A 57,671-nucleotide genomic window follows, 5' to 3' on the forward strand; every position below is an offset into this window, starting at 1 on the left:
TCTTCCCCGCCATGTGCAGGATGCGGTCCAGCACCCCTGGCACCAGCTGGTTCAAGCGGCGCGTGGCGCGGCTGCCGAGGTCCACCAGCAGCACGTCGTCGCGGCCGTCGAGGCCGGCGAGCGCGCTGTCCACGATCTCCTCCGCCGAGAACATGCGCGACAGCTTGTACACCGGCGGCACGCTCGCGAGGTTGCGCACCATGGGCGTGTCCCCTGGCGGCGGGCACAGCACGCGCACGCTGATGGGGCGATCGCGCAGCTCGACACGCAGCGCCTCTGCGAAGCCCACCACGGCGAACTTGCTGGCGCAGTAGCCCGCCAGCTGCGGAAACCCGCGCAGGCCCGACACGCTGGCCACCAGCAGCAGCGTGGACTTGCCGCCACGCGCAGCGGCCTCCTCGAGGTGTGGCAGCAGCGCCTGGGTCACGTACACGCTGCCCAGGTAGTTGATGTCCATCATCAGCTTGTAGTCGGCGGGCGACACGTCCTCGGCCTTGCCCACGCGCAGCACTCCGGCGCAGTTCGCCACGTGCCCGAGCGGACCCACCGCCTCCCGCGCCCGAGCCGCCGCGGCCGCCAAGCCCGCCGCGTCGCGCACGTCGACCACGTCCGTGTGCACGTCGCCGCCCAGCTCCGCCGCCGCACGATCGAGCGCCGTCCGGTCCAGGTCCCAGAGCACCAGGCGCTCCCCCCGCTCCGCCAGCCGCCGCGCGAACTCGCGACCAAACCCACTGGCCCCGCCAGTGATCACCCACGCACCTGCGCTCCGAGCCGACTTGCTTGCTGTCGATGCCATGCGGCGCATGGTAGCAGACCGAGGCGGGAGTCCGGGGCCGGAGACCGAGGCGGAGTCCGAGACGGAGTCCGAGACCGAGACGGAGTCCGAGACGGAGACCCGAGACGGAGACCGAGACGGAGTCCGAGACGGAGACGGAGACCGAGACGGAGTCCGAGACCGCGTCGGTGAGCGTCCCCAGGAGCGCGGATGACTCGAGCTCGGCCCTGCGCACCCTGCGACCTTCCCGATTGTCTTATACCGGATCGAAGGACTCGGCCTCGGCCTCGGACTCCGTCTCGGCCTCGGTCTCGGCCTCGGCCTCGGTCTCGGCCTCGGTCTCGGCCTCGGTCTCGGCCTCGGCCTCGGACTCGGTCTCCGTCTCGGCCTCGGTCTCCGTCTCGGCCTCGGACTCCGGCCTCGCCTTACTCCAGCACGACGCGCACCCCTGCCGCCACGGCGGTGGCTTTCGCGCGGGCCTCCTCCAGCGTGGCGCCGCGGGCCAGCGCCACGCCCAGTCGTCGGTGGCCGTGGATCTCGGGCTTGCCGAACAGGCGCAGCGCGGTGTCCGGCGCGCTCAGCGGGGCGGGGTCGATCTGGAAGGCGGGCGCGTTGCTGTCGCCATCTCCCAGGATCACGTGGCTGGCGGAGGGGCCGTGCTGGCGCAGGTTGGGGATGGGCAGGCCCACGATGGCGCGCACGTGCAGAGCGAACTCGCTGAGGTCTTGGGAGATCATGGTCACCATGCCGGTGTCGTGCGGACGCGGCGAGACCTCGCTGAACCAGACCTGGTCTCCGCGCACGAAGAACTCCACGCCGAAGAGGCCGCGCCCTCCGAGGGAGTCGGTCACCGCGCGGGCCATGCGCTCGGCCTCGGCTTCCGCGGCTGGGCTCATGGGCTGGGGCTGCCAGCTCTCGTGGTAGTCGCCCTTCACCTGCCGGTGCCCGATGGGCGCGCAGAAGCTGGTGCCGCCCACGTGGCGGACCGTCAGCAGCGTGATCTCGTAGTCGAAGTCCACGAACCCCTCCACGATCACGCGCCCTCCGCCGCCTCGTGCGCCCTCTTGGGAGTAACGCCACGCCGCACGCAGCTCTTCCTCGCTGGCGTCGGCGCGCAGCGAACTCTGGCCCATGCCCGACGAGCTCATCACCGGCTTCACCACGGCCGGGAGCCCAATGGCCCGCACGGCTGAAAGGTACTCGGCCTCGGTCTCGGCGAAGCGATACGGCGAGGTCAGCAACCCCAGCTCTTCGGCGGCCAGCCGGCGGATGCCCTCACGGTTCATGGTGAGGCGTGCGGCCCGCGCAGTGGGGATCACGCGCACCCCCTCGGCCTCGAGCGCCACCAGCGTGTCCGTGGCGATGGCCTCGATCTCGGGCACCACGAAGTCCGGCTTCTCGGCCTCGATCACCGCCCGCAGGCGCTCCGCGTCCAGCATGGGGAACACGTGGCGCGCGTGCGCCACCTGCATGGCGGGCGCGTTGTCGTAGCGGTCACAGGCCACCACGTAGATCCCCAGGCGCTGCGCCTCGAGGGCCACTTCTTTGCCCAGCTCGCCGCTGCCCAGCAGCAGCAGCTTGGTCTGAGTTCGGGTGGTGGCGGTTCCGAGGCGCAGGCGGTCGGTCATGCCAGCCCTCTAGCAGATCCCGCGCGCGGGCCTCCATCCAAATCGGCCCGCGCGAGGCGTCACGCGGCGCGCGCGTAGTCGGCGGCTTCGAGAGCGCCACGCAGCTGCGCGCGGCCGCGGTGCAAGAGCACGCGCAGGTGGTTGCGGGTCACGCCCAGCTCTTCGGCTGCGTCGTCTCGGTCGACGCCTTCCACGTCCACCAGCGTGACGGCGTCGCGCTCGCGTCCGTGCAGCGAGTCCAGCTCACGCGCCACCACGGTCAGCGCCGCGGCGTCGTCCATGCGACCCACCACGTCCACCGCCTCGATCTCGCCGTGGGCCTCCTCGACGAAGGCCACCTGCGGCCGAGCACGCCGGTATTGGTCCACGATCTTCCGGCGCAGGATGCTGATGATCCAGGTGCGCAGCGAGGAGCGCCCCGCGAAGCGCGGGAGCGAGACCATGGCGGCGAGCCAGGTCTCCTGCACCAGGTCACGCGCCAGCTCTTCGTTGCTGATGCGCTTGCGGGCGTAGCCCAGGAGGATGGGCTCCAGCTCTCGGATCGTGTCGGCGGTGATGATGGCAGGCGTGGTGTTCATGGTGGCTGTCCCGATCTCTGTTTGAACAACCAATATCTACGTCAGGACAATGGTCGTGTCAACAAGTATTGTGGTGACAGACGAGTTTCTGCCGCCACGGGGGGACCCGCTTCGCTCTAGAACACCCCTCTTTGCCGGGTATTTCCCCGGCTCGGCCTCACCCGAGGCGCGTCAGCAGCTTGGTCAGGACCGCGACTTCGTCGTCGCTCAGGCCCTCGGTCAGCTGGTTGTGCAGCGCCAGGATGGGCGCGTCGATGCTCTCCACCAGCACGCGGCCCTTGTCGCTGAGGCGCGTTCGCACGATGCGGCGGTCCCCCGCGCAGCGGCAGCGCTCGATGAGCTCCGCGTTTTCGAGGCGGTCCAGCAGGCGGGTGATGTCCGGCACGCGCGAGATCAGGCGCTCACCGATGCGCGAGCAGGAAAGGCCGATGCCTGGGTCGTTCACGTACAGGATGCGCAGCACGTTGTACTGCGGGCCGGTCACTCCGTACTCCTGGCAGAGCGCGTTCGTCTCGGCGACCTGCTTGTCCGCTGCGCGCACCAGCGCCATGAACAACTCCACACGGGGCAGCGGCTCAGGGTGCAGCGCGCTCCGCTCGGGGAGAGGCAAGTCGATACATTCGTCGGCCATGTCTTCTGGGGGAGTCGGGCCGGGGGGCCGTTCGTTTCAAGCGCGCAGCTCTAGCCGCTCGCGGGCACGGAGGCTAGCAGGCGGCTTTGGGGCTGCCGCGACGCTATCACCTGAGGCTCTCGACGGCGTCGCGCACGGCCACGCGCCAGTCGTGGAGCGTCGGCGCCTGCCCTGCGCGCGCCAAGTGCGCAGTCAATGCGTCCGTGGGGAAGTGCCCGCCGAAGCGGCTCATGCCGTACAGCAAAAAGTACTCGGAGGCGCGCCCACGCAGAACGTCCAACGGTAGGGGCGGGCGCCGGGGGGTCAGCGGGACGCCCGCGGCTTCGGCATAGGCGACCAGCAGCTCGTGCCAGGTGAGGTGGTGGTCGGCGAAGTTCAGAGGCGCATTGGCTGGTCCCGCGGCCAGCAGCGCCTCGGTCAGGACACCCAGGTTCGGCACGCCGATCATGGTGGCCTGCACGTTGCCGTCCCCGGAGACGAACAACGTGCCCGCTCGCAGACCGCCCACGATGACCGGGGACGTGAACACGTCGCCGCGGCCGATGACCATGGGGAGGCGCAGCAGGGTGTACGGCAGCCCGGCCTTCTCGATGCGCTGCTCGGCCAGCGCCTTCGAGCGCGCGTAGGCCAGCGCAGCGTAACGAATGCGGTGGGTCTGCTCCGTGCGCGCTTGGCCGAGGGCGCGGGCGCCATAGACGCTCACCGAGCTGATCTGCACGAAGTGGCCGCAGCCCTGCTGAGCGCCCCAGGCCAGCATCCTCTCCGTCCCGCCCGTGTTCACCGCGAACATCACGGAGTTGGGGACGCGCGGGTTCACCATCCCCGCCGTGTGGATGATCGCGTCGACCGGGCCGCGGGGCAGCGCGCTCGCGAAGTCTTCCTTCGTGAGATCCACGCGCACCTCTCCCATGGAAGCGTCGGCCTCGCGGCCGAAGACCTGCGCGATGACCTGGTGGCCTGCGGCACGCAGGTGATCCGCGATGGCACTGCCCACACACCCATCGGCTCCCGTGACCACGACTCGCCGCGCTGACGTCATCGCGTCCGTGTACCACAATCGCACGGGTTCGCCCTTGTGGTGGCGTCACGATGCGGCGAGCCTGTCGGCATGACTCCGCTGCTGAGAGACTCGCTGCGCGCACACACGCGCTCCTTCTACATCGACGGCGGCTGGCGTGCGCCGCACGGGCAGGGCGCCATCGACGTGGTGCACGCGGGCACCGAAGAGTGTCTGGCCAGTGTCCCGGCGGGCGACGCGCAGGACGCGGACGCGGCCGTGCGGGCGGCGCGCGCGGCCTTCGAGGGCTGGTCTACCTTGCCCTCGTCGGAGCGAGCGGGCTTCCTGCGGGCCATTCACGCCGGGCTCGAGGCTCGCGCCGAGGAGCTGGCGCGCCTGCTGGCGGCAGAGGTGGGCATGCCCCTCGAGCTCTCTCGGGCCGTGCAGCTGGGGCTGCCCCTCGAGAGCACGCGCTACTACGCCGCCCTCACCGCCGAGTACTGCGGCGACGTGGATGCCGATGGGACGCTGGTGGTGCGCGAGCCCATCGGCGTGGTCGCGTCTATCACGCCGTGGAACTACCCGCTCCACCAGATCATGGCGAAGATCGCCCCCGCGTTGGGGGCTGGCTGCACGGTGGTCGTGAAGCCCAGTGAGGTGGCCCCCCTGAACGCGTTCGTGCTGGCAGAGATCATCGAGGCGTGTGGGCTTCCTGCGGGCGTCTTCAACCTGGTCACGGGCGAAGGAGCGGTGGTGGGCGAGGCGCTGGCGGCCCACCCCGAGGTAGACATGGTGAGCTTCACCGGCTCCACGCGCGCGGGCCGGCGCGTGACCCAGGTGGCCGCCGAGACGCTCAAGCGCGTGACCTGCGAGCTGGGCGGCAAGTCCGCCAACGTCATCTTGGACGATGCCGAGCTCGAGGCCGCGGTCACGGCGGGCGTCACCAACTGCTACCTGAATTCGGGGCAGACCTGCTCGGCATGGACGCGCATGTTGGTGCCGGAGTCGCGCCGTGACGAGGTCGTCGCCCTCGCCAAACGGGTGGCGGAGTCGTTCACCCTGGGCGACCCGTTCGCGCCGGGCAGCCGCCTCGGTCCGTTGGTGAGCGGGCTCCAGCGCGAGCGGGTGCGTGAGCTGATCCGCGCGGGAGTGAACGAAGGCGCCACGCTGGTGACCGGCGGCGCCGAGCCTCCCGAGCACCTCCCGCAGGGCTTCTTCGTGCGCCCCACCGTGTTCGCGGACGTTCGCGCGGAGATGCGCATCGCGCGCGAGGAGATCTTCGGGCCCGTGCTGAGCATCCTCACCTACCGCGACGAGGACGAAGCGGTGCGCCTCGCCAACGACAGCATCTACGGCCTGTCGGGGGCCGTGTGGTCCGCCGACCCCGAGCGCGCGCTCCGTGTGGCGCGGCGGCTGCGCACGGGGCAGGTGGCCATCAACGGCGCGGCCTACAATCCGCATGCGCCCTTCGGGGGCTACAAGCAGTCGGGCAATGGTCGCGAGCTGGGCCGCTTCGGCTTCGAAGAGTTCCTCGAGGTCAAGGCGCTGCGACGCTGAGCGCAAGCCGAAGGCGGGCTACGGCAGGCCCTGCAGCGTGCGCAATCCGCGCTCGGCCGCGGGGCGGAAGCACGAGTAGCAGTCGCGCGCGCCGAAGGTGCCGCAGCCGCGGCGGGATGCGTTGACCGTGCGCTCGAGGGCGGCGGTGGCGCTGGGGTGCCGCACGGCCACGATGCCGTCCACCGCCGTGCGGCGCTGGGTGCAGCCACTGGCGCCTTCGTATTCGGCCACGGCGCGCACCCAGGCGGGGAGCTCGTCTCCGCTGGCCAACAGGGCCCGCGCGGCCGCCCGGCGGTCGCTCGAGCTGCTGCTGTTCAGCAGCTGCCGAACGAGCGGCGTCTCGGCGCCCACGGGGCCGGCTGCCGCTGCAGCCACTTCTGCGGGAGCCTCGACGTCTTCGATGACGGCGGCCTCTTCCGCCGCGATCAGCTCCGGGTCGTCGTGCTCTTCGGTGGACCCGAGCGCATAGCCGAGGCCCATGCCGACCACCCCGCTTCCGACGACGAAGAGCACGGCTCCCGCGAGCGCGACGAGCAGACGCTTCCGCCACACGGGGTGAAGCTGCGTGCTCGCGGCCTCGTTGCGGTCACCGTGCGCGAGGGCGCGCGTGGTCCCTGCGTAGGCCACCTCGCGCAGGCGGTCGCGGACCAGCGACGCCGAGGCCGGCCGGTCGTCGGGGCGCGCTGCCAGGAGCTGTGCCAGCAGCGCGCCGAGCTCGTCCGGGATGGGGTCCGTGCCGGGAGGCGGCATGGGCGCGGGCGCCACGACCGTGAGCTGCTGGGTCAGGATGCCCGTGAAGTCGAGCACGTCGTCGAACAGCGGCCGGCCGCTGATCATCTCCCACAGGAGCACCCCCAGGGCGTAGAGGTCGGCCGCCGCGGTCACCGCCTGCCCTGCGCCCTGCTCCGGCGCCATGTAGCCGGGCGTGCCCATCACCACACCCACCCGTGTGAGCGTCCGGAGGCGCTCGGGGGCCGGTGTCTCACGGCCTGCGCTGCGCACCCGTGCGATGCCGAAGTCCAGGATGGTGGCGCGATAGCTGCCGTCGTCCTCGGTGGTGATCAGCACGTTGTCCGGCTTGAGGTCGCGGTGGACGATGTCGTCCGCGTGCGCCGCTGCCAGCGCGTCAGCGATCTGTGCTGCGATGAGGCACGCGCTCTGCCATGGGAGCGCGCCGTGCTTCTCGATGAGCCCGTGCACGCTGCTGCCGCGCACCAGCGGCATGACCATGTAGCTGGTGCCGTCCGGCAGCTCTCCGAAGTCGAGCGCCGAGATGATGTGCGGGTGGTCCAGCTGCGCCATGGCCAGCGCCTCGCGCTCGAACCGCTCTTGGATGACGGCGTGGTCCTCGAAGTCGGGCAGCAGAATCTTGAGCGCCAGGCGGTGCCGCAGGCGCATGTGCTCGACGGCCAGCACGGCGCCCATACCCCCGGACGCGATCAGCTCGATGACGCGATAGCGTCCGTCGATCTCCCGACCGATCCACGCGCTCGCGTCGAAGTCGGAAGCGTTGCGGGGCTCGCCGGCCGACGATTTGGCGGTCTGCGTTGGGGCCGTTCCGATCGACATTCGGGGTCACTGTAGCAGCTCTGACTCGGTTGACCCGCATGCACGATAGGGGCCTCGCGTCTTCGCGTGAGATTGGATCGTTGCGCGACATTTGGATCGTTGCCGGAGGCCGACCTTGACGCCCCTTAGGGTGTTGTTACGATTTGCAGGTTCGTAATACTCGCCCTGGTAAACCATGACCGACCTCGTACGCGCCAGCCTCTCCATCGAACAAGACCTCATGGATCGCTTCGACCGGTTCATCGAGGAGAGCGGTCACAGCAACCGCTCGGAGGCCATGCGCGACCTGATCCGGGCCCGCCTGATCGAGGACGAGAGCGAGCGCGCCACGGGGGAGGCCATGGCGTCGGTCACCCTGGTGTACGACCACGGGAAGCGGCGCCTCGCCCGACAGATCGAGGAGATCGGGCACGAGCACCACGACGTGGTCCACTCGTCCATGCACATCCACGTGTCCCACGACATCTGCATGGAGGTGGTGGTCCTGCGCGGGCCCGCCAAAGAGCTGCGACACGTGGCCAACCACCTCATCGGGCTGCCGGGCGTGCTGCACGGCCGCGCGGTGTACAGCAGCGTTTCGCCACCGGCGCACGAACACGAGCACGAACACGGGCACGGGCACTCACACGGACGCGGGCACCGATGATCGCCCGCCAGACGTGCTGCGCGGGGGCGTTGACGCTCGCGCTAGGCGGGTGTGCCGCCGAAGAAGCGCCCCGCGTCGAGCTCCCCGTGCGCGTGGACTGCAGCCGCGTCACGGGCGCCGAGGCCACCGTCACCACGGATCTCGGCTACGCGGTCACCGTGACCGACGCCCGGCTCGCCCTGGGCGGTCTGGTCTTCACCATCGCGGGAGAGGTCCACACGGCCTCGCTGATGCAGCGCCTGTCGGACGCCTTCGTGCCACGCGCTCGGGCTCACCCCGGCCACTACCAGGGTGGCGAGGTCACGGGCGAGCTGCCGGGCGACTTCGCGCTGCGCTGCGGGCAGGACCAGGATCGCGAGCTGGGGCTCGCCACGCTCATCGTGGGTACCTACACGGCCGCCAACTTCGATTTCGAGCGGGGCAGCACGGCCCTCGGCCTCGACGCAAGTGACGGTCTGGTGGGCCACACGCTGTGGCTCTCCGGGACGGCCACCCGGGACGAGGCGAGCATCGCGTTCACCGTGATCCTCGACTCGCCGCTGGACCGGCAGCTGGTGGGAGCACCCTTCGACGTCACGGTCCCCGCAGAGGCCACCGGGGCGCTCGAATTCCGCTTCGAGCTCCTCGACGACCTCGAGGGCGACACGCTGTTCGACGGGGTGGACTTCGCGACGCTCGACACAGACACGAACGGCGACGTGGTGATCGCACCAGACGTCGCCACGGTCGCGGACGCCTACAACGCGCTGCGGCGCACGTTCCAGACACACGACCACTTTCGCGTGGACTACCCGGAGTGATCGATACGATGACGATCTCGAAGCGCGCGTTCCCACGTTCGATGGGTTCTCGCTTGGCGCTCGGCTGCGCAGTGGGGGTGGCGCTGTCCGCGTGCGGAGGCGGTGGCGAGGGCATGGTGGAGGCCCGCGTGTACGGTGAGGAGTTCATCGAGGAGGGCATCCCCGCGAGCGACCTGGCGGACGGCTGGGACATCCAGTTCTCACGCTTCGACGTGACGGTCACGGGCGTCACCATCGCTGGCGTCGACCTGGCAGACGGGGTGACCTTGGACATCTCGGCCGCCAGCGGCGGCGAGGGTCAGGCCCTCACGGAGGGGCTCGTGCCCACCGGTCGCCATGACGGTTCCAGCTTCGTCATCAGCCGTGTGGAGATCGAGGGGACTGCCACCAAGGGCGCGGAGTCACGGAGCTTCGACTGGGTCTTCGACGAGGCCACCCTGTACGAGAACTGCGAGACCGAGACGCACGTCACCAGCGCGACCCCGGGCGTCTTCCAGGTGACGGTGCACGCCGACCACCTCTTCTACGACAGCCTGGTGTCCGAGGAGCCCGAGCTGCGCTTCGACGCGCTGGCGGCTGCCGACACGGACATGAACGACCAGATCACGGAGGCCGAGCTCGCCGCTGCGGGTGTGGGCAGCTACGACGTCGGCAACGAGGACGTCGACGACTTGTGGAGCTGGCTCGTGGCCCAGTCGCGGACCCTCGGGCACGTGGACGGCGAGGGGCACTGTGACGCCTCGCCCGTGGCCCCTTGAGGTCTGCGGACACCTAAATGCGCGGCCGCGTCGCTCTCTGTCTGCTGGTCGTCTGCGCACAGGCGGCGGCCCCCGTTGGCGGGCGCGCGCAGCCGTCGACCGGCTCCCCCGAGGAAGCCTCGCCCGCGCCCCCGTCCGACCACCCCGTCGACCACGACGCCGAGGAGGGCTTCTCGGCGCTCGCCGTGGTGGACGCGCGCAGCGCTCCCGAGACAGCGTCCAGCCAGCATGTCACCGCGGAGGAGTTCCAAGCGGCGCCGCGCCGGAGCGCCGAGGACGCGCTCCGGCAGGTCCCCGGCCTGACGCTCGTGCAGCACGGCAGCGAGGGCAAGGGCTTCCAGTTCTTCCTGCGCGGCTTCGACGCCATTCATGGTGCCGACCTCGAGATCACGCTCGAGGGCATCCCGCTCAACGAGTGGTCGAACGTGCACGCGCAGGGCTACCTGGACCTGGGGCTGATCCTGCCGGAGTTCGTGCTGGGCGTGGACGTCACCAAGGGGCCCTTCACGCTCGCGCAGGGCGCCTTCGGCATGGCGGGCAGCGCGGACTATCAGCTGGGCGTCGGGGAGACCCTGCGCGGCGCGCGCGTGGCCTACACCGTGGGCAGCACCAACCGGCACCGGCTCTTCGCGGGGTACTCGTCGCCGAACGGCGACGGCGGCGAGTTCGTGGGTCTGTCCGCCACGCACGACGAGGGCTTTGGCCAAAACCGGCGCCTACAGCAGGTCGCCTTGAACGGCCGCGTGCGCCTGCTGGAGGATGCTGACCGCGGGCGCCTCGAGCTGTCCGTCCTCGGTCACTACAGCGACTTCGACCTGCCGGGGACGCTGCGCTCGGACGACATCCGCGCCGGTCGCGTGGGTTTCTACGACACGTACGACCCGGCCAGCCGTGGGCGCTCGACGCGCGCACTGGTGGCGCTGCACTACCACCTGCGCCGTTCTGGGCACCGCCTGACGCTGGTGGCCCACGGGTCGCTGCGCCGTCTGGACCTGCGCGAGAACTTCACGGGCTTCCTGCTCGACCCGCTCAACGGAGACCGACGCGCCCAGGGGCAGACCAGCTGGGCCGCGGGCCTCCGTGCGGACCACGTGCTGCGGCTCAGCGACCTGTTCGCGCTCGTCACCGGGGTGGGCGTGCGCGCCGAGCACGTGACTCAGCGCGAGCAGCGCGTCGGCCAGGACCTCGAGCCCGTGTCGACGCGACGGGAGCTCGGCCTCCTACAGCTCATCGCCCACGCCCTCGTCGGTGTGCGGCTCGACATGGGAGCCACGCTGCGGCTCGACGTAGGGGCGCGCGTGGACCTGGTGCACGTGGACCCCACGGACCTGCTCGACCCCGCGGCCGACCAGCAGGGCAACTTGGCTGCGCTCTCGCCGCGCGTGACGCTGCGCTACCAGCCTGGCTCCACGCTTTCGCTGTTCGGGGCGTATGGAAGCGGCCTCCGGCCTCCCGAGGGCCGCGCCTTCACCAGCTTCGACCCGGGCCGCGAGGGGCTCGGAGGCGAGCTGCTGGACGGGCGCCCACGCATCACGCGATCGGACTCGGGCGAGCTCGGGGTGCGCGTGACGCCGCTCGAGTCGCTGGACGTGACACTCTCGGGTTTTGCCACGCGGATCGCGCGCGAGTCCATCTTCGACCACGTGTCGGGCGTGAACTTGGAGCTCAACGGCACACGGCGCGTGGGGGCCGAGCTGGTGCTGCGCGCGCGTCCGGCGCCGTGGCTCGCGCTCAGCGCCGACGTCACCATGACGGACGCGCGCTTCATCGAGTCCGGCCGGCGAGTGCCCTTCGCGCCGTGGCTGGTGGCGGGGTTGCGCGCGTTGGTGAACCACCCGAGCGGCGTGCGCGCCGGCTTCCGCACGCTGGCCGTTGCGCCCAGGCCGCTGCCTCATGGGGCGCGCGGCGCCACGCTGCTCATGGTGGACGCGACAGTTGGCTACACGTGGCGCTGGCTGCGTCTCGACCTCGAGCTCGAGAATCTGCTGGGCCGCGAGCTGCGCGAGGGCGAATTCCACTTCGCGAGCGACCCCTCGGCCGGCCCACCCCGCAGCGAGCTGCCCGTGCTCCAGACCATCGCGGGGCCGCCGTTCAACGCGCGGCTAACGCTCGGGATCGTTCTCTGACCGGCGGTCAGCTTTCGCCTTGAACTTCGCCTCAGCGGCGCTACCCGTACGGCCGTGAGGAACCGACTTGGAAATCGATAGCCGAACACTCAGTCATCTCCAGCAGCTCGAGGCGGAGAGCATCCAGATCATCCGCGAGGCTGCGGCCGAGTTCGACAAGCCGGTCATGCTCTACAGCATCGGCAAGGACTCCTCGGTGCTGCTGCGCTTGGCCCTCAAGGCCTTTGCACCAGGGCGCATCCCGTTCCCGCTGCTGCACGTGGACACCACGTGGAAGTTCCGCGAGATGATCTCGTTCCGCGAGCAGATGCAGAAGCAGTTCGACTTCGACTTGCTCGTGTACACGAACCCTGCCGGGGCTAACGGTGAGATCACGCCGTTCACGCACGGCAGCAACAAGTACACCGGCGTCATGAAGACCGACGCGCTCAAGCAGGCCCTCACCAAGTACGGCTTCGACTGCGCCTTCGGTGGTGCCCGCCGCGACGAAGAGAAGTCGCGCGCCAAGGAGCGGGTTTACTCGTTCCGCGACCGGTTCCAGCAGTGGGACCCGAAGAACCAGCGGCCCGAGCTGTGGAACCTCTACAACGGCAAGATCAACCAGGGCGAGAGCACGCGCGTGTTCCCGATCTCCAACTGGACCGAGCTGGACGTCTGGCTCTACATCTGGCTCGAGAAGATCCCCGTGCCGTCGCTGTACTTCGCGGCGCCGCGCCCGGTGGTGGACCGGCAGGGCACCATGATCATGGTCGACGACGACCGCATGCCCTTCGAACCGGGCGAGACGCCGCGTGACGAGGTGGTGCGCTTCCGCACCCTCGGCTGTTACCCGCTCACGGGCGCGGTGCACTCGCAGGCCGACACGCTGCCCAAGGTCATCCAAGAGATGCTGCTGAACAAGCACTCCGAGCGGCAGGGTCGCTTGATCGACTCCGACGAGGACGGCTCGATGGAGAAGAAGAAGAAGGAAGGCTACTTCTGATGTCGGACTTCCACGAAAAGGACCTGATCGCGGCGGACATCGAGGGCTACCTCGAGAAGTACCGGGGCAAGGAGCTCTGCCGCTTCGTCGCGATCGGCTCGGTGGACGACGGCAAGTCCACGCTCATCGGCCGCCTGCTGTACGACACGGGCATGGTCTTCGAGGACCAGCTGGCGGCGCTCGAGAAGGGCAAGCGCCTCGACGACGGCAGCATCGACCTCTCGCTGCTCACCGACGGGCTCACCGCCGAGCGCGAGCAGGGCATCACCATCGACGTGGCCTACCGCTACTTCTCCACCGAGAAGCGCAAGTTCATCATCGCCGACACGCCGGGGCACGTGCAGTACACGCGCAACATGGTGACCGGCGCCTCCACGGCCAACGTGGCGCTGATCCTGATCGACGCGCGCAAGGGCGTGCTCGAGCAGTCGCGGCGGCACGCGTTCGTGGCCTCGCTGCTGGGCATCCCGCACCTCGCCGTGTGCATCAACAAGATGGACCTGGTGGACTTCTCAGAAGAGGTGTTCGATCAGATCAGCGCCGACTTCCACGCCTACGCGGCGAGCATGAAGCTGGCGTTCAAGACCATCACGTGCTTCCCGGTGAGCGCGAAGAACGGCGACAACTGCGTCACCAAGAGCCCGGCCACGCCGTGGTACCAGGGCCAGAGCGTGCTCGCCCACCTCGAGACGGTGCCGGTGGCGCAGGACCGCGACCTCGAGCACTTCCGCTTCCCGGTGCAGTACGTCATCCGCCCGAACCTGGACTACCGCGGGTTCGCGGGCGAGATCGCGAGCGGCGTGGTGAAGAAGGGCGACACGCTGGTGTCGCTGCCGTCGGGTCGGTCGTCGAAGGTGAAGGCCATCGACGTGTACGAGGGCGAGCTCGAGGAGGCCTTCACGCCGCAGTCGGTGACCATTCGGCTCGAGGACGAGATCGACGTGAGCCGCGGCGACATGCTGGTGCACGCGCACGACCTGCCGCACGTGCGCCGCACGTTCGACGCCTACGTGGTGTGGATGAACGAGACGCCGCTCGACCGCGAGAAGAGCTACCTCATCAAGCACACCACGCAGTACGTGCGGGCCGAGGTACGCGACCTGCACTTCAAGGTGGACATGGGCTCGCTCGAGAACGTGCCGGCCGAGACGCTGGGGCTCAACGACATCGGCAAGGTCACGCTGGCCTGCCGCCGCGCCGTGTACTTCGACCCCTACCGCCAGAACCGCGCTACCGGCGCGTTCATCATCGTGGACTCGCTCACCAACAGCACGGTGGGCGCGGGCATGATCGCGGGCGAGCGGGGCGAAGCCTCGCAGGGCCTCGACGCGGCGCTGGCCGAGCTGCGCGCCGGGTCCAGCATGATGCCCAAGACGCAGGTCAGCCCACGCGAGCGCTTGGAGCGCTTGGGCCAGAAGGGCGCCACCGTGTGGCTCACCGGTTTGCCGGGCTCGGGCCGCTGGACGCTGGCCTACGCCATCGAGCGTGCGCTCTTCGATCTGGGCCGCGCCGCCACCGTGGTGGATCCCACCGACGAGTCGCTCGAGACCATGATCACGGCGTGCAAGGCCTGCACGGACGCGGGCCTGGTCACGGTCTGCGCCTTCCCGGCGTACACGCCGGGCGACCGCGAGCGCTTGCGTCACCACATCGGCGACGACCGCGTGGTGCAGGTGTTCGTGGACACCGACCTCGAGCTCTGCAAGCAGCGCCGCCCCGAGGCGGACTTCGCTGGCTTCACGCGCCCGGAGAACGCCGACGTGGCCGTGGGCCTCGATAAGATGCGCATCGACGAGGCCGTCAAGTTGGTGATCGACGCCCTCGAGGCGCGTGGTCAGTTCCGCGCGGGTTGACCGCCTCCCACCTGGCGTGCAATTTCCCGCACGCTTTGCTCCTGCAACCGAGCTCACTGAGCTCACAACGCTCACTTCGAGCCCGGTAATACGCATCATGGCTGGACAGCTCTTCACCTCCGAGTCCGTCACCGAAGGACACCCCGACAAGGTCTGCGACAAGGTCAGCGACGCCGTGCTGGACGCGATCCTCGCTCAGGACCCGCGCGCCCGCGTGGCCTGTGAGACCATGGTCAAGACGGGCTACGCCATCATCGCAGGTGAGATCACCTCGAAGGCCGTGGTCGACTACCCCACCGTCATCCGCAAGGCCATCCGTGAGATCGGCTACACGAGCTCGGAGATGGGCTTCGACGCCGACACCTGCGCCGTGCTCTGCGCGGTGGAGCAGCAGTCGCCCGACATCAGCCAGGGCGTGGACGTGGGCAAGGGGCTCGACAAGGAGCAGGGCGCCGGCGACCAGGGCCTCATGTTCGGGTTCGCCGTCAGCGAGACCAAGACGCTGATGCCGCTGCCCATCGACTTGGCCCACAAGCTCGCCAAGAAGCTCACCGATGTTCGCAAGAAGAACGTGGTGGACTTCCTGCGCCCCGACGGGAAGACCCAGGTCACCATCGAGTACGACGGTGACAAGCCCGTGCGCGTGGACGCCGTGGTGGTCTCCTCGCAGCACTCCGACACCGTGAAGCACAAGGACCTCTACGCCGCCATCCTCGAGGAGGTCATCCTGCCGGTGCTCCCGAAGTCGATGGTGGACAAGAAGACCAAGTTCCACATCAACCCCACGGGCCGCTTCGTGGTGGGTGGTCCCTGCGGTGACGCGGGCCTCACGGGTCGCAAGATCATCGTGGACACCTACGGCGGCATGGGTCGCCACGGCGGCGGCGCGTTCAGCGGCAAGGACCCCAGCAAGGTGGACCGCAGCGCCGCGTACTTCGGCCGCTACGTCGCGAAGAACATCGTGGCCTCCGGCCTCGCCACCCGCTGCGAAGTGCAGGTGGCCTACGCCATCGGCGTCGCGCGTCCCATGGGCGTCTACGTGACCACCTTCGGCACGGGCGTCATCGCCGACGAGAAGATCGCCAAGGCCGTGCGCAGCCTGTTCGACTTCCGCCCGGCGGCCCTCATCGAGACGCTGGACCTGCTGCGTCCCATCTACAGCCCGACGGCAGCCTACGGTCACTTCGGCCGCACCGAGAAGACGTTCACCTGGGAGCGGACCGACCGCGCCGAGGAGCTCGCCGAGCTAGTGCCCACCAAGGCCAAGAAGAACTGACTCCCCGAGAGGCCGCCAAATCGCCCGGGCGCGGCTTACGTCCTCGCGGCAGGGCTCGAAATGCAGGAGCATTCCTTCGCCCTGTCGCTGCGGGCGCGCTCGCGCTCGGACGATTTTTCGGCCCCTCGGAGCAAGCTCGCGGCGCGTGCTAGATTCTGACTCATGACGTCTTCGCCAACGGGACAGATCGCTGGTTGGGGTCGACACAGCGTCGCCGGCGTCGAGGTTCGGTCCGAGGACCTCGAGCGAGCTAGTCGTGACGTGCCGCTCTCGCGAGGGCTCGGTCGCAGCTACGGCGACGCCTCGCTGCCGGCGGCCGACCGTCCGCGCGCGCTCAACACCACGCTGGCGGACCGCATCCTCGGTTTCGACGAGCAGACCGGGGTGCTGCACGCCGAGGCAGGCCTCTCGCTCGAGGAGATGAACCGGCTCTTCCTTCCGCGCCGCTGGTTCACCCCCGTCACGCCCGGCACCAAGTACGTGACCCTGGGCGGCATGGTCGCCTCCGACGTGCACGGCAAGGGGCAGCACCGCCAGGGTTGCTTCGGGCACCACGTGCTCGCGCTGCGCATGCGCGTGGCTGATGGGCGCGTGCTGGTTTGTGGTCCCGACCAGGAGCGCGAGCTGTTCCTGGCCACCGTGGGCGGCATGGGTCTCACCGGTCACATCCTCGAGGTCACCGTGCGCATGCAGCGCGTGCCGTCGCCCTGGATCGTGCAGCGATCGGAGCGCATCCCCAACCTGGATGCCTTCCTGGCTGGCCTCGAGCGCGCCGCCGAAGAGTGGCCCTACACCGTGGGCTGGATCGACTGCCTGGCGCAGGGCGCGTCCATGGGCCGCGGCAACCTCATCTCGGGCCGGTGGGCCACCCCCGAGGAGGCGCCCGCAGACCCCCCGAAGCCCGGTCGGCGCTTCCAGCTGAGCTTCGACTACCCCAGCTGGGTGCTCAACCGCGCCAGCATCGCCGCTTTCAACGAGCTGAAGTACCGCAGCCAGCTGCGCGCGAGCAGCGACTCCGTGGTGGACCCGGAGGGCTTCTTCTACCCGCTCGACCGCATCCGGCACTGGAACCGGTTGTATGGGACGCGCGGCTTCACGCAGTACCAGTGCGTGCTCCCGCGCGAGGCGGGTCCGCAGGCCGTCCACCGGCTCATGAGCACCCTCACCCAGCGCGGCGGGGCCTCGTTCCTGGCGGTCATCAAGGACTTCGGGCGGGACGGCGCGGGCATGATCTCGTTCCCGCGGCCCGGCATCACGCTCGCTCTCGACATCCCCCTGCGCGATGACACGCAAGCCCTGGTGGATGCCCTGAACCAACAGGTCATCGCCGACGGCGGGCGCGTCTACCTGACCAAGGACTCGCTCACCCGGGCGGACGACTTCCGCCGCATGGACGGCGCGCGTGTGGACGCCTTCAACGCGGTCCGCGACCGCTGGGATCCCGAGCGGCGCTTCAAGAGCGCCCTGTCGGTGCGCCTGCTGGGCGACCGCCTTTCCTGACCGGAAATGGGTACACTCTCGGCTGGATGCGCACCTGCCCTCGCTGCCAGGAATCGTTCGGCCCGACCTTCATCGGCTGTAAGCAGGTGGGCTGCCCGATGCGGACGCCGATGGACCCCAACCTGGGGAAGACCGTCGGTGGGCGTTACCGCCTGATCTCGCGGCTGGGCAGCGGTGGCATGTCCACGGTCTATCTGGCGCGGCACGTGCTCATCGAGCGCCTGGTGGCTGTGAAGACGCTGCGCCGTGACCTGGCGCGCGAGACGGTCCAGCGCGACCGCTTCCTGCGCGAGGCGCGCGCCGTGAACCGCGTGAACCACGACAACATCGTCGAGATCACGGACTTCGGTGAGACCGACGAGGGCCTCGTCTTCCTGGTCATGGAGTACGTCCCGGGGGACTCGCTGCTCTCGGCCATGGCGGGTGGTGCCATGCCGGCGGTGGCCGTGCTGGACCTCGCGTTCCAGGTGGGGTCGGCGCTCGCGCGCGCGCATCAGATGGGCGTCATCCACCGGGATCTCAAGCCCGAGAACATCCTGTTGGTGCCGCGCAAGGGCGCCCTGCCGCACGTGAAGCTGCTGGACTTCGGCATCGCGAAGATCATGGACGCGCCGTCGCTCACCGGCAGCCAGCAGATCTTCGGTACCCCGGGCTACATCGCGCCCGAGTACATCAAGGGCAACGAGCTGGACGGCCGGGCCGACCTCTACTCGCTCGGCGTCATCCTGTACGAGATGGCCACGCTCGCGCTGCCGTTCGACTACGAGTACCCGGGCGACCTGCTGGTGAAGCACGTGACCGACTTGCCGGTGCCGCCACGGCAACGCCGCCCCGAGGTGGACCCGGCGCTCGAGGCGCTGATCCTGCGCTGCCTAGAGAAGGACCCCGACCAGCGCTTCCGGGACGCCTACCACTTCGTGGAAGAGGTGACGCGCTGCCGTGAGCGCATCGGCTCCGACGACAGCTGGGGGAGCCTCGGCAGCACTCAGTCTGCCCCGCTACCACTGCCTGCTTCGCCTTCACCTGTCGCCCCCGCAGAGCGCGACGACGTCAACACGGCGCTGAGCGACCGGCCTCCACGGCGCGGGGCGGCGCCTCGCTTCCTCGACGCCACCGTCATCGAAGGCGGCACGGGCATTCCCTCTCGGTCCCCCGCGGAGCCCACACAGAGCACATCCCCAGCGGGTCCCGCCCCCGCTGCTGCGGTCACCAAGCCGTCGGCCACTGACGACGTGCTCCCCGCGCCGGCCTTGCGTGGCAGCGCCCCCTTCCTCAAGACGCTGCTCGGACCGGCTTCTGCGCCTCCCGCCGCCATGCCTGCGCCCGCTGCCGAGGCGCCTGCGATTCCGCTCGAGGACTTCCTCGACCGCACCGTGGCGTTCGACACGCGCGACGACACCGAGGTGGAGCGGGTGTCCATCCACGACCAGCCCGTGCGTCCGGTGACCAGCACCTACGAGCGTCCGGTCATCCCGTCCGAGCCGAACGACGTGGCGTTGTCCATCGAGATCGAGCTACCGCCCGGCGTCGAGGTGCCGCGTACGGCCGACAGCGTGGAAGACATCGGCCTCTTGGGGACCCGGCGCTGGCGCGACCGCTACACAGCGCTTTCCCACGCGGTCGAGGAGATCGGCGTCACTCAGCGCGTGCCGGTGGGAATTGCGGAGTGCCTCGCGCACTCGCAGGCGGTGCTGCAGGACATCACGCAGCGCGTCGAAGGAGCCGAAGGTCGTCAGCAGCAGATGGAAGAGCTGAGCGACCGCGCTCGCCGAGTGCGCTCGGACTTCGGGGCCCAGCAGGACCGCGTCGCCCAGGAGTTCTCGGCGGCTCGCGGAAAGCTGGCCAGCATCCAGACCCACTTCGCGGCGCTGGCCGACGAGCACGAGCGGGCGGCCGAGGCCGAAAATCGTGGCGCTGGGAAGCCCGGTCGCGCCCTCGGGCTGCGCCACGCCATCCGGGACGTGGAAGACGAGCTGGGCGTCGAACAGCGCCTCTGCAAGACGCTCGAAGCCGAGCTGCGCGGCGTCCACGGCGAGATGGAGGCCTGGAGCGAGGCTCACGAGGCCGAGCTGGCGGTGTTGGCCGAGATCAGCACCAAAGAGCTGCTGCAGTTGGAGGAGCTCATCGAGCGGCTGCGCGGCCCGCTCGACCGGGTGGAGGCCTTCGTGCGTAGCGTCTGGGGGACATGACGCCGCTCCACAAAGTCGCGCGTCGCGGTGCGAGCCCCGGCGATGGCTGCTACCCTCCCCGGGCAATTCTATGACGCCCAATCCGATGTCATCAGGTTTCCGCCGGACGGCCCTCGACCCCCACACGAGTATCCGCCTCGTGCTCGCCACGCTGCTGCTGCTGGCGCACTCTGCGGTGGCGGTCGGCAGCGCAGACGCTCAACGCGGCAGGCGCCGCCCAGCGCCCCCGGCCGAGGTGGTCGAGGTGCCGGGTGAGGCCTCGCAGCGCGCCGCGCAGGCCGCGTTCGCAGCGGGTGAGTTCGCCGAGGCGGAGCGCCTCTTCGCGCAGTCGTTCACAGAGTCCCAGAATGCCATCGTGCTCATCGGGCTGGCCGACGCGCGCGAGCGACAGGGCAACGCCGCGGGGGCCGTCGAGGCGCTGACGCGCTACTTGGCGCTGCGCACCGACGCGCCGGACCGTGCCGCCGTCGAGGCGCGCGTGGCCACCCTGCAGGCGCTGCGCGGCGTGGTGCTGGTGACCGCCGAGCCACCGGGCGAGGTCTGGCTCGACGGCGAGCGCACCGGCTACGTCACGCCCGTGGAGCTGACGCTCGCGCCGGGGCGGCACGGCATCGCGGTCACGCTGCGTGGCGAGATCGTGGCCGAGCACGCGGTCGAGGTGCCTTTCGGTGGCCGCACCTCGCTGAGCTTGGTGGAGGGGCGGGTGGCTGAGACAGAGGCAGCGACCGAGACCGTGGCCGAGACGGAGACCGAAACGGAGGCCGTGGCCGAGACGGAGACTGAGCCCGAAGTCGAGGCCGAGGCGGAGACGGAGACCGCAGCGCTGTCCGGGGATGGGGTGCCCATCGACGAGCCCGCGGCCGAAGACGACGACACGCCCGCCAGCAGTTACCAGCCGCGTCGCGCAGCCGGCATCAGCGCAGGCATCGCTGCGGGCACCCTGGTGATGGGGACCGTGCTGGGCTTCATGGCGCTCACGGAGCAGTCGGACTTCGACGCGCGGCCCTCTGACGCTGCTGCAGACCGCGGTGAGCGCCTCTCGCTCTTCTCCGACGTCATGTTCGGGGTGGCTGGCATCGCAGCCGTGACCTCCATCGTCCTCTACGTCACCGACCGCCGCGCTGCCCGGCGCGCCGAGGAAGCCGCCGAGGAAGACGCCACCGCCCGCCTGCGCCTCGTGCCCCTCGCCAGCCGCCGCGGGGCAGGCCTCGGCGCATCACTCCAGTTCTAGGGGGACGCTCACCATGCTTCGCACCTTCCTCACGCTCGGCCGTCTGCTCGCGCTCGTCAGCGCCCTCTTCATTCCGGCATGCCAGCTGGTGGTCGACTTCGACCGCGATCTCATCGTTCCAGACGCGGGCAGTGACGCCGGCGCAGCCGATGGTGCCACCAGCGACATGTCCACCGACGCCGACGCCGGCGCAGACGCCGCCTCGGACGACCTCGGCCCCGAAGACGCAGGCTTCGATGCCGGCTCGGACCTGGGGACCGACCAGGGCGACGACGCAGGCACGGGCGATGCGGGCTGAAGCGACGCCGCTTGCGTGCGCCGGCTGGGACGCGCGCGCGTGAGTGGCCGCAAGCAGACGCTGCTGCTCGCCGCGATGTGGGCCGGCGCGCTGATCAGCGTTGGGGCGCTCACCGCTGCGCGCATGCGCGGCGGCGGGGACAGCGGCGTCGGCCCCGAGCCCATCGTGACGGGCCTCTCGGCTGCCACGTCGGACGGCGGGGTCGCGCTGCCCGCCTTGCGAGAGCCGCGTGGCGGCCGAGCCCCGTTCCGCTCGTATCGAGGGGACGCGCGTCACACCGGCCGCACGGCCATCGTGGGCCCGCGCGAGCCGCGGCTGCGCTTCGCTTTCGCAACGGGCGGGATGATCAAGGGGCAGGTGGTGGTCGACGAGGCCGGGCGGCTCTGGTTCGGGACGCTGGGTGCCCTTGGTGTTGGGCTGAACGCGCCACCCGAGCCCGGCGAGCTCATCGCGCTGAGCCGTGCCGGCGACGTGCTGCTGCGTCGCCCGCTGGGTGCCGACGTCTACAGCACGCCGCTGGTCACCAACGACCGCGTCTACGTGGGCTCCGACGCCGACCGCTTCTTCTCGTTCACGTTCGCGGGGGAGCGGCGCTTCGAACTCGAGACCGGGGATGACGCGGACACCGGCGCCACGCTCGGCGCTGATGATGCGCTCTACTTCGCTTCAGGGCGCTGGCTCTGGGCCACCGAGCGCTCGGGCACGGCGCGCTTCCGCTTCGAGGCGCAGGGCAAGATCTACACCTCGCCCGCCATCGCGCCCGACGGCACCATCTACATCGGCTCGCAGGACGACTATCTCTATGCCCTGTCTCCCACCGGAGAGCTGCGGTGGCGTCATCGCGCGGGCGACGACATCGACTCGAGCCCCGTGGTGGGGGACGACGGGGCCATCTACTTCGGGTCCGACGACCGACGCGTGCACGCCCTCGAGCCGGACGGCAGCGAGCGCTTCTCGGTGGACGTGGGCGGCTACGTGCGGGCACCCGTCGCCCTCACGCACGACGGAGGCATCGTGGTGGCCGTGATGGGCCCCCGGCCGCGCGTCGTGTCGTTGGATGCCGTTAGCGGTGAGGTGCGCTTCTCGTTCAACCTGCCGCTCACCGACTCGCCCGAGATGGGCGCGCTCTCCGGGCCGCTGGTCGACGGGGAGGGCTCCATCTACTTCGGCGCGCACGACGACTTCATCTATTCGCTGAGTCGCACGGGTGGCCTGCGCTGGGCGTTCCGTGTGGAGGGTGACGTGGACGCGCCGCCCATGCTGGATGCCGACGGAGCGCTCTATGTGGGCTGCGACGACGGTCGCCTCTACGCCCTCGAGGGAGACGGTCCGGCGCCCGCGGCCGACGCCGGGGTCGCTGCCGCGGCGAGCGCCGACGCAGGTCCGGTTGACGCTGCGTCCGTCGAGGCCGAAGGACGCGATCAGGGGCGCTGAGTCCGCTCTGGAGCGCCCACCTGGCGCCCCTACTTCTTCTTTGCCCCGAACAGCTTCGACAGGACGGACGCGGGCTTCTCTTCTGCCGCTGGGCCGCTGGTCTGACCACGCATGCGGGCGAGGCGCAGCTCACGGGCGGCGTCCACGTGCTTGGGGTTGAGCTCCACGATGCGCTCGAAGTGCTTCACCGCGTTGGGGGTGTCCCCAACGCGCTTGTACAGGAAGGCGAGCGTCAGCAGCGCCTGCTCGTGCTTGTCGTTCTGCGCCAGTGCCCGCTGTGCGAGCTGGATGATGACCTCTCGCGGCGACTCGGTGTCCCGCTGCAGCAGCACCCAAGCCTTCATCGCCGGGTAGTCCGGCTCGTCGGGCGAGAGGTCCATGCTCTTGTCCAACAACGCGATGGCCTGGGCCCACTCCTTGCGGCGCACCAGCACCTCGGCCTTCTCGAACTCGAGCGCGGCCGTGAGAATGGCAGCCAGCTTTCGATCGGCCGCGGGTGACCCGCCCCCACCCTGCACCGCCTTGAAGTGAGCCTTTCGCTTCTCGGGATCCAACAGGGTGTTCTTGGCCTCGGTCAGGTGCCGGAAGATGGTGTCCACGTACTGCCGCAGCGGCGCCAGCTCCGCCGGCAGGCGGTCGGGGTGGAAGCGCTTGATGCGGTCCACGTATCCGTCGCTGATCGCGTCATCGAGCACGGTGTTGTCCACCCCCAGCATCTGGAAGTAGTTCTCGGTGTCGATGGCTGCGAACCGGCTCTGCACATCGCGCCACAGAGTCTCGTGGGCGCTGGACAACCCGGCGGGCGGGTTGGGCGGGCCAGCGGGCCCACTCACCATGCTGGTCCGCGCGGGCGCCGCCTCGGCCGGCGCAGGGGCGCCTGGGGGCGGCATGCTGTCCAGCGAGGGCATGTCCGAAAAACGCGCGCCCGCCGGGCGGCTCGTCTGCGACGGCGGCGCGAAGCTGGGCAACGCAGACGAGGAGCTGAGCTCTCCGGTGTAGTCGTCCTGGCGCACGGGGGCGGGCGCCAGGCAGCGCGTGATGGCCAGCAGGTAGAGCGTGCGCGTGGCGACGCGTGGGTCCCCCGACATCTGGACCCAGTCCGAGATGGAGTGCTGGCTGGCCTGCACCAGCTCCACGACGGCCTGCTCCTTGGGGATGAGACCGAGCGCGTTGATGTCGATGGTGCGCACCAGGCGATAGGCGGGCTCGCGCAGCCGCCCGAGCACGCTCTCCATCACATCACGGCGCGCGCCGCCTCGTGCGGCCGCCGCGATCAAGGCGTAGACGTGATCGCTGGTGAACAGCACGCCCTCCATGCCCGTGACCAAGTCTTGGTCGTAGAACGCGAAAGGCGCGTTGGTGCGATGGAAGAGTGCGAGCATGCCCCGCGACAGGTCGGTGGCGGGCTCCACCAGCCGGCCGGCGATGATGTGGCCACGACGAAAAAGCAGGCGATCCTGTCCTGCCTGACCCTCGTCGTCCGGCCAGACCACGAGGGTTCCGGAGAACTCCCGATCGAAGATCGAGAGCATGACGTGGGCGAGGGGCTTCTGCGACAGGTCGCCTTGGGCGATGGGAGTGGGTGCGGTCACGGTCTAGTCCAGCGTAGCTCGGCCGAGCTCGAAGAAGCGCTGCGCCTCGGCGGCCACGCGCGCCTCGTGATCCGAGAGGGCGTGGTCGGCGGGCAGCTCGATCAGCTCGACCTGCGGTGCCTCGTGAGCATAGCGGCGAGAGCTGTCGATGGGGATGACGTCATCGTTCACGCCATGCAGGATGACCGTGGGCATGGAGACGATGGGGCGCTGCGGGAGCTCGCACGCCTCCAGCAGGAACTTCGCGTGAACCGGCACCTGAGCGCCGTCTGCGTTCGGGAAGAGGGCGTCTCCGTCGGCCAGCCAGCGCTCGATGCCCGCTTCGCCGAGCCGCTCGCGCCAGCGCTGCCCGAAGTCGAAGGCGGGCGCGATGAGCACCATGCGGTCCACCAGGGCGGGGTGCTCGGCTGCGAACAGGGTGGCCAGCCAGCCCCCCAAGCTGGACCCGATGAGACGCACCCGCGGTCCGCTCGGGTCCCGACCCAGCAACGACTCGAGCTCGTGCAGGATGGCCACGGGGCTCAGCCGCGAGAACGAAGGGCGGTTGAGGTCCGGCACCAGCAGCTCGATGCCGAAGCCCGAGAACATGCGCTCGAGGTGCTGCCCCTTCTTCGATGAAGGGCTGGACCCGAACCCGTGCAGATAGGCGTAGCGGTAGTGGTAGGACACGGCGTCAAGAGAGAGCTGGGCCCGATGATGACACGAAGGGTGGGCGCTGAACCAGCGCGCTCTGGTGGTTGGGGTCGGTTCGAAGGGGGCTGTGATCGATCGGAGGGCGAGGGGCATCCTGGTCTGCGGGATCGGTCGCGCAGGCGCTCCCTCTGGTACCCCGCTGGATTTGGCACTGCGCTTCGCGTGCATGCTATCTGGGAACGTGATGACCGAGGAGAGTTCGGCGACCCATGAAGCCGCGGCCTGGCCCCCACCCAGCCGTTCGGCTTGGGACGTGGCCGAGCTCGCGCTCCTGCAGCTGGGCCTTCTGCTCCTCGCGGTCTACTTCTCGCTGGGCGTCGTCACGATCCGGGCCTATTCGTGGCCACTCCTAGTGGGACCCGGCCCGTTCTTTCCGCTGTTCTGCCTCTACTTGGCAACGCAGCTGCAGCGCCGCGCCCGCCACCTCTACGGCTTGGTCCGGTTCGCCACCGTCTACAGCGTCCCGTACGCCACGATCGCTCTGATCCACGGCCACCTGTCTACCGACATGCCGCTCCATGTGGGCGACCTACCCCCGATCCTCCTCGCGCTCACGCTGATGCTCCGGCTGCGGGCTTGGCGCCGGTTGTTCGATACCGCCCCAGACGGCGGCCTCGACGAGCGCCTCGCGTTGCTCATTGAACTCTTCCTCGGAGTCGGGGCGTGCTCGGTCGTGTTGACGGGCTTGTCTCACCTGGACGCGGCTCTGCATTGGGCTCGGTCCTTTCCTACGCGTAGGCCAGACGAGTTTTTCCCCGCTGCTGTCTACATGGTCTTCCTCCTCCGCCTGCTCCTCGCGCCTGCGCTCGTCGCGACCATCATCGGCGGTGGTCTCTACCGAAGCGGAGGCGCAAACGGCTGGGTGAGAGCCGCCGTGGCATTCGTCGTCGTGATGTCCACCGTCCACGGGTTGATGCAGTGGTTCTTCGCCAAAGACCTCTGGTCGCGTCTGTCCGCAGCGACCTGGACCGTCGTGCTGCTGGGCTTCGCCGGATGGGTGCTTCATTGGCACCGCGCTCACCGTCCCGCCCCGCTCCCCGGGGCACCAACCGCCTTCTGAGCCATCCGGCGAGCCACCACACGCGCTCTGTGAGTCGGGCCAACGCGCGCCAACCCGCGCACGGTCGGAGCCAGGCGCGCCCCCGTCACGCGCTCAAACCTCCAGACACCACCCGCCCGGAACCACCGCCGAGGCGCCACCGTGGAGGGCGAGGGGCGTCCTGGGCAGCGGGACTTGGGGGGCCCCGGGAAACAAACGAAGTGCCGTTTCCAGGGGGGTACCAGAGCGAGCGCCAGCGCGAGCGATCCCGCAGACCAGGATGCCCCTCGCCCTCCGATCGATCACGCCTGCAGACCTAGACCCACAGGTGGATCCAGGAGGTGGCCCCCCCGCGTGGGATGCGGCAGACTCGCCAGCCCATGTCGCTCCAGCTCTACGATACGCTCACTGGTACCAAGGCCCCGTTCATCCCGGCTGATCCGCGGCACGCCCGGGTCTACGTGTGCGGTCCCACGGTGTACGACTATGCCCACCTCGGGCACGCCCGCTGCTACATCGTGTACGACGTGCTGGTGCGGCACCTGCGCGCGTCGGGCATGCGCGTGACCTACGCGCGCAACGTCACCGACATCGACGACAAGATCATCAACCGCGCGGCCGAGCGTGGCGAGCGCCCGGACGAGCTCGCGGCGCGCTTCACGGAGGCCTACCGCGAGGACATGGCGCGGCTCGGCAACGTGGCCCCCAACATCGAGCCCAAGGTCAGCGAGCACTTGCCGCAGATCATCGCGCTGGTGCAGCGCCTGATCGACTCGGGGAACGCCTACGCCGTGGACGGCGACGTCTACTTCGCGGTCGAGTCGTTCGAGGGCTACGGCAAGCTCAGCCACCGCAACCTCGAGGCCCACGAGGCCGGCGCCAGCGGACGCCTCGATGCGGACCAGACGGCGCGCAAGCGGCACCCGGCGGACTTCGCGCTGTGGAAGTCCGCAGCGCAGAGCGAGGTGGGCTGGGACAGCCCCTTCGGCTGGGGCCGCCCCGGCTGGCACATCGAGTGCTCGGCCATGAGCATGGAGCACCTGGGCGAGACGCTGGACCTCCACGGCGGTGGGCTCGACTTGGTGTTCCCGCACCACGAGAACGAGCTCGCGCAGAGCGAGGCCGCCACCTGCAAGCCGTTCTCGCGCTGCTGGATGCACAACGGCTTCGTGGAGGTGAACAAAGAGAAGATGGGCAAGAGCCTGGGCAACTTCTTCACGGCCCGTGAGCTCTTCCGCCACATCGAGCCCGAGGCCGTGCGCCTCTTCACCATGGGCGTGCACTACCGCGCGCCGCTGGGCTTCGAGTTCGAAGAGGTGGACGGAAAGGCGCGCTTCCCGGGGCTCGAGGAAGCCGAGAAGCGCCTCGAGTACCTCTACAAGACCATGCTGCGCCTGCGCGAGCTGCCGGCTGCGCGCATCGTGCCCGACGGCTGGGTGCCGGACGCCATCGCGAACTTCCCGGCCGCGCTCGACCGGGCGCTCGACGACGACCTGAACATGCCGGTGGCGCTGGCCGCCCTCTCCGACCTCTTGGCCTCCGTCAACGAGCTGTGCGACGCCGCCATGCGCAAGAAGGGCAACGCCCAGCAGGCGGTGGTGGACGCCGCGGCGAACGCCTTTGGCGCCCTCGAGCAGTCGCTGGGCCTCGGCTTTCAGGACGCCCGCGAGGTGCTGATGCGCATCCGTGATCGCCGCGCCGAGGCGCGCGGGGTGAGCGGCGCATGGGTGGAGCAGCGCATCGTGGACCGCACGAACGCGCGCGCCGCCAAGGACTTCGAGGCGGCCGACCGCGTGCGCGTGGAGCTGGCCGAGCGCGGGGTGGAGCTGTTGGACAGCCCCACCGGGACCACCTGGCAGATCAGCTGAGCGGGCCCGCAACAGGCTTGACGCCGGGACGCGGAGGACTAAACCGACCCCATGCTGCACATCCACGAGCACGGTCAGGCCGGCTACGAGGCGACCCTCGCGTCTCTGTCGCGGCGGGGTGATGCCGACCTCGAGCGCGTGGAGCCTGCGGTGCGCGCCATCTTGAAGCGCGTGCAGGGCGAGGGTGACGCCGCCATCCGGGCGCTGACCCACGAGTTCGAGGGCCGCACTCAAGAGAGCATCGTGCTCAGCGAGCAGGCCTACCGTGAGGGGGCCGCGCAGGCGCCAGCCGAGGTGCGCGCGCTGCTGCAAGAGGCGGCCGACCGCATCCGCCGCTATCACGAGCACCAGCGCGACCCGGGCTTCGCCTATGAAGAAGACGGCGTGCAGCTGGGCATGCGCGTGCGTCCCGTCCGCTCCGCAGCGGTCTATGCGCCGGGCGGCAAGGCGCGCTACCCGTCCACCGTGCTGATGACCGCCGTGCCGGCCGCGGTCGCGGGCGTGCAGCGCATCGTGCTGGTCACCCCGCGGCCCACCCCCGAGATCCTGGCCGCCGCCGAGATCGCCGGTGTCACCGAGGTCATCGACGCGGGCGGCGCGCAGGCCATCGGCGCGGTGGCCTACGGCACCGAGAGCGTGCGGCGCGTCGAGAAGATCGTGGGCCCCGGCAACATCTTCGTCGCGTGCGCCAAGCGCCTGGTGTTCGGGCTGGTCGACATCGACAGCATCGCAGGCCCCAGTGAGATCCTGGTGGTGGCCGATGACGCCGCCGACCCCGAGGTGGTGGCCGCCGACCTGCTCTCGCAAGCCGAGCACGACGAGGACGCCTACGCTCTGCTGGTCACGCTCTCCCGCAAGCAGGCCGATGCCGTGTCGGCTGCCGTGGCGCGCCAGGTGGCGGAGCTCCCGCGCCGGGAAATCGCCGAGGCGTCGGTGCGTCGCAACGGTCACTGTTTCGTGGTGCCCACCCTGGCCGAGGCCGTGCGCGTGGCGGACGAGCTGGCCCCCGAGCACTTGAACTTGTCCGTGGCAGACCCGGACGCCGCCCTCGCGGGCATCGGCGCGGTCGGCGCGGCCTTCCTCGGGTATCACACGCCGGAGGCTGCGGGAGACTACGCCGCGGGGCCCAGCCACGTGCTGCCCACGGGCGGCTCGGCGCGCTTCGCGAGCCCGCTCGGTGTCTACGACTTCATCGTGCGCACGTCGGTCATCCGCTACAGCCACGAGGCCATCACGCGTCAGGCGCCGCTGCTCGAGGGCTTGGCCAGGCTCGAGGGGCTCGAGGCGCACGCCCGCGCCGTGTCCATCCGCCGCGCTCGCTGAGCCTGCCGGAAGCGTCAGCGCTCGTCGAAGCCGCTGGCGGCGAGCAACGCGCGGATCGCGCCCGTGTGCTCGTTCGACAGGCTCGCGAAGCGCACACCGAAGCCGGGCGGGATCTTGGTGCCGTCCGCGTCGAAGCCGGGGCGCGCCGAGCTCCACTGCACCACGCAAGCGATGACGATGGGGTCCCAGGATGTCGGGGCCTCGATGCGCAGGGCCACGGTCGCGCCTTCGAGCGGTGGCTGCGGCGTCTCGATGAACGCCCCACGCACGCTCAGGTCACGGGTGGTCCCCATGTGCTCGAGCCCGTCGCGGGACTGGAACGCCACACGAAGCGCCACCTCGGCGCGGGCCTTGTCACGTGCATGCAGCTTGGCGGTCACGGGCGCGAGCTTATCTCAAGCCCAGGCCCGGCGTGACTCGACTGTCATGCGGGTCACCAAAGTCTTCCCACCGCGGTGCCGAATTATCGGATACTCGCCGCGATGCTAGCGCCGAAACCGCCTCCGCCGGATCGCAGCGGAGAGCGCATACGCGGGAAATACCAGCTCGACTCGCGCATTGCCGTGGGTGGCATGGGCGAGGTCTATCGCGCGACCAACACGCTGGTGGGGCGCGAGGTGGCCATCAAGATCCTGCTGCCCAGCCTGGCACGCAGCGAGAACGTCCGAGCCCGCTTCCTGCGTGAGGCGCAGCTCGCTCACTTCGTGCGGCACGCGCACGTCGTCGAGATCATCGACATCGACGAGGACGAGGGGGGCTTCCCCTTCATCGTGCAGGAGCTGCTGGAGGGCGAGGACCTCGCGTCCTATCTCGATCGCGCGGGTGGGGCGCTGCCGGTGGACGTGACCCTCGCGGTGATGGTCCCCGTGGCCGAGGCCTTGGGCGCCGCGCACGTGAAGGGGCTGGTGCACCGCGACCTCAAGCCCGAGAACATCTACCTGTCTGCCGTCAACGACGTGCTGATCCCGAAGATCCTCGACTTCGGCATCTCCAAGGTGACCAAGTCCGGCGCCGTCAGCTCGGAGGCCGATGGCCGCCTGATCGTGGGCAGCCCCACGTACATGTCGCCCGAGCAGATTCGCACGCCGGCCGAGGTGGACCAGCGCACGGACGTGTGGGCCGTGGGCGTCATCCTCTACGAGTGCCTGGCGGGGCGGCGCCCCTTCGACGCGGCCTCCGTGGCGGATCTCTTCGTGCAGATCTGCCGCGACGACCCGCCTCCCATCGACGACTACGTGCCTGACTTGCCGCGTGCGCTGCGCGACCTGGTGATGGGCTGCCTGAACCGCCGGCCCGACCGCCGGCCACAGGACGGCACAGTGCTCGCGCGCGCCCTGCAACGTGTGTCTTCGAGACTCAGCGGGGTCCTCAGCGTGCCCGGCACGTTGAGCTCCCGCCCGCCAAAAGCGGTGGGGGGTAGGCGCACGGATCGCCCTGCGCCCAACAACCAGATGGAGCCCACGGCACCCGACCTCAGCGAGTACGGCGCGTTCCAGGTGCCCGACGAGCTGCGCCTCGACTTCGGCGACCTGGGCGCGCTCGATACCCCTGCCAGCATCGCCAGCGCGGTGGCCAAGGTGGCGGCGGGGCGCACGTCGGTCGTCGGGGCGCCACCGGGAGGCCGGACCTCGACGCCAGCCGAAGACCCGAGCCCCCGCGCCAGCATCCCGCTCGACATCGATCCACGCGACCTGCCCACTCACCAAGGCCGCCGGTCGTACGCCGGGAGCCCCGCCACGACCACGGGCTCGCGAGCCAAGCCGGCCGGCTTGCCCCAGCGCGAAGCCGTGCGCCCGGGCCGCGCGGGCCGCCTGCCGGAGGTGCCCAGCGTGGGGGTCCTGCTGGGTGCGGGCCTCTGGCTGTTGCTGGCCGCAGCGAGTGTGGTGCTGTTCGCGCTCCCAGCCCTGCCGGCCGCCTTTCCCGCGGTCGGCGCCGCGCTCGGCTTCGTGGTCCTGGCTGTGGTCATCACACTCGGCGCCACCGCGGTGGGCGTGCTCATGCGCACGCGCGGCAGCCCTGGCCATACGCTCGGCGTGGTAGGGCTCGGTGGCTTGGGCGTCACCCTCGCCGCGCTGGTGTTGGGGCTGCGTCACGTCATGCCCAACCTGCCGGGCATCCGTGACAACCACGTGCTCATGGGCCTCATTGGCGTGGGGGCGGTGGCGCTGCTGGCCGTGGGCCTCGGTCTCCGCGGGCTCTTCGCGGGCGTGGACGCGTTCCGCCTACGGCCGCCCCGCGCCGCGGCAGGCGTGCTCGTGCTGGCGGCCTCGCTCGCGCTGCTCGCGGGCGGCGGGCTCGCGTTCTATGCCCTCGGCAGCGGGAAGCTCACCAACCTCGAGTCGTACTCGTCGAGCTTGGGCGCGGGTCCCAGCGCGCCTGCCAGCGAGTAGGGCACCACGGGCGCGTTCATGCCGGGCCCCAGCCGCGTGAGCAGGTGGGGATCGCGGGCGGCCTGGTTCACGTCCAGCACGGGCGTCACGGGCACCTCGTGGCGCGGCAGGCGGCTCATCCAGTCTTCGAGCGTGCGGCGCTCGAACGCGCCCGCGAGCTGGCGGCGCACCACGTTCCCCAGCAGCACACGCGCGGCGACGGGTAGCTTGCCCAGGCGCGGCAGCTCGAGCGCTTCGCACAGCGCGCGCCAGAACTTGCCTTCGTCCACGATGCCCACCGCCAGCCAGCGCCCGTCGCGCGTGCGGTAGGTGCCGTAGTGCGGCAGCGAGTGCAGCTTGAGGCGCTCGAGCGTCTGCACGGGGGCGCTGCGTCGCAGCGAGGCCGCCGCGCGATCGATGGCGTGGCCGATACCCCGTGCCCGGTACGGCTCACCCAGCCGGGTCATGGCCCGCGTCACCGCTCGATCCGCGCTGGGCGTGGGTGGCGTGAGGCCCTGATCCCAGATGTGCGCCCAGGACTGCACCGTGTCGCTCAGCGCCACGTCCAGCACCATGCCGCTGCCCGTGCGCTCCCGCTTTCGGAGCGCCGCGAGGATGGTGGTCGCCGCCGTTCCGCCCGCCGACAGATCCGCGATGGGCAGCGCCGAGCCCAGCGGGTGCCCCTCGCGGTCGCGCGACAGGTGACAGACCCCCGTCAGCGCCTGCAGGTTCAGGTCATGCGCCGGGTGCTCGGCGTACGGACCGGTCTGGCCGAAGCCGCTGATGCGGCAGATCACCAGGCGTGGGTTGCGCGCATGCAGCACGGCGGGCGCGATGCCCAGGCTCTCGAGCACCCCTGGACGGAAGCCCTCCACCAGAACGTCACACTCGGCCGCCAGCGCGAGCAGGGCCTCGCGGCCTCGCTCCGTCTTGAGGTCCAGCACCACGCTCTGCTTGCCGCGGTTCACCAACTCGAAGAGCGATGGCACCCCGCGCGCCGTCTCGCCGCCTGGCGGCTCCACCTTGATGACCGTCGCTCCCAGCGCGGCCAGCAGCACGGTGGCGTAGGGGCCCGGGAGGTTCTGCGTGAGGTCGAGGACCCGCACGTCGTCGAGCGCGCCTGCGAGGGGGTGGGGGTTCGGCATGCGGCACTGTGCATCACGCGCTCGCCTCGGAACAAGCTGCTGCGACCCGGGCTCGGCCCTGCGACTGTGGGTGCGGGCGCGCAGGGCCGCTGGTAGAGTGCGCGCGTGCAAGACGCGTCGCCTCCTTCGCTGCTCCACTGCTGCCCTCGGCTCGCGCGCGCGGGGCTGCTCGCGCTCTGCTCTTGGCTGGCGCTAGGGGCGCTCCCGGTGCGGGCGCAGCGCGACCTCCAGGTGGACGACTACCGCCCCGCCCACGACGCCCGCGGGTTCCTCTCGGTGCAGGGCACGGCCACGCCTGGGCACCTGCGCTGGAACGTGGGCCTCTTCACGCACTACACGTTCGGGCTGCTGCGCGTGAACCCCGCCTTCACCACGCAGCAGGTGGTGGTGCGCCATCGCCTCTCCATGGACGCGCTGTTCCAGCTGGGCCTCGGGGGCCGCTTCGCCATCACCGCCGAGGTGCCCTTCACGCCCTACCAGACGGGCGCGCCCGCGGCGCTGGCTGACGGGGGCGAGAGCCTCGATGGCGCCGCGCTCGGTGATGTGCGGCTCAGCGGACGGGTGCGCCTGCTCGGCGATGCCGCCGAGGGCACGGCCACGCGCTCGGATGGGCCCGGGCTGGCGGGCATGCTCACCGTCACGCTGCCCACGGCGCAAGGGGTGGGCTTCCACGGCAGCGACCTACCCGAGATCGACATCATCGCGATCGCGGACTTCCACATCCTGAACCTGGGCATCGGCGCCAGTGTCGGGGCGCGCATCCGTCCCGAGCGCGTGTCCATTGCGGGGCGCGAGCACGGGTCCGAGCTGCTCTGGGGGCTCGGCATCGCCATGCCGCTCCCGTTCTACCCAGACCTCGTGGCCCTGCTGGAGTTCCGTGGGTCCAGCGGCTTCACCGGTCGCTACAACACCCCCACCGAGGTGGACCTCGGCCTGCGCTTTCGGCTCGGCTCGTTCCACCTCAGCATGGTGGGCGGGGTGGCCTTCCCGCATCGCGCGCTCGGCGCCCCCTCGGTGCGGGCCATCCTCGGCTTGCAGTATGCGCCCCAGCACCAGGACCAGGACCTCGACAGCGTCCCGGACAGCGCCGATGAGTGCCCCTTGCTGCCCGAGGACTTCGACGGGTTCGAGGACGACGACGGCTGCATGGACCCGGACAACGACAACGACCTGATCCCCGACGTCGACGACCAATGCCCCAACGAGACGGCGGAAGAAGGTCGCGACGACGACGAGGACGGCTGCACGGACCCCTGATGCTGCTGTTTGGCCGGTTCGCCGACGCCAACATCGGTGAAAGTTGATATAGTGCCCGACCAGTCACGGCGCGCTGAATCCCCCCTCCGAGCACGCCGTCCGAGCCAGCTGATGCGCCGTCTCTCCCCCCGAACGCTGCCCTTCCTCGTCGCGCTCTGCTTGGCGCTGCTCGTCCTCGTCGGCGCAGCCGGTGCGCGCGTCTCGTCGCGTGAGTACCTCGAGCAGCAGCTCGTGACGTCCACGGACTTCCGTAACCGCACTCAAGCCGCGCTGGCGCTCGGTCGCCTGGCGGACGCCCGCAGCCGTGCCCCGCTCGAGCGTGCGCTCGCCTCCGACAGCAACCCGGCGGTGCGCGCCGCGGCGGCCCTGTCGCTGGGCAAGCTGCGCGACCGGCGGGCCATCCCGGCGCTGCGGCGTGCGTCACGCGACGAGGCGGCGTCGGTCCGACGTCAGGCGGAGGCGGCCATCGCCGAGATAGACACGCCTGCCGGCCCAGGCGCGGCCCCCGCGGGCGTCAGCACCCCGGGGGCAGTGCCAGCGCCCGCCATCAACTGGCGCACGGTCCGCCACGTGGTCGCCGTGGGTGAGGTCAGCAACGCCTCCACCGTCCCAGGGCCACGCCTGGTTGCGCCGCTCCGCTCGGCGGTGCTGACGGGGCTGGCCACGGTGGAGGGCGTCGCGCCTTTTGCCAGCAGCAGCGAGATTGGGCAGGACGCCACCCAAGAGATCGCCCGCCGTCGGCTCCCGCGCTTTCGCATCGACGCGGTCTTGAGCACCGTGCAGCGCACCGAGCAGAACGGCCAAGTGCGCATGCGCTGTGGCGTGAACCTCACCCTCTACGAGGAGGCATCGCGCAACGTGCTCGGCATGCTGACGGGCTCCGCGACGGCGGCCGAGCCGGCGGGGCAAGGGCGTGACCAGGACGCTCGCATGACGAACGCCGCGCTCAACGCGGCCGTGCGGTCGGCCCTCACCACCGCACGTGCGGCGCTCGACCGGGCCAGCCGGCGCTGACCTTCCCGGGTGGACGTCGGCCGAGTCCGCAGCGCGGCCTACTCAGTCGGCAGCCGCTGGACGCCGCTCTTCTGCAGCTGGGACTTGGCCCAGGCCATGCCCTTGTCGAAGTCGTCGAAGGCCTGGTTCGGGAACTTGGGTGGCGCCAGCCAGAACACCGCGGTGAGCAGCCCCTTGATCATGGCGTTGGTGACCACGATGGCCGAACCCCGGTTGTACGTGATGTCGTGGAACTCGAAGCGCTTGAGGTGGTCGGCGAAGAGCTTGCGCTGCGTTGGCGGCATGGAGCGCACCAGGCTCATGTCCGCCACCCACGCGCACGGGTGCTGAGCGTGCTGCGCCCAGCGCTCGCGTGTCTCGCACAGGGACGCCAGCTCCTGGTCGGACGCGCCAGCCGGAAAGCGCATGACGTATACCGGCGCGTGGGTGACATCGATCCACGGGTGGACCAGGCGAGCGTCTTCGGCTTGGCGAGCGTACACGGCGCGAACCTTACTTGGTCACCGGCTTCAAGCCTACTCTTCCGTCCCGCACGACCACCTCGAAGTCGATGGCCTTCCCTTGGTGCTTCTCTTTGAGCTTGGGGATCATGTCCTCGATGCTCCGCTGGAGGGTCTCGTATTTCACGTTGTCCACGCGCTCGTTGTTGGAGCGGCGTGCGGCCACGTAGTCGTCGTAGATGCGCTTCATGCGCGTCTCGTCGGGCCCCGGGCTCTCGGGCCGGGATGGCGCAGGTGCCGGCGCTGGAGCGGGTGCCGGCCGCTCGAGGGGAGCCGGGGCCGCCGCGCTGGTGTGCGTTCCGGTGGGCTCGTCGCCCGTGCGCCGACGTCGCTCTGTGGGCTTGCCGAACGTGGCCACCTTGGGCGTCGGGGCGGGCGCCGCAGCGGGGCTTGGGTTCGGGCTGCGCGTGAGCCCCGCGATGGCCGCGTCCAGCTCCGGATCGTCCAGCAGGCTGCTCAGGTCTTCGGTGTCCAGGTCCACGTCCACGTCCAGTTCGTACACGCCCTTCTCGGCTTCGCGCTCGTCGCGGCGCTTGGCGCGCCCTTCCTTCACGGCGTCTTTGCGCTTCAGCTTCTGGAGGTCGCGCTTGTAGGTGCCCTCCTCGATCTGCCGCGTGACGCGCCGCCAGTACGTGTGGAGCGTGGTGTAGCGCTGGACCAGCGACTGATACCGGAAGCGAAGGTGCGTGGAGCGCGGTTGGTCGCGGCGCAGCAGCTCGAACATACGGTCCACCTGCTTGCGCGGGACCGCGGGCTCGAGGCGCTCGATGCCCTGAAAGTACATCTCGTAGAGGGCCTTCAGGCGGTCGAGACGCGTCTCGAGATCCTTGAGCGTCGCGTCGAACTCGGCAGCTTCCATGGTGAACGTGGCCGCATCATAGCGGCTGGATGCGCAAATTGTCGAAAGTCACGTCGGCGGACCAATTGTTGAACCCAAAGTGGTCGTGGCCACGACCGGCGAGCGGCTCCGGGTCGTCCAGCTCCATCAGGCGCTGACCATCCACGTCCACGCTGATCAGCGACCCGCGCCGCTCGATCACGAAGTGGTAGCGGCGGTTGGGCTGGACGCGCAGCGGCGCCCCCACCACGCGGTCTTCCGCGTGTTCGTCCATGCGGGCGAGCACGTTGTGCTGGTTGCCCCAGCCGCCGAAGATCACCACGTAGCTGGTGGCCGTGTAGGACTCACTCAGCGCGTGGGACACGCCGTCGCCAAAGATCTCCACCTTGATGTCGTGCGTGTCGGTGCTGGCGTCGAACTCCACCCGCACGTCCCGCGGCAGGGTGCGGCGCAGCCAGAGCGGGTGGTTGCGCGCCTCGCGGATGCGCACGGCGCCGTCGACGAGGCGCCAGGGGCCGCCCGTCACGTTCCAGTCGGGCCCCAGCTGCGCGCGGTCGAAGTCGTCGGAGTAGCCCTCGGGACCGATGCCCGTGTCGCCCTGGGGCGTGCATCCCAGGCCGGGCGAGAGCGCCAGGACGCACAGGCACGCCGGCGCGAGCAGCAGCTGGAGAGCAGCCAGGGGACAGGAGGCGGCGCGACGGGAGAGGAAGCGTTTCACGGCCGAAGGCTGCCCCGGAATCGCCCGGAGGGCCAGCTCAGCTGTCGTCCGACGAGTCGCTGGTGACGCCCGTGCGGCGCTCCTCCAACAAGGCCAGCTCGCGCTCGAGACGCTCGATCAGCGGCTGCACGCCGGCGGTGTCCGTGGCGGTGCAGTACGTGGCGCCGCGCACCTCCGCGATGTGGGCGACCACACCCGGGTCCAGGCGGTCCGCCTTGTTGAACACCATCACCCGCGGCACCCGCTCGAGCTCCAGGCGGTTGAGCAGGTCCTCCGTGGTGGCCACGTGCTCGTCCCAGCCCGGGTCGCTCGCGTCCACCACGTGCAGCAGTAGGTCCGCGTCCTGCGCCTCTTCGAACGTGGCCTTGAAGGCGGCGAAGAGATCTTTGGGGAGGTCGCGGATGAAGCCCACCGTGTCGGTCAGCACCAGCTCGCGCCCCGAGGGGAGGCGCATGCGGCGCGCGCGCGTGTCCAGCGTGGCGAACAGCTTGTCCTCGGCGATGACGTTGCTGCCGGTCAGCGTGTTGAGCAGCGTGCTCTTGCCGGCGTTGGTGTAGCCCACCACGGCCACCACCGCGACGCCGCTCTGGTTGCGCTTGTGGCGCCGCTGCTTGCGCTGCTTGGACAGCTGCTTGAGCTCACGGTTGAGCCGGTCGATGCGGTCGCGCGCGCGCCGCTTGCCCACCTCGATCTTGGTCTCGCCTGGCCCGCGCCCGCCGATGCCACCCGTGAGGCGCGAGAGCGAGTCGTCCTTCTGGCCGAGGCGCGGCAGCAGGTACTTCATCTGCGCCAGCTCCACCTGCAGCTTGCCGTCATTGCTCTCCGCGCGTTGGGCGAAGATGTCCAGGATGAGCTGCGTGCGGTCCAGCACCTTGAGGTCCGTGTGGTCCGCGATGGCAGCCGCCTGCGCGGGCCCCAGCTCGCGATCGAAGATGAGCACCTCGGCGTCCAGCTGCATGGCGCGGATGACCACGTCGTCCAGCTTGCCGCGGCCCATCACGAACTTCGGGTCGATGCGCTCGCGCACCTGCGTGATGCTGTCGGCCACCTCCACGCCCGCGGTGCGGGCCAGCTCTTGCAACTCGCGCAGAGAGTCTTCGGCCTGGCGCGCGTGCTTCTTCTCGCACACGTGCATGAGAATGGCGCGGCCGTCCTTGCCGGTGACCTTGCGGGCCTTGGTGGAGCGCGCGAACTCTGCCTCGAGCGCCGGCACGATGTCTGCCGGGTTGGCGTCCAGCTTGGCGTAGGGGATGGGCCCGAAGGTGCGGAACGGCGCGTCCGAGCTGCCCTCGGCCACCGGGATGTTGTGCCCGTAGTAGACCGACAGAGCGCGCTCCTCGCCTGGCGCGAGGCAGATGGCCGCCACCATGTCCAGGCGCAGGCGCGTGAGGTCCACCAGGTCGTCGCGCGTGAGCGGCTCGTCGTAGAGGTGCGTGTGGATCAGGCGCAGGCCACGAAGGCGCCCGCTGCCCGCGCGCAGACGCCCCACGTCCGGCAGCATGAGCCGGCTCGCGTCGCCGATGATCACGTGGTGGATGGCGCCGGCGCGATCGGCCAGCACGCCCACCTGCCGGCCGGTCGCGTGGCTGATGGACACCAGGTCGCGCGTGAGCTCGGTGGTGGTGAGCTTGTCGAAGGGCAGGCGGCGCTGGTAGATGCGCTCGAGGGCCTTGGTCTCGGAGGGCGCGAGGCCCGAGGTGTTGCCGTAGATTTCCATGCGTGGTCCGACAGCGGGGTGTCGGCGGGGCTCTCTCTCTACTCGAGGACTGCGGAGTCCAGCTCGAGGCTGATGGGACAGTGGTCCGAGCCCATCACGTCCGGGTGAATCCTAGCGCTCCGCAGGAAGGGCAACACGCCTTCCGACACGAACGCCAGATCAATCCGCCAGCCCACGTTGCGCTCGCGGACGCCGAAGCGCTGACTCCACCAGGTGTAGTGCTCGCCGGCGGTGTTTCCATGGCGGAACGAGTCCACCCAGCCGGCCGCTAGGAGCTGCTTCAGCTGCTCGCGTTCTTCCGGCAGGAACCCGCTGGTCTTCAGGTTGGTCTTCGGGCGCGCGAGGTCGATGGCCTCCGGCGCGGTGTTGAAGTCCCCCATGACGATGACGCGGCCACCGTCACGGCGCAGCGGCTCGAGCGTGTCGAACAGGCGCTGCGTGAACGCCATCTTGAAGGGCACGCGGCTGTTGTCGCGCTCCTTGCCGTTGCCGTTCGGGAAGTAGGCGTTGGCGATGGTCAGCGCGCCCAGGGTGGCGATCTGCACGCGCCCCTCGGCGTCGAACTCGGGGACGCCCAACGAGGTCTCGACCGCGTCGAACGGGCGGCGCGCGTAGAGGGCGACCCCCGAGTAGCCCAGCCTCTCGGCGGAGGCGAAGTACGTGTGCACGCGCTTCGGCTGGCGAAGGTCTTCCGGGAGCTGCTCCGGGGTGGCGCGTGTCTCTTGCAGACCGACCACGTCGGCTTTCGCGTTTGCCAGCCAGCTCAGAAAGCCCTTCTCCGCGCAGGAGCGCAGGCCGTTCACGTTCCAGGAGTAGATGCGGGTCACGCGAGGAGGCATGGGGCCTCGGTGGTAGCAGGGGCACCCGCGCGACGCTATCGCCAGGGGCTCGGAACATGGGTACAATCCGCTAGATCCAAGCCCCTTCATGGTCACTGCCTACAGCCGCGATAGCGACCCCCTCGTTGGCACCACCATCGCGGACAAGTACCGCGTGGTCTCGCTGATCGCACGCGGCGGCATGGGGCGTGTGTATCGTGGGCTCCAGCTGGCGCTCGAGCGCGAGGTGGCGCTCAAGGTGCTGGACCTCGGCAGGCTGGGCGAGTCGGGCAGCAGCGAGGCCGTCATCGACGACTTCCGCCGCCGCTTCGTGCTGGAGGCGGCCTCTGCGGCGAAGCTCACGCACCCCAACACCATCGTCATCCACGACTACGGGGTGGAGCGCGATGGGCTGCTCTACATGGTCATGGAGCTGATCGAGGGGCAGACCCTCGCCGAGCGCATCGAGAAGGACGGCGCGCTGCGCCCCGAGACCGTGGTGCGCATCATGGCGCAGGTGTGTGGCTCGCTGGCCGAGGCGCACGGGCGCGGCATGGTGCACCGCGACCTCAAGCCCTCCAACATCATGCTCACGCAGCGCGGCAGCGAGCGCGAGTTCGTGAAGGTGCTGGACTTCGGGCTGGTGAAGCAGGGCGAAGACATCAGCCAGACGCGCAGCGGCGCGCTGATCGGGACCCCGCGCTACATGTCCCCGGAGCAAGTGGCGGGCAGCGAGGTCACCCCCGCGAGCGACGTCTACGGACTGGGCGCTTGCACCTATCACGCGCTCACGGGGCAGCCGCCGTTCGACTCGGAGTCGGCCTACGTGCTCATGGCCGCGCACGTGAACGTGAAGCCGCCTGCCATGGCCGAGGTGGACCCCGGCTTGAACGTGCCTGCCGAGCTCGAGCAGGTGGTCTTCCGCTGCCTCTCGAAGTCGCCCGCGGATCGCTATGCCACCATGGAGGACGTCTCTACCGCCATGCAGGAGGCCCTGGGCGACGACTTCACGCTGTCGGGCTCGCGGAGCCTCGTGCGCACCAACTCGAGTCCGCTCGGCCGGCTGCCCTCGAAGGACTGGACAGACTCCCTGGCGGACACGCGCGTGCAGCTGCACACCCCGACCATCAGCACGCAGGCGCCGCCGCAGCGCCGCTTGGCGATGGCCGTGCTGGCGCTGGTGGGCGTGCTCGTCGTCGCGCTGGGGCTCACCTGGCAGCGGGCCCGTGATGGCGGGAGCGCGGGCAGCGACGCGTCCAACCCGCAGCCTGGAGCGGGCGCCCAGGCCGTGGCTCCGTCGTCGGTCGACGGCCTCGGTCGTGTGGAGGTCTGGGTGCGCTCCACGCCGGCGGGCGCTCGTGTCGCCCGCGGCGACGAAGACCTCGGCAACACCCCCGCGCGCCTGCTGCTCGCGCCCGAGGACCGCTGGACCCTGACGCTCAGCGCTCGCGGTCATGCGCCCCGCACGCTGCGCGTGTCGGCGGCGCAACGGGAGGTCAATGTCGTGCTCGAGCCCGAGGCGGCGCAGGACGTGGATGCCGTGACGGCGCGTCCCGAGACCGGCAGCACTGGCGAGCGCCCACACACGAGCGGGTCGAGAGCGCCCGGTAGCGGTGGGACCTCCATGGAGACCACTACAGGTCCCGCTCCCGGGCCCTCCGAAGCCTCGGGCACTCCACCAGGAGAGCGACACACCGACAACCGTGACCCGTGGGACAGCGCGCCGTGACGCTCGCGCGCAGGGTGGCGAGAGAAGTGGAACGCTTCGGGCGCGCCGTGCCCGTGGTGCTCGTGCTGACGTGCATGTATGCGCTACCGGTGAGTGGCGTCGCGAGCGCCCAGGCGCCCGCCGAGCCTGCCGCGGGGCAACAGGCCGACGACGCGCGGGCACGCGAACTCTATGTGATTGGCGACGAGTTCTACGCGAACGGTCGCTACGAAGCGGCGGAGGAGGCGTTCGCCGAGGCCTACCGCTTGTCCGGGCGGCCCCTGCTGCTCTTCAACCTGGCCAACGCCCAGGAGCGCAGCGGCCGCTGGCCCGAGGCCGCCGAGAACCTCCGGCGCTACCGCGAGCACGCCCCGGCATCAGAGCACACCGCACTGGACGCTCGCCTCGCTGCGCTCCAGCGTCGCATCGAGGAGCGCGCGGCCGAGTCGCGCGACGAGCCCGTGGTGGTCATCCAGCACGAGTCGGCCGAGCTGCCCGCGGCGCGTTCGGCAGCTGGAGAGCGCCTGCGCGAGCCGCTCTCGCCTCACCTGGTGCTGCTGCCCGCGTCGGGTGCGCTGGCCCTCACCACCCTGGCCCTCGCGCTGCGGGTGCGCAGCGTGCGAGACGACGTGCGCGCCGCCTGCGTTTCCAGTGCTGGGCAGCGCTTCTGTTCGCCCGAGGCCGCGGGTGCCATCACGCGCGACCGCAGGCTGAGCGTGGCCACGGACCTGCTCGCAGTGGCGGCGCTCACCACCGCAGCGCTCGGGGTGTGGACGCTCGTGCGCGACCGGCGGCGCGCGGACAGAAGCCCCACGCTGCAGGTGGGCGTGGCGCCCAGCGGCTTCCGCGTTGCCCTCACGGGGGCGTTTTGACGACGCTGCATCGCAGTGCGAGCGGCGTCGCCGTGCGCGGGGCCGGCGTCCCGCTCGCGCTCGCGTCCTCGTTGGGTCTACTGTTGCTCAGCTGCACGCTCACGCGCGTGGATCATCAACGCTGCGACGCCCACAGCGATTGCCGCACCGCGTTCGGTGTTGGTTTCGCGTGCACCGACACGGGCTTCTGCGAGCAACAGCTGCTCCCGCGCTGCACGCGCACCCACCCCGTGGACTACCTCGAGAACCCCGGCGCGTACACGTCGTACCTGCCCATCGGCGTCATCGTGAACCGCTCGCTGGACGCGCACGAGGCACGCGCCAACGCCGTGCAGATCGTGGCTGAGCTCGCCAACTCGCAGGGGGGCTTCGGCGACCGCGAGCGCGTGGCGGTGGTGGTGTGCACCACTGAGCAGGACGCCGCGTTGGACGCGCTGACGTCGGCGGAGGCGGCCGTCGTGACCTCGCAGTGGCTGCACGACGTGCTCGGCGCCCCCGCCATCGTGGGTCCCGCGGCGTCGTCGCAGGCGAAGGCCGCGTTCGAGGCGCTCGGCGAGCGCGACCTCGTGCTGGTCAGCATGTCGGCCACCAGCGCCGAGCTCACCACGCTCGAGCCGCCGGCCACGGACAGCGAGCCCGGGCGCTTGTGGCGGACCGCCGTGCCCGACAGCTTCCAGGCCCGCGCCATCATCGCCGACCTGCGGGCGCGCGGGCAGCTGCGGGTGGCGGTCGTGCACCAAGACGACAGCTACGGCACCGGCCTCGCGGGGGAGCTCGAGGCGCGCTTCACGGGGGCGGGGGAGACCGTGATGGCCTACCCGTTCACCACGGACCCGCGCTCGGCGCTCGAAGCCGTGGCCGCCGACGCGACGCTCGGTGAGGTGGTGTTCGTCGGCGCCGTCGAGCAAGTGCGCGGCTTCTTGCAGTTCGTGGCGGGCAACAGCGCGTTCGATGGGCGCCAGCTGTTCGTGACCGACACGGCGGCCAGCGTGGACCTGTGGGCTGCCCCAGCTGCTCCCGATGCGGTCTATGCACGGGTTCGCGGCACGCGCCCTGGCGCGCCCACGGGGACGGTGAACGGCTTCTTCCGGGGCAGCTACCTGTTCGCGTTCCAGGAGGACCCCGACCAGTACTCGTTCGTGGCCAACGCCTACGACGCAGCCTTCATGGTCATCTACGGCGCGGCCTGGGCGGCCGCCAACGAGGGCTCGTCACGCAGCGGCCGGGGCATCGCGCGCGGCATGCGTCGGCTCAGCGCGGGCGTGCCCATCGCGCTCGGGGCCACCACCTGGCCCACGGCGCTCGCCGAGCTGAGCGCGGGACGGTCCATCAACGTGGAAGGCGCCTCCGGGGACCTCGACGTGGATCCCGTCACCGAGGAGATGACGGCCGACGTGGAGGTGTGGACCATCGACACCGCCGACGAGCCGCGCATCGTGGTGGACGCGCGTTACTCGGCGGCGGACCTCGCGGCGCTCTAGGCGCCGGGGGCTCTCAGTTCCTGCGCCGCCTACGACGGCGACGCGTGGGCTCCTCTTCGGGGGCCACGTACGGCGGGTCGATGGCCCAGTCCGGCACGGGCTGATTGCGGGCGGCACAGTCGAGCGCGTAGAGCTGCGCGGCCTCCGCGAAGAAGTCGCGCGTCTGGATGGAGCCCAGCTTGCCGGAGCGCAGGCGCCCCTGGCTGCCGATGATGAGCCGGATGCGGTCCTTGAGGCGCCGCGGCATGGCGATGCGCTCCGAGACCTCTTCCATGAACCACTCGAACGCGGCCGCCTGGTTGCGTGCCCCGTCGAGGGCCTCGTTGAGCGGGCCAAGCAAGAGCGCAGACACCATGACGGCTTCGCTGATGGCCTCGCCGGCCGCGATCTGAGCGTCCACGGCGGCGAGCCGCAGCCACGTCAGATCGGCGTCGGGCGCGCGATCGTCCAGGTAGCCCGCCAGCTCTGGCAGGATCTCTGCCAGCACGCCCAGGTCCCACGCCAGGTAGAACGAGCGGTGTGCCGCGCCTCCGCGCAGCAGGCGGAAGATCTCCTCGAGGATGCGGGGCTTCGCTGCGCGCGCGAGCTCTCCGCGATACGCTTGGATGGCGTCCAGCACGTCCTCGGCGATGCCCAGATCGAGCCGCGCGCTGAACTTGATGGCGCGCAGGATGCGCACGGGGTCTTCGCGGAAGCGCACGATCGGGTCGCCGATCATGCGCAGCACGTGGCGCTCCACGTCGGCCATGCCGCCCACGTAGTCGATCACCTCTTCGTGCTCGATGTCGTAGAACAGCCCGTTGATGGTGAAGTCACGACGGATGGCGTCCTCGAAGGGCTCCCCGAACACGTTGTCGTTCACGATCAGCAGGTCTTCATCCGGGCGGATGCCCTCGGCGCTGGCGCTGGGCACCAGGCGCATGGGCTCGTAGTCCGACACCAGCGGCCAGCGCTTGGCGAGGTCCGCCGGCACACGGTCGATGCGCTGCCCGTGGTCGCGCCGGAACGTGGCCACTTCGATGATCTTGCCGCCATGGAAGAGCACGTGCGCCAGGCGGAAGCGGCGCCCGATCACGCGGCAGTTGCGGAAGATGCGGCGCACGTCCTGCGGGCGCGCGCTGGTGGCGACGTCGAAGTCCTTGGGCGTGCGACCCAGCAACAGATCGCGCACGCCGCCGCCCACCAAGTAGGCCTGGTAGCCGTGTTGCGAGAGGCGCAAGAGCACCTTCACGGCGTCCTGGTCCATGGCCTCCTCCGGGAAGCGCACCTCGTAGACGGCGGGCTCGGGCTCGCCGTCGTCGTCGCCCGTGCCGCGCAGCCGGGAGGGCTCCTCGCGCGCGTCATCCCGGTCGTCGTCGTGGTCCTGGTACTCGCGTGGCTCGCGCGCCGCGCTGGGCGAGCGCTTGCGCTCGGGAGCAGCGTCGTCCGCCGCCGGTCCGTTGTCTCGGGGCTTGCGCTTCCTGGCGTTGGCTTTGGTCTTGATGACCTCGGGCTCGGCGCTGGGCCCACGCGAGCGACGCATCGGCGCGTCGCCGTCGGCTTTGGCGCGTGCGCCGCCGCCGTCAGCTTTTTTGCGTGCACCGCCGCCGTCGGCTTTGGCGCGCGCGCCACCCCCATCGCGGGCTTCGCGGGGGATGGGCTCGTCGTTCGAGGTGCGGGTGCGTCGGCTGGTGCGGGCCTTGGGAGTGCGTCCCTCCTCACCTGGACCCTGGGGGCCCTTGGCGGGAGCGCTCGACGCACCGTCCGCCGCATGGGGCTTGGGTGGGGCAGCTTCGTTCATGAGTTCTCGGACTTCGCAGGCCCCGCCCGGTAGGGAAGGAGAGAGTCCGTCGCGGCACAGAGGCGGCACGGCAGACGTTGACGAGACCTGACGAGTCCCTCCCTTAGCAGTCCTCCGGGTCCCCGGCAACGGGCCCGCTCCCCTTCAGGTCTGGGGGCGTGATCGAGCAGCCGGGGCGGGGCGGGGGTCGCGGCGGGCACGGCCGCGCAGGCGCGTCCTGTCGGGTCCTCCCTGAAAAACGGCACTCCGCTGCGCTGCGTTTGTTTTTGGGGGTCCTCCCCACGCCCTTGCTGACCCCCGCCCCGCCCCGGCCGCTGCTGACGTTTGGGCATGCACGCAGGTAGGCCTGGCGGGGACCGCTTCGTTCGCGGGGGCTCGCCGGGCCGGACTCGGTGCGGGGTGCGCGAGTGGGCCGGTGGGGGCTCGACTGACCGCGGGGCGCGAAACTGCGCGAGGGCTCACCAGGCTCGACGGACTGCCGGGGGGCGCGCCCGAGTTCGGCTCCCCGTGCGTGTGGCGCTCCGTCGAGCCCAGCCGCGCACCCGGTCGGCGCGTACGGCGGGCTTGGATGAGCCCTCCCGCGCTCGTCGCGCCTGCGTCTAGGCACGACTGCGAGGCCTCGAACGGCCGGGGCGGGGCAGGGGTCGGCCAGGGGCGTGGGGGGGACCCGGAAAGCAAACGCAGCGCACAGCGCGAAGTGCCGCTTTCAGGGGGGTACCGACAGGGCGCGCCAGCGCGACCGTGCCCAGGCCGACCCCTGCCCCGCGCCCGGCGATCGATCCCACACCCCTGGCGCCCAGCCGACTCGCGCCAAAGAGAGGAATGGAATACAACGCCGCCGTGCCAAAGACTTCGAAAGAGATCCGCAACGCCTTCTTGGACTTCTTCGCCGAGCGCGGCCACGAGCGCATGGCCTCGGGCCCGCTCGTGCCGGCCAACGACCCCACGTTGATGTTCGCCAACGCGGGCATGGTGCCGTTCAAGGACGTGTTCACGGGCAAGGACATCCGCCCGTACAAGCGCGCCACGTCGTCGCAGAAGTGCATCCGCATCAGCGGCAAGCACAACGACCTCGAGAACGTGGGCGTGACCGCGCGTCACCACACCTTCTTCGAGATGCTCGGCAACTTCTCGTTCGGCGACTACTTCAAGCGCGACGCCATCCAGTACGCGTGGACGTTCTTCACCGAGGTGCTGAAGCTCGACCCGAATCGCATCGTGGTGACCGTCTTCGGCGGTGAGGAAGGCCTGGCGCCCGCGGACGACGAGGCCGCAGCGATCTGGAAGGACGTCACCGGGTTCCCGGACGAGCGCATCATCCGCTGCGGCGCGGCCGACAACTTCTGGCAGATGGGCGACACCGGTCCGTGCGGACCCTGCAGCGAGCTGCACTACTGCCTGGGTGTCGACGAGGTGGACCCCCGCAAGTTCGGGGAGGAGCCCACGCCCGACGGTCGCGGCTGGTTCGAGCTGTGGAACCTCGTGTTCATGCAGTTCGATAGGCAGTCGGACGGGCGCCTGGTGCCGCTCCCCGCGCCCAGCATCGACACCGGCGCTGGCCTCGAGCGCGTGTGCGTGGTCGCGCAGGACGTGCTCAGCAACTACGACACGGACCTCTTGCGTCCCGTGGTGGACCTCGCCTCCGTCATCAGCGGCAAGCGCTACGGCGCGTCGCAGGCGGACGACGACGTCTCCATGCGCGTCATCGCGGACCACGCGCGCACCACGGCGTTCCTGATCTCGGAGGGCATCTTCCCGGACCGCGTGGGCCGCCCCTACGTGCTGCGCCGCGTGATGCGTCGCGCCATCCGCCACGGGCATCGCCTCGGCATCGGCGAGCCGTTCCTGCACGAGTGCGCGCTGCGCGTCGTCGACGACATGGGCGACATCTATCCGCAGCTGCGCGAGCGCCGGGATCTCATCGCCGACATCACGCGCCAGGAAGAAGAGCGCTTCCGCGCCACGCTCAAGCGCGGGCTCGACCTGCTGGACACCAACACCGAGTGGGCCACGCCCAGCGGTCACAAGACCCTCCCCGGCGCCACGGTCTTCAAGCTGTACGACACCTTCGGCTTCCCGGTCGATCTCCAGGAGGTCATCGGGCGCGAGCACGGCTTCGCCATCGATCAGGCGGGCTTCGACGCCGCCATGGCGGCCGCCAAGGACCGCAGCAAGGGCAGCAAGCTCAACGAGAGCGAGGCCGTGGGCAAGGTCTACCACGACGTCGCCAACCAGCATGGGCAGAGCGAGTTCGTGGGCTACGCTAGCGAGCAGACGCAGGCGCGCGTGCTGGCGCTGGTGAACGTGGGCGAGGCCGCGAACGTGCTGGGCACGGTGGACCCCGCCGTCATCGACGCACTCGAGGAGAACGACGCGCCGCCGCAGGCGGTCATCCTCGACAAGACGCCGTTCTACGCCGAGAAGGGTGGCCAGGTGGGCGACCAGGGCGAGCTGCGCGTGGGCGACGCCGTCTTCGTCGTGACCGACACGCGCGCTCCTGTGGACGGGCTGCACGTGCACGTGGGCTACCTCAAGAGCGGCGCGCTGAAGGTCGGCGACACGCTCGAGGCGGTGGTGGACCACGACCTGCGTAGCGCCACGCGCCGCAACCACAGCGCCACGCACCTCCTGCACTGGGCGCTTCGCGAGGTGGTGGGACCCACGGCCACGCAGAAGGGCTCGCTGGTGGGCCCCTGGCGTCTGCGCTTCGACTTCAGCGCCACGCGGCCGCTCAAGCCCGCCGAGCTCACGCGCATCGAAGACCTGGTGAACGCCGCCATCCTCGCCAACGAGGGCATCACTACCGACGAGCTGGCCATGGACGCGGCCAAGGCGGCGGGCGCCATCGGCATCTTCGAAGAGAAGTACGGCGACGTGGTGCGCATGCTGCGCATCGGGCCCTCGCTCGAGCTCTGCGGTGGCACGCACGCGCGGCGCACAGGAGACATCGGGCTCTTCAAGATCCTGAGCGAGAGCGGCCTCGCAGCCGGTGTGCGGCGCATCGAGGCCACCACGGGCATGAACGCGCTCGCGCACCTGCGTGACCTGAGCGGCGAGCTCGACGCGGCCGGCGCGCTGCTCAAGGCGTCACCATTGCTCGTGGCCGACAAGGTCAAGAAGGTGCTGGACGGAGAGCGCGAGCTGCGCCGCGAGATCGAGCGTCTCAAGCAGCAGCTGATGCAGGGCGGCGCAGGCGACCTCACGGCCTCCGCGCGCGACATCAACGGCGTGAAGGTGCTTGGCGCGGTGGTGGCCCTCGGCGACCCGAAGGCGCTGCGGGAGCTGGCCGATCAGCTTCGCGACAAGTTGGCCCCCTCGGTCATCTTGCTGGGCTCGCCCACGGCCGATGGTCAGAAGGCGCTGCTGGCTTGCTCCGTGAGTAAGGACGCCATTGCGCGCATCAAGGCGGGCGACGTGGTCAAGCACGCGGCGGCCATCGTGGGCGGTGGCGGCGGCGGTCGCCCCGACTTCGCGCAGGCCGGTGGTTCGGACCCCAGCAAGCTCGACGAGGCCGTGGCCTCCATCTTCACGCTCATGAGCTGAGAGGAGCAGCGGTGGCCGGTCACAAGCCCTTCGCGTCACGCATGGTCGCAGGTTACCTCGGTAGCCTCGCGCTGCGCCGCAAGCTCTCGGGGCTCACGCAGAAGCTGCGCACGGGCCGGCCGCGCCTCGAGTTCTACTGGCGCGCGGACGACGCCTACAGCCACGTCATGGCCCAGCTCGTGGCGCGCCTGGTGGACGCCTACCCGCTGGATCTCGAGCTGAACATCGTGCCCGCTGCCGCCGCCGAGGTGGACCCCGAGCCGCAGCTGCGTGCCGCCCACGCCGTGCGCGACGCGCAGGCCCTCGCCCGCTTCTACGACCTCACGTTTCCAGCGCGTGCCATCACGCCCACGCCGGACCGCGTCCGCCGCGCCAACGCGGTGGCCCTCGCGGCGCGCCCTCCACGTGAGCACCTCAGCGTGTTGCTGCAGCTGGGCGAGGCGCTCTTCGGACAGGGTGGCGACGCGCTCTCGGAGTTGGCGCGGACGCTCGGCGCGGTGGAGGGGACCGTGGTCACCACCAGCCTCGAGCTGAGCTACGCGACCCTGCGTGACCGCGGCCACTACCAGTCGGCCACGCTGCGCTACGGTGGCGAGTGGTACGAGGGTCCGCATCGCGTCGTCACGCTGGAGGAGCGGCTGCGCGCCGAAGGCCTCGGCGATGCGTCTTCGGTGCTGACGCGACGCTTTCCGCCGGCGCTCGACATCGCACCGGCCACCACTCCATTCGAGTTCTGGTTCTCGTTCCGCAGCCCCTACAGCTACCTGGCCGTGGAGCAGGTGGCGCCCTGGGTGCGCGGTCCGCTCGCGGGCACCGGGCGCTTTCACTTCAGGCCCGTGCTGCCCATGGTCATGCGTGGCCTCCAGGTGCCCACGGCCAAGAAGATGCACCTCTTGAAGGACGCGAAGCGCGAGGCCGACAGGCTCGGCATCCCGTTCGGCCGCATCGCCGACCCGGTGGGCCCGGGCGCCGAGCGTTGCATCGCGGTGTACGCTGCCGTGGAGGCCAGCGGCCGAGGGTTCGACTTTGCCCAGCAGGCGGCGCGCGGCATCTGGTCCGAGGGCGTGGACGTGGCCACCGATGCCGGGCTCCACGCGCTGGCCGAGCGCGCCGGGATCCGCAGCGACGAAGTGGATGCGGCCCTCACGGAGAGCCAGCGCGGCTTGGACCTCGCGGAGTTCAACCGGCTGGCGCTGCACGACGACGCCGCGCTCTGGGGCGTTCCCTCCTTCCGTGTGGGCGAACTCACCACGTGGGGACAAGACCGGCTGCCGCTCGTGGCGCACGCGCTCGGGCTGCCCGGCTAGCGCAGCCGGCGCGGCTCAGCGGAACAGCTTCTTGAAGAAGCCGCCCTTCTTCTCGGGGTCGTCAGGTTCGTGGTCGGGCGTGGTGTGCATGGCGTCGGGGGCCATTTCCTCCGCACTCAGCCCTGGGCCGTCCAGCTCGGTGCCCGTGCCGGTGGCCTCGTCCCCGCTGTCGTCGATCACGATCTCGAAGTCGTCCACTTCCATCATGTCGATCTCGTCGCTGAGATCTTCGAAGGACTCGCGCGCACCGTCCAGCACGGCGGCGGCCAGCGCGGGGGGCCGCACGCTGCCCGGCGTGGGGACGGGCGGCGGCACCGTCTTGGGGCGCGCCTCGGCCACGGGCGGCGCGGCCTCCTCCGGCGAGTCGGCAAACAGCGCGGCCATCAGATCGTCGCTCTCGGAGGCGCTGCTGGCGGCGCTCGGACTCGGCGCAGCGCGTGCTTCCTCCTGCTCCAGCAAGCTGGCCAGGTCCACGAACGCGCTCGGCTGCGCGCCACGGTCGTCGCTGCTCACCACGTCGTCGAGGCGGTCTTGCGGTGCGTCGAACGCGTCGGCGCCCAGGTCCCCGAACAGGTCCGTGCCGAACAGGTCCGTGTCGTCGGAGGTGGACGCGGCGGCCTGCGTGCCCGGCGACGGCGCTGTGGCGTCTTGCTCGTCCTCCAGCTCGTCGGCCAACAGCTGGCTCAGCGTGGTGGCCGCGCTCTCGTCCATGGCGGGCGGGCGGGAGGCCGGGCGTGCGGCCGCGGCATCGCGCTCGCGGGCCGCTTGCTCGGCGCGTGCGGCTCGTTCGGCCGCTTCACGCTCGGCTCGCTGTGCCGCAGCAGCCTCGCGTTGCGCTTGATCCGCCGCGGCCTGCTGGGCGCGCTGGGCGGCAGCCGACTCCCGGTCGGCCACAGCCTGTGCCTCGCGCGCGGCGCGGGCTTCCCTCGCGGCGTCCTGCTCGGCGCTCAGCGCGGCGACGCGTGCGTCGGCTTCGGCCCGTATCGCGCGTGCGCGCTCGTCACGCTTTCTGGCCTCGGCGGCCAGTTCTGCCCCGCGCGAGGCGGCTTGCTGGCGCGCTGCGTCCAGCACGGCATCGAGCCCCGCCACGTCGGCGGCGAGCGCGTCGAGCTCGCCGTCCACCACGGCGAGGTCCGTGCTGCGGCCGGCCAGCAAGCGCGTGCGCACGCCCTCGAGGGCCTCGGGTGGCTTCTGGAACGCGTCCAGCTCCTGGTCTAGCTGCGCCAAGCGGTTCGCGAGAGACATCGGGCGCTAGCGTCCCACTCTTCCCGCGTGGCGTAAAGCAAGGTGTGCACCCCCCTTCTTCGACACTAGCAGCCCGCGCGCCTTCGCGTCATCCTCTCCCCGTGCTGCGCCTCGTCGTCGGTCCCCTCAACTACTCCTCCTGGTCCATGCGCCCATGGCTCGTGCTGCATCACAGCGGCCTGCCCTTCAAGACGCACGAGATCGGCCTCTTCGTGGAGCCTGGCTGGCAGGAGCAGGTGCTGTCGTTCTCCGGTGCGGGCAAGGTGCCGGTGCTGGTGGACAAGAACCTGAGCGTCCACGAGTCGCTCGCCATCTGCGAGTACATCGCCGAGCTGGCGCCCGAGGCACGGCTGTGGCCCGAAGACCGTGCGCTGCGGGCCCGTGGGCGCGCCATCTCCGCCGAGATGGCCAGCAGCTTCGGCAGCCTGCGGAACGAGATGAACGCCAACATCCGCGGCCGCCGCGCGACGCCGCGTGCGCCCAGCGCCGACGCCCAGCGCGACATCGACCGCGTGTTCGACATCTGGCGCGCCAGCCTGGCCACCTCACCGGGGCCCTTCCTGCTGGGCGACTTCAGCGTTGCGGACGCCATGTACTACCCGGTGCTCACGCGCTTCCGCACGTATGGCGTTCCGCTCCCGGCCGAGGTGGCGCCCTGGGCCGAGCGCATGGAGGCGCACCCCTCCGTAGTGGCGCTGGTGGCCGAGGCGCAGAAGAGCGTGGCCATCCCCAAGTACGACGCGCTGCTGTGAGCGCCGCGCTGCCACGCGCGTTGACCCCGGCCGCATTCGCGCCGACACTCGCAGGATGACGCTACGCGTGGTGTTCGGGGTGGTGGTGGTGAGCCTGGTCTCGAGCTGCGCGGGGGGCGGGAACGCTCCACCCGCACCCCCCTGCACCCTGTTGCCGTGCAGCGACTCCGTCAGCATCACGGCCCAGCTGACGGCCGAGCAGGCGCGCGCCGGTCAGCACGTCTTCACCGTGACTGCCGACGCCGCCACCGTGCGCTGTGAGCTCGCGCACACCGACGCCGCCTCGCGCGCCGACGCCCAGTGCGTGGGCAGCGTGTCGCTCTCGCTGGGGCCGCGCATGGAGACGGTGGAGGTCCCGAGCCCCGTCCCGGGCACCGTCATGATCACCGAGCGCGCCGTGCCCGGCGTCTTCGAGTGGCGCGCCGAGGTGTATGGCCAGCCCGCGAGCGTGCGGGTGGTCCACGAGCTGGACGGCGTGGTGCTGCGCGACCAAACGGCGGCGCCCACCTACACCGCCACGCGGCCCAACGGCCCGGCGTGCGACCCCGAGTGCCACACGGCGGCGGTCACGTGGCCGGCGAGCTGATGGGCGCATGAGCAAGCTCCGCGAGGCGGCGTGCCCCTGCGGCCGCGGACAGCGCTACGAGGCCTGCTGCGGGCGCTTTCACCAAGGCGCCGAGCCCGAGCAGCCCCGTGACCTGATGGCCGCGCGCTACTCCGCCTTCGTGCTGGGCGACGCCGCGTTCCTGCACCGCACGCTGCACCCCCAGCACGACGACCATGCGGCCGGCGTGGCGGGCGTCACGAAGGCGCTGCGCGCCCAGGCCAAGAGCGTGCGCTACCAGAGCCTGCGCATCCTCGACAGCCGTGAGCCGGACGAGAGCGGAGCGGCGCAGGTGCTGTTCCACGTCAGCGTGCGGGCGTCCGGCCGCGATGTGAGCTTCGTGGAGCGCAGCTACTTCCTGCACGACGGCGTGGGCTGGCGGTATCTCGCGGGCGAGACCGGCGCGGCGCGCGACGTGGGTGCTGCGCTCGCGGAGCTCGACATAGCGGGCTTCGAGCGCTTGCTGTCTGGGTCCCCGTCGGCCCGGCGCTGAGTCTCTGGGCCTGCGGCACGGTCCGGGGCGCCGCCGGCAGTTGGCACACTCTGGCCCAGCTTCGTGTGGAACGAACCTTGCTCTGGGTGAGGGGCGATCCACACGAAGGCTCACCATGCACGCTCACCCCTGCCACCCGGCTCGTTGCTCCCGTTCCCTACTGGTGGGTCTCGCCGCCCTCCTAGGCGTCGCCTTCGCCTCGGCCCCACACGTTGCCCGCGCTTGCGGTGGCTGCTTCGCGCCGTCGGGCGAGGCCAGCCCGGTCATCGCCCATCGCATGGCGGTGCTCATGGCGGCCGACCGCACGGTGCTCTGGGACCAGTTCGAGTACGAAGGCGACCCGAGCGAGTTCGTCTGGATCCTGCCCGTGCTGGGCACCGAAGAGGTGGAGGTCGAGCTCTCCACCGACGACTTCTTCCAGCAGCTCTCGGCCATGACCCGGGTGCAGCTCAGCGGGCCCTTCCAGAGCACCGGAGGGGGCGGTCGCTCGCCCTTCTTCGGCTGCGGGGGCAGCGCCGACGGCGGCTCGTACTCGCGGGTGGAGCCGCCCGTCACGGTGTACCGGGAGGCCACCGTGGGCCCGTACGAGACCGTGGTGATCGGCTCGGAGGACCCCGACGCGCTGGTCACTTGGCTGCGCGATCACGACTACGTCATCGGCGACGACCTGCTGCCGATCATCGACTACTACACGCGGCGCGGGAGCAACTTCCTGGCGCTGCGCATCTCACCGGACGCGTACCAGAAGCGCATGCAGCCGGTGCGCGTCACGTGCCCCGTGGCCAGCGACACGCTTCCGTTGCGCATGGTCACGGCGGGGGTGCGTTCGTCGGTGGCGCTCGAGCTCTTCGTGTTCGGCGACGTTCGCTACCAAGCCGCCAACTTCGTGAACGTGGAGGTGGACCGCGAGGAGGTCACCTTCTCGCGCACCACGAGCACCTACAACTACGACGCGCTGGCCGCCCAAGCCCTGACGCAGCGCGCGGGTGAGGTGTGGCTCACCGAGTTCGCCGACCAGCTGGACTACTGGGAGTACGACCCGGCAGAGCCGGATGGCCAAGGCGGCGTGTACAGCGCGCCGGACGACTGGGCGGTGGTGCGCAACGTGTACAGCACCCCGTTCCTGACACGCATGCGCGCGGACCTGCCGGTGCATGCGCTGGCCGGTGACCTGGCGCTCGAGCCCTCGCTCCTGCCCAGCCTCCCGCGCACCATCCAGGTGACGCGCTTCGACGACACGCCTGCGGAAGCGACCGCGGCGAGCGGGCTGCCTCCCGTTCCTGCGCTCATCGTGCTGGGTGCCGGGCTGCTGGGCGTGCTCCGTCGCCGGCGCTGAGCCCCTCGGCGCGCGCTCTGTTCTCTCCGCCCCGATCGGCGATCGGCTTCCCCGCTTTCGCGCGCGTGCCGTACGCTTGTCGCATGCACGCACCCCACACGCTTCGCGGCCCGCTCACGCTGCTCCCCTCACTGGCGCTGCTCGCGGCGCTCGGCTGCGGCGGCTCCTCGGCCACGGAGACCCGCGAGACCAGCGACGCCACCGAGGGCGGCGAGACCAGCGCCACCGAAGGAGCCGAGACCATGCCGCCTGCCGACACCTGCGACGAGGCCAGCATCCCGCTTGTGGGGCGCTACTCGCTCACGCGCTACCCGGGGCAGGACGCCGTGGGACCCAACGGGGAGCGCCCCATGGGCATGTCCAAAGAGTACGACTTCGGCGCGAACAGCTACACCATGGAGGGCTACCCGCCGCTGCGCATCACGGGGCGCTATGAAGAGCTCTCGCGCGACGGCGCGCGCCTCGAGGTGCGCTTCTACGACACCGTCTTCGACGGGCAGCCCGACGAGGACCGCGTGCTCTGGCTGGTGTTCGAGGACTGCGGCCAGACGCTGCAGATGGACGGCATGACCTACGCGCGTCAGCCCGCGCCGTAAGTCTCGCGGAGCGCGCGCTTCAGCACCTTGCCGCTCGGCCCGAGGGGGAGCTGGTCCGTGAACACGTACTCGCTCGGCACCTTGTTCTTGGCCAGGTGCGCGCGCGCGTGCTCGTCCAGCTCGGCTGCGCTGGGGGTCTCGCCGCGCGGCACGATCACGGCCACCACCGCCTCGCCGTAGTAGCTGTCGGGGCGCCCGATGACGGCCACCTGTGCCACGCCCGGGTGCAGGCTGAGCGCGTCCTCCACCTCGGACGGGTACACGTTGGCGCCGCCGCGGATGATGAGGTCCTTCAGGCGGTCCACCAGCACGAGCCGGCCCCACGCGTCCACGCGGCCGAGGTCGCCGGTGCGTAGCCAGCCACCGTCGAACACCGCGCGTGTGGCGGCCTCGTCGTCGAGGTAGCCGGCCATCACGTTGGGCCCGCGCACCCACACCTCGCCTTCGCCGCCCACCGGCAGGTCGGCGCCCGCTTCGTTTCGGATGCGCAGCTCCACGCCCCACACCGGCGCGCCCACGTGCAAGGGCGCAGGCGGAGCCCCCAGCGCGACCAGGCTCTCTTCCGTGGGGCCCGTGCGGCCGTCGTCGATGGTGGAGAACGTGGCCTCGGTGAGCCCGTAGCCCTGGCGCACCGGGCAGCCCAGGCGCTGCGCTGCGCGGTCTCGCAGCTCACGCGGGAGCGGGGCCCCGGCCGCCAGCGCGCCGCGCACCCCCTGCGCCATGGGGCGCGGTGGCACCGCCGTGCGCTCGGCGTGCCCGTGATGGTCCGGGTCGGCCGTCCACGCCGCGAACATGGTGGGCACCGCCGGCACCCACGTCACCTGCCCGGCGTCCAGCGCGGCCAGCGTGCGCTGCGCGTCGAAGCGCGCGAAGGACAGCACCTGCGCGCCGGCATAGAAGGGCGCGAGCACGCTCATGCGCAGCCCGAACGAGTGCGTCCACGGCAGCGCGCCCAGCACCACGTCGTGCTCGCTGAGCTGCAGCGTGTGGTGCACGAGCGCCGCCGTGTGGGCCAGCAGCGACGCGTGCGTGATGCGCGCCGCCTTGGCGCCGCCGGTGGTCCCGCTCGTGAACAACAAGAGCGCGTCCGCGCCCGCCGGCAGGTCCAGCGCCCCGTCGTTGGGCGCGAGCTCGGCCCGGCTGCGGCCCACTCGCGATGCGGCCCTCGCCGTGCACCACCAGCACGGGCAGGGCAGGGCAGGCGGCGCGCAGCAGCGCCTCGCGCGGGGCGTCCACCAGCGCCGCCGTGCAGCCGCTCTGCCGCACGCGCAGGGCCACCTCGGGCGCGGCCGACAAGATGGGCAGGGGCACCACCGTCACGCCCGCGTACGCGGCGCCGAAGAAGCCCGCCAAGAACGGCGCCCCGTTGGCGGCCGACAGCGCCACGCGCGCCCCGGGCGTGAGGCCCTGAGCCCGGAGGTGCGCCGCCACGCGCAGGGCGGCGTGGTCGAGCTGTGAATAGGTCAGCGCGCGCGCCTCCTCGGCCAGCACGCAGGCCACGCGCTCGCCGTGCCGCAGCGCGCCCTGACGCAAGACCTGTCCAATCTGGAAGCCCACGCTGGCGAGTGTAGTGGCATTCGCGGGGCGCGCGAGTCAGGGCCCGAGCCAGGTCACCAGCAGCCAGGCCAGGCACTGCACGCCCCGAAGGGCCAACGCCCACAGCACCGCCGTGCGCGCGCGCGGGGAGGGCGTGGCCGCCGTGCCCGCCGCGTCCACCGGAGCGGCCCAGCGCAGCAGCGCGCGAAAACCCCAGCGCGCGTAGGCAAAGCCCAGCAGCACCAGCGCGAGCGCCAGCGCCACGCTCGCATCCGAGCGCAGCACCCGGCGCGCGACGCCGTCATCCAGGCGGTAGCCCCCCCGGGCCAGCACCACCTGCTGCGCAGGCGCGTCCTCCGTGTGGTCCACGGCTGGGCACAGCGTGACCACCTGTGCCTGGTCGTGGTCTTCCACCATGGCGCGCGCTGGCACCACACGGCACCCGAGCACGCTGCACGTGGCCAGCGGGATGCTCCCGGGTCCACCTCCGTCCGACGCGGACAGCGTCACGTCCGAGGCGTTCGCCTCGATGAACAGCTCCGTCTCCGGCAGCGCGCCCGGGATGGACGCCGGCGTGCCCCACGCATCGGCCTCGCACGTGCCCGCGAGCTGCGTGGGCGCGGGGACGGCCACCATGAGGGCGGCGCTCAGCGCGAGCGACGTGGTGGTCAGCGCGAGCCCAGCGAGCACCCTGACTGC

At 70.7% G+C, this 57,671-nt stretch carries 49 protein-coding genes (2 of these 49 cut by a window edge); 30 read left to right on the forward strand and 19 right to left on the reverse strand.

From position 1 onward, the window contains the following. The 5 genes from IPI43_18860 to IPI43_18880 all read right to left on the reverse strand — a co-directional run. Positions 1-796 carry the 5' portion of an SDR family NAD(P)-dependent oxidoreductase gene (locus tag IPI43_18860; protein MBK7776162.1) on the reverse strand. The gene continues 5 nt to the left of window position 1, outside the view, so 796 of the gene's 801 nt are visible here — the first part of the coding sequence; its start codon is at positions 794-796; the stop codon falls past the left edge of the window. A gap of 404 nt (positions 797-1,200) precedes the next feature. Next, the gene (purT, locus tag IPI43_18865) at positions 1,201-2,403 is read right to left on the reverse strand and encodes a formate-dependent phosphoribosylglycinamide formyltransferase (protein ID MBK7776163.1); all 1,203 of its coding nucleotides are present in this window, start codon (positions 2,401-2,403) and stop codon (positions 1,201-1,203) included. 59 nt (positions 2,404-2,462) lie between these two features. Next, positions 2,463-2,981: an RNA polymerase sigma factor gene (locus IPI43_18870; GenBank protein MBK7776164.1), complete on the reverse strand. Its 519-nt coding sequence runs from the start codon at positions 2,979-2,981 to the stop codon at positions 2,463-2,465. 157 nt (positions 2,982-3,138) lie between these two features. Then, positions 3,139-3,612 (reverse strand): MarR family transcriptional regulator, encoded by a 474-nt coding sequence (locus IPI43_18875; protein MBK7776165.1) that lies wholly within the window; start codon positions 3,610-3,612, stop codon positions 3,139-3,141. Positions 3,613-3,718: 106 nt separating this feature from the next. Then, positions 3,719-4,651, reverse strand: a complete 933-nt coding sequence (locus IPI43_18880) for an NAD(P)-dependent oxidoreductase (GenBank protein ID MBK7776166.1) — start codon at positions 4,649-4,651, stop codon at positions 3,719-3,721. A 69-nt stretch (positions 4,652-4,720) separates the two neighbouring features. On the opposite strand from IPI43_18880, the gene IPI43_18885 reads away from it, so the two are divergent. Further along, on the forward strand, positions 4,721-6,166 hold the full coding sequence (locus IPI43_18885) for an aldehyde dehydrogenase family protein (protein ID MBK7776167.1): 1,446 nt from the start codon (positions 4,721-4,723) through the stop codon (positions 6,164-6,166). A gap of 18 nt (positions 6,167-6,184) precedes the next feature. Here the strand turns inward: IPI43_18885 and IPI43_18890 are convergent, their stop codons facing one another. Continuing rightward, a complete protein-coding gene (locus IPI43_18890) occupies positions 6,185-7,735 on the reverse strand; it encodes a serine/threonine protein kinase (protein ID MBK7776168.1) in 1,551 nt (516 codons plus the stop codon). Between the two features lie 175 nt (positions 7,736-7,910). On the opposite strand from IPI43_18890, the gene nikR reads away from it, so the two are divergent. The 12 genes from nikR (at position 7,911) to IPI43_18950 (ending at position 22,828) form a co-directional block, all read left to right on the forward strand. Continuing rightward, positions 7,911-8,381, forward strand: a complete 471-nt coding sequence (nikR, locus tag IPI43_18895) for a nickel-responsive transcriptional regulator NikR (GenBank protein MBK7776169.1) — start codon at positions 7,911-7,913, stop codon at positions 8,379-8,381. Then, positions 8,378-9,181 carry a hypothetical protein gene (locus IPI43_18900; GenBank protein MBK7776170.1) on the forward strand — a complete coding sequence of 268 codons (804 nt, stop codon included), beginning with the start codon at positions 8,378-8,380 and terminating at the stop codon, positions 9,179-9,181. The genes nikR and IPI43_18900 overlap by 4 nt, the downstream gene beginning before the upstream one ends. An 8-nt stretch (positions 9,182-9,189) precedes the next feature. Beyond that, complete coding sequence (locus tag IPI43_18905; protein ID MBK7776171.1) at positions 9,190-9,939, forward strand: hypothetical protein; 750 nt, start codon at positions 9,190-9,192, stop codon at positions 9,937-9,939. A gap of 17 nt (positions 9,940-9,956) precedes the next feature. Further along, complete coding sequence (locus IPI43_18910) at positions 9,957-12,065, forward strand: TonB-dependent receptor (GenBank protein ID MBK7776172.1); 2,109 nt, start codon at positions 9,957-9,959, stop codon at positions 12,063-12,065. A gap of 73 nt (positions 12,066-12,138) precedes the next feature. Beyond that, entirely contained in the window at positions 12,139-13,047 is a 909-nt protein-coding gene (cysD, locus tag IPI43_18915; GenBank protein MBK7776173.1) for a sulfate adenylyltransferase subunit CysD, read from the forward strand. After that, positions 13,047-14,900, forward strand: coding sequence for a sulfate adenylyltransferase subunit CysN (cysN, locus tag IPI43_18920; GenBank protein ID MBK7776174.1), 1,854 nt, complete (start codon positions 13,047-13,049; stop codon positions 14,898-14,900). Before cysD ends, cysN begins: the two co-directional genes overlap by 1 nt. A gap of 97 nt (positions 14,901-14,997) precedes the next feature. Further along, on the forward strand, positions 14,998-16,176 hold the full coding sequence (locus tag IPI43_18925) for a methionine adenosyltransferase (protein MBK7776175.1): 1,179 nt from the start codon (positions 14,998-15,000) through the stop codon (positions 16,174-16,176). A gap of 261 nt (positions 16,177-16,437) precedes the next feature. Next, positions 16,438-17,676, forward strand: coding sequence for an FAD-binding oxidoreductase (locus IPI43_18930; protein ID MBK7776176.1), 1,239 nt, complete (start codon positions 16,438-16,440; stop codon positions 17,674-17,676). Positions 17,677-17,786: 110 nt separating this feature from the next. Beyond that, a complete protein-coding gene (locus tag IPI43_18935) occupies positions 17,787-19,865 on the forward strand; it encodes a protein kinase (protein MBK7776177.1) in 2,079 nt (692 codons plus the stop codon). A 139-nt stretch (positions 19,866-20,004) separates the two neighbouring features. Beyond that, a complete protein-coding gene (locus tag IPI43_18940) occupies positions 20,005-21,096 on the forward strand; it encodes a hypothetical protein (GenBank protein ID MBK7776178.1) in 1,092 nt (363 codons plus the stop codon). Between the two features lie 13 nt (positions 21,097-21,109). Further along, a complete protein-coding gene (locus IPI43_18945; GenBank protein ID MBK7776179.1) occupies positions 21,110-21,394 on the forward strand; it encodes a hypothetical protein in 285 nt (94 codons plus the stop codon). A gap of 39 nt (positions 21,395-21,433) precedes the next feature. Next, complete coding sequence (locus IPI43_18950) at positions 21,434-22,828, forward strand: PQQ-binding-like beta-propeller repeat protein (GenBank protein ID MBK7776180.1); 1,395 nt, start codon at positions 21,434-21,436, stop codon at positions 22,826-22,828. A 29-nt stretch (positions 22,829-22,857) separates the two neighbouring features. On the opposite strand, the gene IPI43_18955 is transcribed toward IPI43_18950, so the two are convergent. Both IPI43_18955 and IPI43_18960 read right to left on the reverse strand, forming a co-directional pair. Continuing rightward, the gene (locus IPI43_18955; protein ID MBK7776181.1) at positions 22,858-24,420 is read right to left on the reverse strand and encodes a DnaJ domain-containing protein; all 1,563 of its coding nucleotides are present in this window, start codon (positions 24,418-24,420) and stop codon (positions 22,858-22,860) included. A gap of 3 nt (positions 24,421-24,423) precedes the next feature. Further along, positions 24,424-25,089: an alpha/beta fold hydrolase gene (locus IPI43_18960; protein ID MBK7776182.1), complete on the reverse strand. Its 666-nt coding sequence runs from the start codon at positions 25,087-25,089 to the stop codon at positions 24,424-24,426. A 208-nt stretch (positions 25,090-25,297) separates the two neighbouring features. On the opposite strand from IPI43_18960, the gene IPI43_18965 reads away from it, so the two are divergent. The 3 genes from IPI43_18965 (at position 25,298) to hisD (ending at position 29,343) form a co-directional block, all read left to right on the forward strand. Beyond that, positions 25,298-26,173, forward strand: a complete 876-nt coding sequence (locus tag IPI43_18965; protein MBK7776183.1) for a hypothetical protein — start codon at positions 25,298-25,300, stop codon at positions 26,171-26,173. A 359-nt stretch (positions 26,174-26,532) separates the two neighbouring features. Beyond that, the gene (locus IPI43_18970; protein ID MBK7776184.1) at positions 26,533-28,020 is read left to right on the forward strand and encodes a cysteine--tRNA ligase; all 1,488 of its coding nucleotides are present in this window, start codon (positions 26,533-26,535) and stop codon (positions 28,018-28,020) included. A gap of 51 nt (positions 28,021-28,071) precedes the next feature. Further along, the gene (gene hisD, locus IPI43_18975; GenBank protein ID MBK7776185.1) at positions 28,072-29,343 is read left to right on the forward strand and encodes a histidinol dehydrogenase; all 1,272 of its coding nucleotides are present in this window, start codon (positions 28,072-28,074) and stop codon (positions 29,341-29,343) included. Between the two features lie 14 nt (positions 29,344-29,357). On the opposite strand, the gene IPI43_18980 is transcribed toward hisD, so the two are convergent. Continuing rightward, positions 29,358-29,723 carry a PilZ domain-containing protein gene (locus IPI43_18980; GenBank protein MBK7776186.1) on the reverse strand — a complete coding sequence of 122 codons (366 nt, stop codon included), beginning with the start codon at positions 29,721-29,723 and terminating at the stop codon, positions 29,358-29,360. 102 nt (positions 29,724-29,825) lie between these two features. Here IPI43_18980 and IPI43_18985 point away from each other — a divergent pair, with 102 nt between their 5' ends. Next, entirely contained in the window at positions 29,826-31,733 is a 1,908-nt protein-coding gene (locus IPI43_18985; protein MBK7776187.1) for a serine/threonine protein kinase, read from the forward strand. Here the strand turns inward: IPI43_18985 and IPI43_18990 are convergent. After that, positions 31,646-32,857 (reverse strand): CoA transferase, encoded by a 1,212-nt coding sequence (locus IPI43_18990; GenBank protein ID MBK7776188.1) that lies wholly within the window; start codon positions 32,855-32,857, stop codon positions 31,646-31,648. The genes IPI43_18985 and IPI43_18990 overlap by 88 nt on opposite strands. A 105-nt stretch (positions 32,858-32,962) precedes the next feature. Between IPI43_18990 and IPI43_18995 the strand changes: the two genes are divergently transcribed. Together IPI43_18995 and IPI43_19000 are read left to right on the forward strand one after the other, a co-directional pair. Beyond that, positions 32,963-34,114 carry a hypothetical protein gene (locus IPI43_18995; GenBank protein ID MBK7776189.1) on the forward strand — a complete coding sequence of 384 codons (1,152 nt, stop codon included), beginning with the start codon at positions 32,963-32,965 and terminating at the stop codon, positions 34,112-34,114. 111 nt (positions 34,115-34,225) lie between these two features. Further along, a complete protein-coding gene (locus IPI43_19000; protein ID MBK7776190.1) occupies positions 34,226-35,128 on the forward strand; it encodes a HEAT repeat domain-containing protein in 903 nt (300 codons plus the stop codon). Between the two features lie 38 nt (positions 35,129-35,166). Here the strand turns inward: IPI43_19000 and IPI43_19005 are convergent, their stop codons facing one another. The 5 genes from IPI43_19005 to xth are packed head-to-tail and all read right to left on the reverse strand — an operon-like array spanning position 35,167 to position 39,740. Beyond that, positions 35,167-35,610, reverse strand: coding sequence for a hypothetical protein (locus IPI43_19005; GenBank protein ID MBK7776191.1), 444 nt, complete (start codon positions 35,608-35,610; stop codon positions 35,167-35,169). A gap of 10 nt (positions 35,611-35,620) precedes the next feature. Continuing rightward, positions 35,621-36,487, reverse strand: a complete 867-nt coding sequence (locus IPI43_19010; GenBank protein MBK7776192.1) for a hypothetical protein — start codon at positions 36,485-36,487, stop codon at positions 35,621-35,623. A 16-nt stretch (positions 36,488-36,503) separates the two neighbouring features. Further along, complete coding sequence (locus IPI43_19015; protein MBK7776193.1) at positions 36,504-37,184, reverse strand: hypothetical protein; 681 nt, start codon at positions 37,182-37,184, stop codon at positions 36,504-36,506. A 37-nt stretch (positions 37,185-37,221) separates the two neighbouring features. Further along, a complete protein-coding gene (hflX, locus tag IPI43_19020) occupies positions 37,222-38,901 on the reverse strand; it encodes a GTPase HflX (GenBank protein MBK7776194.1) in 1,680 nt (559 codons plus the stop codon). 38 nt (positions 38,902-38,939) lie between these two features. Beyond that, positions 38,940-39,740 carry an exodeoxyribonuclease III gene (xth, locus tag IPI43_19025; protein MBK7776195.1) on the reverse strand — a complete coding sequence of 267 codons (801 nt, stop codon included), beginning with the start codon at positions 39,738-39,740 and terminating at the stop codon, positions 38,940-38,942. Positions 39,741-39,828: 88 nt separating this feature from the next. Here xth and IPI43_19030 point away from each other — a divergent pair, with 88 nt between their 5' ends. The 3 genes from IPI43_19030 to IPI43_19040 are packed head-to-tail and all read left to right on the forward strand — an operon-like array spanning position 39,829 to position 43,780. Continuing rightward, a complete protein-coding gene (locus IPI43_19030; protein MBK7776196.1) occupies positions 39,829-41,448 on the forward strand; it encodes a protein kinase in 1,620 nt (539 codons plus the stop codon). Positions 41,449-41,474: 26 nt separating this feature from the next. After that, positions 41,475-42,299 (forward strand): hypothetical protein, encoded by an 825-nt coding sequence (locus IPI43_19035; protein ID MBK7776197.1) that lies wholly within the window; start codon positions 41,475-41,477, stop codon positions 42,297-42,299. Positions 42,300-42,331: 32 nt separating this feature from the next. After that, complete coding sequence (locus tag IPI43_19040) at positions 42,332-43,780, forward strand: hypothetical protein (GenBank protein ID MBK7776198.1); 1,449 nt, start codon at positions 42,332-42,334, stop codon at positions 43,778-43,780. A 13-nt stretch (positions 43,781-43,793) separates the two neighbouring features. On the opposite strand, the gene pcnB is transcribed toward IPI43_19040, so the two are convergent. Then, positions 43,794-45,560, reverse strand: coding sequence for a polynucleotide adenylyltransferase PcnB (pcnB, locus tag IPI43_19045; GenBank protein MBK7776199.1), 1,767 nt, complete (start codon positions 45,558-45,560; stop codon positions 43,794-43,796). Positions 45,561-46,382: 822 nt separating this feature from the next. Here pcnB and alaS point away from each other — a divergent pair. Together alaS and IPI43_19055 are read left to right on the forward strand one after the other, a co-directional pair. After that, positions 46,383-49,103 carry an alanine--tRNA ligase gene (alaS, locus tag IPI43_19050; GenBank protein ID MBK7776200.1) on the forward strand — a complete coding sequence of 907 codons (2,721 nt, stop codon included), beginning with the start codon at positions 46,383-46,385 and terminating at the stop codon, positions 49,101-49,103. Positions 49,104-49,114: 11 nt separating this feature from the next. After that, positions 49,115-50,410 carry a DsbA family protein gene (locus IPI43_19055; GenBank protein ID MBK7776201.1) on the forward strand — a complete coding sequence of 432 codons (1,296 nt, stop codon included), beginning with the start codon at positions 49,115-49,117 and terminating at the stop codon, positions 50,408-50,410. Between the two features lie 15 nt (positions 50,411-50,425). On the opposite strand, the gene IPI43_19060 is transcribed toward IPI43_19055, so the two are convergent. Further along, a complete protein-coding gene (locus IPI43_19060) occupies positions 50,426-51,655 on the reverse strand; it encodes a hypothetical protein (GenBank protein ID MBK7776202.1) in 1,230 nt (409 codons plus the stop codon). Between the two features lie 146 nt (positions 51,656-51,801). Between IPI43_19060 and IPI43_19065 the strand changes: the two genes are divergently transcribed. From IPI43_19065 to IPI43_19085, 5 genes are all read left to right on the forward strand, one after another. Further along, entirely contained in the window at positions 51,802-52,407 is a 606-nt protein-coding gene (locus IPI43_19065) for a glutathione S-transferase (protein ID MBK7776203.1), read from the forward strand. A 55-nt stretch (positions 52,408-52,462) separates the two neighbouring features. Beyond that, the gene (locus tag IPI43_19070; protein MBK7776204.1) at positions 52,463-52,993 is read left to right on the forward strand and encodes a hypothetical protein; all 531 of its coding nucleotides are present in this window, start codon (positions 52,463-52,465) and stop codon (positions 52,991-52,993) included. A 7-nt stretch (positions 52,994-53,000) separates the two neighbouring features. After that, complete coding sequence (locus tag IPI43_19075) at positions 53,001-53,504, forward strand: SEC-C domain-containing protein (GenBank protein ID MBK7776205.1); 504 nt, start codon at positions 53,001-53,003, stop codon at positions 53,502-53,504. 115 nt (positions 53,505-53,619) lie between these two features. Further along, complete coding sequence (locus IPI43_19080; GenBank protein ID MBK7776206.1) at positions 53,620-54,840, forward strand: DUF2330 domain-containing protein; 1,221 nt, start codon at positions 53,620-53,622, stop codon at positions 54,838-54,840. 83 nt (positions 54,841-54,923) lie between these two features. Further along, the gene (locus tag IPI43_19085) at positions 54,924-55,436 is read left to right on the forward strand and encodes a hypothetical protein (protein ID MBK7776207.1); all 513 of its coding nucleotides are present in this window, start codon (positions 54,924-54,926) and stop codon (positions 55,434-55,436) included. Here IPI43_19085 and IPI43_19090 read toward each other — a convergent pair. Continuing rightward, on the reverse strand, positions 55,421-56,515 hold the full coding sequence (locus tag IPI43_19090) for an AMP-binding protein (protein MBK7776208.1): 1,095 nt from the start codon (positions 56,513-56,515) through the stop codon (positions 55,421-55,423). The genes IPI43_19085 and IPI43_19090 overlap by 16 nt on opposite strands. A 77-nt stretch (positions 56,516-56,592) precedes the next feature. Between IPI43_19090 and IPI43_19095 the strand changes: the two genes are divergently transcribed. After that, positions 56,593-56,847 (forward strand): hypothetical protein, encoded by a 255-nt coding sequence (locus tag IPI43_19095; GenBank protein MBK7776209.1) that lies wholly within the window; start codon positions 56,593-56,595, stop codon positions 56,845-56,847. A gap of 182 nt (positions 56,848-57,029) precedes the next feature. On the opposite strand, the gene IPI43_19100 is transcribed toward IPI43_19095, so the two are convergent. Continuing rightward, a protein-coding gene (locus tag IPI43_19100; protein ID MBK7776210.1) for a hypothetical protein crosses the window boundary here: on the reverse strand, positions 57,030-57,671 show its 3' portion. Its footprint extends 591 nt past the window's final position; only the last 642 of its 1,233 coding nucleotides appear in the window; the start codon falls outside the window, past its right edge — the gene reads right to left on this strand; its stop codon occupies positions 57,030-57,032.

This window comes from Sandaracinaceae bacterium (assembly GCA_016706685.1).
Classification (GTDB): Bacteria; Myxococcota_A; Polyangia; order Polyangiales; family Houyiibacteriaceae; genus JADJJE01.

What these genes read in the sequence shown, in the direction of transcription:
- IPI43_18925 (MBK7776175.1), top strand. Translation starts at nt 14,998, where the DNA reads ATGGCTGGACAGCTCTTCACCTCCGAGTCCGTCACCGAAGGACACCCC.
- IPI43_19070 (MBK7776204.1), top strand. Translation starts at nt 52,463, where the DNA reads ATGACGCTACGCGTGGTGTTCGGGGTGGTGGTGGTGAGCCTGGTCTCG.
- IPI43_18985 (MBK7776187.1), top strand. Translation starts at nt 29,826, where the DNA reads ATGCTAGCGCCGAAACCGCCTCCGCCGGATCGCAGCGGAGAGCGCATA.
- xth (MBK7776195.1), bottom strand. Translation starts at nt 39,740, where the DNA reads ATGCCTCCTCGCGTGACCCGCATCTACTCCTGGAACGTGAACGGCCTG.
- IPI43_18910 (MBK7776172.1), top strand. Translation starts at nt 9,957, where the DNA reads ATGCGCGGCCGCGTCGCTCTCTGTCTGCTGGTCGTCTGCGCACAGGCG.
- IPI43_18970 (MBK7776184.1), top strand. Translation starts at nt 26,533, where the DNA reads ATGTCGCTCCAGCTCTACGATACGCTCACTGGTACCAAGGCCCCGTTC.
- IPI43_19030 (MBK7776196.1), top strand. Translation starts at nt 39,829, where the DNA reads ATGGTCACTGCCTACAGCCGCGATAGCGACCCCCTCGTTGGCACCACC.
- IPI43_19085 (MBK7776207.1), top strand. Translation starts at nt 54,924, where the DNA reads ATGCACGCACCCCACACGCTTCGCGGCCCGCTCACGCTGCTCCCCTCA.
- IPI43_18880 (MBK7776166.1), bottom strand. Translation starts at nt 4,651, where the DNA reads ATGACGTCAGCGCGGCGAGTCGTGGTCACGGGAGCCGATGGGTGTGTG.
- IPI43_18965 (MBK7776183.1), top strand. Translation starts at nt 25,298, where the DNA reads ATGACCGAGGAGAGTTCGGCGACCCATGAAGCCGCGGCCTGGCCCCCA.
- IPI43_18900 (MBK7776170.1), top strand. Translation starts at nt 8,378, where the DNA reads ATGATCGCCCGCCAGACGTGCTGCGCGGGGGCGTTGACGCTCGCGCTA.
- IPI43_18935 (MBK7776177.1), top strand. Translation starts at nt 17,787, where the DNA reads ATGGACCCCAACCTGGGGAAGACCGTCGGTGGGCGTTACCGCCTGATC.
- IPI43_19060 (MBK7776202.1), bottom strand. Translation starts at nt 51,655, where the DNA reads ATGTCTCTCGCGAACCGCTTGGCGCAGCTAGACCAGGAGCTGGACGCG.
- IPI43_19065 (MBK7776203.1), top strand. Translation starts at nt 51,802, where the DNA reads ATGCGCCCATGGCTCGTGCTGCATCACAGCGGCCTGCCCTTCAAGACG.
- IPI43_19000 (MBK7776190.1), top strand. Translation starts at nt 34,226, where the DNA reads ATGCGCCGTCTCTCCCCCCGAACGCTGCCCTTCCTCGTCGCGCTCTGC.
- IPI43_18905 (MBK7776171.1), top strand. Translation starts at nt 9,190, where the DNA reads ATGACGATCTCGAAGCGCGCGTTCCCACGTTCGATGGGTTCTCGCTTG.
- pcnB (MBK7776199.1), bottom strand. Translation starts at nt 45,560, where the DNA reads ATGAACGAAGCTGCCCCACCCAAGCCCCATGCGGCGGACGGTGCGTCG.
- IPI43_19095 (MBK7776209.1), top strand. Translation starts at nt 56,593, where the DNA reads ATGCGGCCCTCGCCGTGCACCACCAGCACGGGCAGGGCAGGGCAGGCG.
- IPI43_18875 (MBK7776165.1), bottom strand. Translation starts at nt 3,612, where the DNA reads ATGGCCGACGAATGTATCGACTTGCCTCTCCCCGAGCGGAGCGCGCTG.
- nikR (MBK7776169.1), top strand. Translation starts at nt 7,911, where the DNA reads ATGACCGACCTCGTACGCGCCAGCCTCTCCATCGAACAAGACCTCATG.
- IPI43_18890 (MBK7776168.1), bottom strand. Translation starts at nt 7,735, where the DNA reads ATGTCGATCGGAACGGCCCCAACGCAGACCGCCAAATCGTCGGCCGGC.
- IPI43_18990 (MBK7776188.1), bottom strand. Translation starts at nt 32,857, where the DNA reads ATGCCGAACCCCCACCCCCTCGCAGGCGCGCTCGACGACGTGCGGGTC.
- cysN (MBK7776174.1), top strand. Translation starts at nt 13,047, where the DNA reads ATGTCGGACTTCCACGAAAAGGACCTGATCGCGGCGGACATCGAGGGC.
- IPI43_18945 (MBK7776179.1), top strand. Translation starts at nt 21,110, where the DNA reads ATGCTTCGCACCTTCCTCACGCTCGGCCGTCTGCTCGCGCTCGTCAGC.
- IPI43_18870 (MBK7776164.1), bottom strand. Translation starts at nt 2,981, where the DNA reads ATGAACACCACGCCTGCCATCATCACCGCCGACACGATCCGAGAGCTG.
- IPI43_18885 (MBK7776167.1), top strand. Translation starts at nt 4,721, where the DNA reads ATGACTCCGCTGCTGAGAGACTCGCTGCGCGCACACACGCGCTCCTTC.
- alaS (MBK7776200.1), top strand. Translation starts at nt 46,383, where the DNA reads ATGGAATACAACGCCGCCGTGCCAAAGACTTCGAAAGAGATCCGCAAC.
- IPI43_19080 (MBK7776206.1), top strand. Translation starts at nt 53,620, where the DNA reads ATGCACGCTCACCCCTGCCACCCGGCTCGTTGCTCCCGTTCCCTACTG.
- IPI43_19075 (MBK7776205.1), top strand. Translation starts at nt 53,001, where the DNA reads ATGAGCAAGCTCCGCGAGGCGGCGTGCCCCTGCGGCCGCGGACAGCGC.
- hflX (MBK7776194.1), bottom strand. Translation starts at nt 38,901, where the DNA reads ATGGAAATCTACGGCAACACCTCGGGCCTCGCGCCCTCCGAGACCAAG.
- hisD (MBK7776185.1), top strand. Translation starts at nt 28,072, where the DNA reads ATGCTGCACATCCACGAGCACGGTCAGGCCGGCTACGAGGCGACCCTC.
- purT (MBK7776163.1), bottom strand. Translation starts at nt 2,403, where the DNA reads ATGACCGACCGCCTGCGCCTCGGAACCGCCACCACCCGAACTCAGACC.
- IPI43_19010 (MBK7776192.1), bottom strand. Translation starts at nt 36,487, where the DNA reads ATGGAAGCTGCCGAGTTCGACGCGACGCTCAAGGATCTCGAGACGCGT.